The 57,671-nt window shown below is 39.0% G+C and carries 45 protein-coding genes (2 of these 45 cut by a window edge); 42 read left to right on the forward strand and 3 right to left on the reverse strand.

Annotated elements, in window-relative coordinates; genetic code table 11:
- The 17 genes from argJ to M3627_RS00625 form a co-directional block, all read left to right on the forward strand.
- Positions 1 to 432, forward strand: the 3' end of a protein-coding gene (gene argJ, locus M3627_RS00545) for a bifunctional ornithine acetyltransferase/N-acetylglutamate synthase (RefSeq protein ID WP_285841603.1). Its footprint begins 792 nt before the window's first position; only the last 432 of its 1,224 coding nucleotides appear in the window; its start codon lies off the left edge, out of view; the stop codon is at positions 430 to 432.
- The gene (gene argB / locus M3627_RS00550) at positions 395 to 1,174 is read left to right on the forward strand and encodes an acetylglutamate kinase (RefSeq protein WP_251552541.1); all 780 of its coding nucleotides are present in this window, start codon (positions 395 to 397) and stop codon (positions 1,172 to 1,174) included. Before argJ ends, argB begins: the two co-directional genes overlap by 38 nt.
- The gene (locus tag M3627_RS00555; protein ID WP_251552542.1) at positions 1,171 to 2,295 is read left to right on the forward strand and encodes an acetylornithine transaminase; all 1,125 of its coding nucleotides are present in this window, start codon (positions 1,171 to 1,173) and stop codon (positions 2,293 to 2,295) included. The genes argB and M3627_RS00555 overlap by 4 nt, the downstream gene beginning before the upstream one ends.
- A gap of 1,041 nt (positions 2,296 to 3,336) precedes the next feature.
- Positions 3,337 to 5,604 (forward strand): hypothetical protein, encoded by a 2,268-nt coding sequence (locus M3627_RS00560; RefSeq protein WP_251552543.1) that lies wholly within the window; start codon positions 3,337 to 3,339, stop codon positions 5,602 to 5,604.
- A 213-nt stretch (positions 5,605 to 5,817) separates the two neighbouring features.
- Positions 5,818 to 8,043, forward strand: coding sequence for a hypothetical protein (locus tag M3627_RS00565; RefSeq protein WP_251552544.1), 2,226 nt, complete (start codon positions 5,818 to 5,820; stop codon positions 8,041 to 8,043).
- A gap of 165 nt (positions 8,044 to 8,208) precedes the next feature.
- Positions 8,209 to 9,774: an ABC transporter substrate-binding protein gene (locus tag M3627_RS00570; RefSeq protein WP_251552545.1), complete on the forward strand. Its 1,566-nt coding sequence runs from the start codon at positions 8,209 to 8,211 to the stop codon at positions 9,772 to 9,774.
- A gap of 34 nt (positions 9,775 to 9,808) precedes the next feature.
- The gene (locus M3627_RS00575; protein ID WP_169359509.1) at positions 9,809 to 10,729 is read left to right on the forward strand and encodes an ABC transporter permease; all 921 of its coding nucleotides are present in this window, start codon (positions 9,809 to 9,811) and stop codon (positions 10,727 to 10,729) included.
- A gap of 107 nt (positions 10,730 to 10,836) precedes the next feature.
- Positions 10,837 to 11,640, forward strand: a complete 804-nt coding sequence (locus M3627_RS00580; protein WP_251552546.1) for an ABC transporter permease — start codon at positions 10,837 to 10,839, stop codon at positions 11,638 to 11,640.
- Between the two features lie 23 nt (positions 11,641 to 11,663).
- Complete coding sequence (locus M3627_RS00585; RefSeq protein WP_169359510.1) at positions 11,664 to 12,557, forward strand: serine hydrolase; 894 nt, start codon at positions 11,664 to 11,666, stop codon at positions 12,555 to 12,557.
- An 11-nt stretch (positions 12,558 to 12,568) separates the two neighbouring features.
- Positions 12,569 to 13,561: an ABC transporter ATP-binding protein gene (locus tag M3627_RS00590; RefSeq protein ID WP_251552809.1), complete on the forward strand. Its 993-nt coding sequence runs from the start codon at positions 12,569 to 12,571 to the stop codon at positions 13,559 to 13,561.
- Positions 13,558 to 14,553, forward strand: coding sequence for an ABC transporter ATP-binding protein (locus M3627_RS00595; RefSeq protein ID WP_251552547.1), 996 nt, complete (start codon positions 13,558 to 13,560; stop codon positions 14,551 to 14,553). Before M3627_RS00590 ends, M3627_RS00595 begins: the two co-directional genes overlap by 4 nt.
- A gap of 1,026 nt (positions 14,554 to 15,579) precedes the next feature.
- A complete protein-coding gene (locus M3627_RS00600; protein ID WP_353056444.1) occupies positions 15,580 to 20,904 on the forward strand; it encodes a S8 family serine peptidase in 5,325 nt (1,774 codons plus the stop codon).
- Between the two features lie 474 nt (positions 20,905 to 21,378).
- Positions 21,379 to 22,830: a right-handed parallel beta-helix repeat-containing protein gene (locus M3627_RS00605; RefSeq protein ID WP_251552548.1), complete on the forward strand. Its 1,452-nt coding sequence runs from the start codon at positions 21,379 to 21,381 to the stop codon at positions 22,828 to 22,830.
- Between the two features lie 1,476 nt (positions 22,831 to 24,306).
- Positions 24,307 to 25,149 carry a DUF6574 domain-containing protein gene (locus M3627_RS00610; RefSeq protein ID WP_251552549.1) on the forward strand — a complete coding sequence of 281 codons (843 nt, stop codon included), beginning with the start codon at positions 24,307 to 24,309 and terminating at the stop codon, positions 25,147 to 25,149.
- A gap of 16 nt (positions 25,150 to 25,165) precedes the next feature.
- Positions 25,166 to 26,899: a TcaA NTF2-like domain-containing protein gene (locus M3627_RS00615; protein ID WP_169359515.1), complete on the forward strand. Its 1,734-nt coding sequence runs from the start codon at positions 25,166 to 25,168 to the stop codon at positions 26,897 to 26,899.
- Between the two features lie 547 nt (positions 26,900 to 27,446).
- Positions 27,447 to 27,608 carry a hypothetical protein gene (locus M3627_RS00620; protein WP_251552823.1) on the forward strand — a complete coding sequence of 54 codons (162 nt, stop codon included), beginning with the start codon at positions 27,447 to 27,449 and terminating at the stop codon, positions 27,606 to 27,608.
- Between the two features lie 181 nt (positions 27,609 to 27,789).
- Positions 27,790 to 29,664: an SEC-C metal-binding domain-containing protein gene (locus tag M3627_RS00625; protein ID WP_251552550.1), complete on the forward strand. Its 1,875-nt coding sequence runs from the start codon at positions 27,790 to 27,792 to the stop codon at positions 29,662 to 29,664.
- 406 nt (positions 29,665 to 30,070) lie between these two features.
- Here M3627_RS00625 and M3627_RS00630 read toward each other — a convergent pair whose 3' ends face one another.
- Both M3627_RS00630 and M3627_RS00635 read right to left on the reverse strand, forming a co-directional pair.
- Entirely contained in the window at positions 30,071 to 31,336 is a 1,266-nt protein-coding gene (locus M3627_RS00630; protein WP_169360699.1) for a TRAP transporter large permease, read from the reverse strand.
- Entirely contained in the window at positions 31,324 to 31,821 is a 498-nt protein-coding gene (locus M3627_RS00635) for a TRAP transporter small permease (RefSeq protein ID WP_169360698.1), read from the reverse strand. Before M3627_RS00635 ends, M3627_RS00630 begins: the two co-directional genes overlap by 13 nt.
- Positions 31,822 to 32,145: 324 nt before the next feature.
- Between M3627_RS00635 and M3627_RS00640 the strand changes: the two genes are divergently transcribed.
- The 25 genes from M3627_RS00640 to M3627_RS00760 all read left to right on the forward strand — a co-directional run bounded on the left by M3627_RS00640 (position 32,146) and on the right by M3627_RS00760 (position 56,850).
- Entirely contained in the window at positions 32,146 to 33,177 is a 1,032-nt protein-coding gene (locus M3627_RS00640) for a DctP family TRAP transporter solute-binding subunit (RefSeq protein ID WP_169360697.1), read from the forward strand.
- Between the two features lie 91 nt (positions 33,178 to 33,268).
- Complete coding sequence (locus M3627_RS00645; RefSeq protein ID WP_251552551.1) at positions 33,269 to 34,612, forward strand: MmgE/PrpD family protein; 1,344 nt, start codon at positions 33,269 to 33,271, stop codon at positions 34,610 to 34,612.
- 18 nt (positions 34,613 to 34,630) lie between these two features.
- The gene (gene pcaC, locus M3627_RS00650) at positions 34,631 to 35,017 is read left to right on the forward strand and encodes a 4-carboxymuconolactone decarboxylase (protein ID WP_251552552.1); all 387 of its coding nucleotides are present in this window, start codon (positions 34,631 to 34,633) and stop codon (positions 35,015 to 35,017) included.
- Between the two features lie 67 nt (positions 35,018 to 35,084).
- The gene (locus M3627_RS00655; RefSeq protein WP_251552553.1) at positions 35,085 to 36,017 is read left to right on the forward strand and encodes a hydroxymethylglutaryl-CoA lyase; all 933 of its coding nucleotides are present in this window, start codon (positions 35,085 to 35,087) and stop codon (positions 36,015 to 36,017) included.
- A 16-nt stretch (positions 36,018 to 36,033) separates the two neighbouring features.
- On the forward strand, positions 36,034 to 36,828 hold the full coding sequence (locus M3627_RS00660) for an enoyl-CoA hydratase/isomerase family protein (protein ID WP_251552554.1): 795 nt from the start codon (positions 36,034 to 36,036) through the stop codon (positions 36,826 to 36,828).
- Positions 36,829 to 36,842: 14 nt separating this feature from the next.
- Positions 36,843 to 38,003 carry an acyl-CoA dehydrogenase family protein gene (locus M3627_RS00665; protein WP_251552555.1) on the forward strand — a complete coding sequence of 387 codons (1,161 nt, stop codon included), beginning with the start codon at positions 36,843 to 36,845 and terminating at the stop codon, positions 38,001 to 38,003.
- 22 nt (positions 38,004 to 38,025) lie between these two features.
- Complete coding sequence (locus M3627_RS00670; protein ID WP_353056445.1) at positions 38,026 to 39,393, forward strand: MmgE/PrpD family protein; 1,368 nt, start codon at positions 38,026 to 38,028, stop codon at positions 39,391 to 39,393.
- A gap of 33 nt (positions 39,394 to 39,426) precedes the next feature.
- Positions 39,427 to 39,957 (forward strand): PaaI family thioesterase, encoded by a 531-nt coding sequence (locus M3627_RS00675; RefSeq protein WP_251552556.1) that lies wholly within the window; start codon positions 39,427 to 39,429, stop codon positions 39,955 to 39,957.
- The gene (locus tag M3627_RS00680; protein ID WP_251552557.1) at positions 39,954 to 40,799 is read left to right on the forward strand and encodes a fumarate hydratase; all 846 of its coding nucleotides are present in this window, start codon (positions 39,954 to 39,956) and stop codon (positions 40,797 to 40,799) included. The genes M3627_RS00675 and M3627_RS00680 overlap by 4 nt, the downstream gene beginning before the upstream one ends.
- An 11-nt stretch (positions 40,800 to 40,810) precedes the next feature.
- Positions 40,811 to 41,359, forward strand: coding sequence for a Fe-S-containing hydro-lyase (locus tag M3627_RS00685; protein ID WP_251552558.1), 549 nt, complete (start codon positions 40,811 to 40,813; stop codon positions 41,357 to 41,359).
- A gap of 37 nt (positions 41,360 to 41,396) precedes the next feature.
- The gene (locus M3627_RS00690; protein ID WP_251552559.1) at positions 41,397 to 42,284 is read left to right on the forward strand and encodes an NAD(P)-dependent oxidoreductase; all 888 of its coding nucleotides are present in this window, start codon (positions 41,397 to 41,399) and stop codon (positions 42,282 to 42,284) included.
- A gap of 57 nt (positions 42,285 to 42,341) precedes the next feature.
- Entirely contained in the window at positions 42,342 to 43,016 is a 675-nt protein-coding gene (locus tag M3627_RS00695; protein WP_251552560.1) for a GntR family transcriptional regulator, read from the forward strand.
- A 30-nt stretch (positions 43,017 to 43,046) separates the two neighbouring features.
- Positions 43,047 to 44,111, forward strand: coding sequence for a tartrate dehydrogenase (locus M3627_RS00700; protein WP_251552561.1), 1,065 nt, complete (start codon positions 43,047 to 43,049; stop codon positions 44,109 to 44,111).
- Between the two features lie 36 nt (positions 44,112 to 44,147).
- The gene (locus tag M3627_RS00705; protein WP_251552562.1) at positions 44,148 to 44,996 is read left to right on the forward strand and encodes an HpcH/HpaI aldolase/citrate lyase family protein; all 849 of its coding nucleotides are present in this window, start codon (positions 44,148 to 44,150) and stop codon (positions 44,994 to 44,996) included.
- 385 nt (positions 44,997 to 45,381) lie between these two features.
- The gene (locus tag M3627_RS00710) at positions 45,382 to 46,548 is read left to right on the forward strand and encodes a mandelate racemase/muconate lactonizing enzyme family protein (RefSeq protein WP_251552563.1); all 1,167 of its coding nucleotides are present in this window, start codon (positions 45,382 to 45,384) and stop codon (positions 46,546 to 46,548) included.
- A 32-nt stretch (positions 46,549 to 46,580) separates the two neighbouring features.
- Complete coding sequence (locus tag M3627_RS00715) at positions 46,581 to 47,273, forward strand: class I SAM-dependent methyltransferase (RefSeq protein WP_251552564.1); 693 nt, start codon at positions 46,581 to 46,583, stop codon at positions 47,271 to 47,273.
- Complete coding sequence (locus tag M3627_RS00720) at positions 47,263 to 48,702, forward strand: SLC13 family permease (protein ID WP_251552565.1); 1,440 nt, start codon at positions 47,263 to 47,265, stop codon at positions 48,700 to 48,702. The genes M3627_RS00715 and M3627_RS00720 overlap by 11 nt, the downstream gene beginning before the upstream one ends.
- Before the next feature lie 19 nt (positions 48,703 to 48,721).
- Complete coding sequence (locus tag M3627_RS00725; protein WP_251552566.1) at positions 48,722 to 49,888, forward strand: CaiB/BaiF CoA transferase family protein; 1,167 nt, start codon at positions 48,722 to 48,724, stop codon at positions 49,886 to 49,888.
- Between the two features lie 709 nt (positions 49,889 to 50,597).
- Positions 50,598 to 51,839, forward strand: a complete 1,242-nt coding sequence (locus tag M3627_RS00730; RefSeq protein ID WP_251552568.1) for an Nramp family divalent metal transporter — start codon at positions 50,598 to 50,600, stop codon at positions 51,837 to 51,839.
- A gap of 18 nt (positions 51,840 to 51,857) precedes the next feature.
- Positions 51,858 to 52,874 (forward strand): NAD-dependent epimerase/dehydratase family protein, encoded by a 1,017-nt coding sequence (locus M3627_RS00735; RefSeq protein ID WP_251552569.1) that lies wholly within the window; start codon positions 51,858 to 51,860, stop codon positions 52,872 to 52,874.
- Complete coding sequence (locus M3627_RS00740; protein ID WP_251552570.1) at positions 52,875 to 53,909, forward strand: dihydrodipicolinate synthase family protein; 1,035 nt, start codon at positions 52,875 to 52,877, stop codon at positions 53,907 to 53,909. It begins immediately after the preceding gene.
- A gap of 57 nt (positions 53,910 to 53,966) precedes the next feature.
- Positions 53,967 to 55,277 (forward strand): GGDEF domain-containing protein, encoded by a 1,311-nt coding sequence (locus M3627_RS00745; RefSeq protein WP_251552571.1) that lies wholly within the window; start codon positions 53,967 to 53,969, stop codon positions 55,275 to 55,277.
- A 10-nt stretch (positions 55,278 to 55,287) separates the two neighbouring features.
- Entirely contained in the window at positions 55,288 to 56,148 is an 861-nt protein-coding gene (locus M3627_RS00750; protein ID WP_251552572.1) for a Gfo/Idh/MocA family protein, read from the forward strand.
- A gap of 60 nt (positions 56,149 to 56,208) precedes the next feature.
- On the forward strand, positions 56,209 to 56,499 hold the full coding sequence (locus tag M3627_RS00755) for a hypothetical protein (protein ID WP_251552573.1): 291 nt from the start codon (positions 56,209 to 56,211) through the stop codon (positions 56,497 to 56,499).
- 12 nt (positions 56,500 to 56,511) lie between these two features.
- The gene (locus M3627_RS00760; RefSeq protein ID WP_251552574.1) at positions 56,512 to 56,850 is read left to right on the forward strand and encodes a hypothetical protein; all 339 of its coding nucleotides are present in this window, start codon (positions 56,512 to 56,514) and stop codon (positions 56,848 to 56,850) included.
- Here the strand turns inward: M3627_RS00760 and M3627_RS00765 are convergent.
- A protein-coding gene (locus tag M3627_RS00765; protein ID WP_251552575.1) for an iron-containing alcohol dehydrogenase crosses the window boundary here: on the reverse strand, positions 56,814 to 57,671 show its 3' portion. It continues 315 nt past the right edge of the window; 858 of the gene's 1,173 nt are visible here — the last part of the coding sequence; its start codon lies off the right edge, out of view; it ends in the stop codon at positions 56,814 to 56,816. The genes M3627_RS00760 and M3627_RS00765 overlap by 37 nt on opposite strands.

The following is a 57,671-nucleotide window of genomic DNA, read 5'->3' on the forward strand; positions in this document are numbered from 1 at the left end:
CTTCATACCGTGGCATTGGATTTAGCTAAAATGATTGCAAAAGACGGAGAAGGAGCTACCAAATTGATTGAGGTAGAAGTTAAGGGTGCGGTCAACGATGAGGAGGCGCGTAAAATTGCCAAGACGGTCGTAGGCTCACCACTAGTTAAAACTGCGGTTTTCGGCAGTGATGCCAACTGGGGAAGATTGATTTGTGCTGTTGGTTACAGTGGTGCAACGATAGATCCGAACGCTATTAAGATTTCAATCGGTCCAACACCGGTTGTAGAAAATGGGGAGCCTGTCCCATTCTCTGAAGAAACGATGCTTTATTTGAAGCAGGCAGAAGTGAAATTTTTAATCGAACTGAACCAAGGGGAAGGCCAAGGAACTGCATGGGGGTGTGATTTGACTTATGACTACGTTCAAATCAATGCAACCTATCGTTCCTGATCGCATCGTTATTAAGCTTGGAGGCAGTATGCTGGAAGGGTTAAATGAACAGTTTTTCAAAAACTTCAAAAAGCTACAAGCTGAGGGCAATGAAATCATAATCATCCACGGCGGTGGTCCGGCTATCAATAAAGCACTAGCAGACAAGGCAGTAGCTTCCACTACTATTAATGGCTTCCGAGTAACTTCCGAGGAAGCGGTAGACATTGTCCAGTGCACACTCGTCGGGAAGGTCAATCCAGCTCTAGTGCTCCAGCTCAATCAAAACGGGATTGCTGCCCTCGGCTTAAGCGGTTATGATGGCAATCTGTTGGAATGTGACTTCTTAGACAAGGAGACTTACGGCTTCGTCGGGGAAATAAAAAAAGTAAACACCGGCATACTGGAAACACTGCTTGTAAACGGTATTACACCAGTCATTTCCTGTATTGGCTGCTTACCAGACGCAACACCACTCAATATAAATGCAGACACAGTAGCAAGCAAGATAGCTTTAGCAATCAAAGCCGATTGCCTACTTCTAGTAACAGACACACCAGGTATTAAGATAAACGGAGAAGTCCAAGAGGTCGTGCAAACATCCTCTATCAAGAAATGGATAGCATCCGAAGACATATATGGCGGGATGATTCCCAAGGTCACTGCAGCTATGGATTGCCTAAAAGAAGGTATTCCGTCAGTTAAAATTGTAGATGAAAAGCTAAATGGCACAACGATAGTTCAACAGGAGGTTTTTGCATGAGTTCTCTTTTTCCAAACTACGCCCGACGCCCCGTACATTTAATAGAAGGAAAGGGCACAATCGTCACTGATGATCAGGGCAAAAAATACTTGGATTTCACTAGTGGCGTAGCGGTGCTCAGCCTAGGGCATGTGCACCCTGCCATTGTAAAAGCAATCCAAGAGCAAAGCGAAAAGCTTTGGCACACATCCAATTTATTCGAAAGTAAAAAGCAAGAGCAACTTGCTAGCACTCTAATAGAAGAAACTCACTTTTCCCATGCTTTTTTCTGCAATAGTGGAGCCGAGGCAAACGAAGCTGCCATCAAGCTCGCACGCAAGCATACAGGGAAACATACTATTATTACCTTCGAAAACTCTTTCCACGGCAGAACGTTTGGAGCAATGTCCGCAACTGGTCAGGAAAAAGTACGTCAAGGCTTCGGTCCAGTGCTAGAGACATTCAAAACTTTGCCATTCAATAATGTGGAGCAGCTAGAGGCTTCTATCGATGAAGAGGTCGGTGCGATCATGCTGGAGGTTATCCAAGGAGAAGGGGGAGTCAACAAAGTTACCCCTGAATTCGCCGAAGCAATCTCTAATATATGTGAATCCAAGGGAATACTATTGATTGTAGATGAGGTTCAAACAGGCATCGGCCGAACAGGTACCCGCTACTCCTACGAGCAAACCGTATTAAAGCCAGACATTATGACACTGGCAAAAGGTCTTGGCGGTGGATTCCCTATTGGCGCCATGATAGGAACAAGTGAACTAGGAGAAACATTCAGTCCTGGCACGCATGGTACGACATTCGGAGGGAACCCCCTTGCAGTCACTGTTGCCCAAGCAGTCCTAGAAAACGTATTTGAATCGGAATTTATAGATGAGGTTAATAAAAAGTCCGAGTATTTTATGCATAAACTAAACGAAACACTGCCATCCTACAAGATAGTTGGTGCCGGCTTATTACTAGGACTCGTCTGTGAAGACGAAGCGGCACCATACATAACCAAAGCAGAAAAAGCCGGTCTTCTATTAGTAGGAGCAGGACCAACCGTCATTCGTCTCCTGCCACCTTTAACAGTAACTCGTGATGAAATCGATCAAGCAGTAGAAATCTTACGTACAATATTAAACTAAATAAACTTGAATTAAAGCGCTCAGAGAACCGCTATTCACAAACATGGACCGCTCTTTAATAGAGGGGTTCTTTTTGTGTTTCCCCCTTTATATAGAAGAAAAGCTAGATTTCAATAGTATTACAGGTGCCTGGCACTTGTAATAATTAGCAGTTTTAAAGGCAGACATTATATAAATATAGCAAATTCTCTTTGAATCTTTCCAAAGATATAAAACTTAGTTCCTATGCTTAATAGACTAGTGTTTCAAGTATTTTACAGGAGTTTTACAACTTAAAAAGAGATATTACGATGAAAAAAGTTTGTGATTAGGTTTATTAGGTAATAGTCAAGTGCGATTGTACTATGCGTGATGGGTCATAAAAATATCATTTTAAGATAAGGAATCCAGAGATTATAAACCTAAAAAGGAAGTATAAGTAAAATCGGTTCTATTTGTATATTTAAAAAAAGAAGTAGAAAACAATAAAAAACATCGACCTCTGAACGAGTCGATGCTAAGTTAATTTCCATCTATAAATTCTCTTCATAAAATAAGAAAAGAAGCATCCGAAGATCAGATGCTTCTTTTCTTGAGCGATAAAACGAAGGAAGTAGAAGGCTGCACACTAATTAATGTACAAACAAGTTTACGGCGTTACACATTTATAAGTAACCTTCTATACTGTACATCATAACATATATTTGGAAAAATGCACGCCTTTTTCTAAAAAATATAAAATTATTTTTTTAATCAGACTTATCCTAATAAATGGAGATAAGCAAGAATATATCAAACTATATTGTAAAAAGAAAAAATTCTAAAAAAGACTAGCCTAAATGGTAATATTACTGTATTATGGAAAGTGTAATGTAGTCACTGGTGCTTTCATAACATCATTCTTTAAAAAAACTGGTAAACTTTCTATATTATTGGTTGATTTTAGTATAAGAGTTGGGTATACTCATATATTGTTAGGGTGATGATAATGGACGCGATCAGGCGACCGCTTTTACACACTAAAAAAAATGCAACACACAAGCGAAGGGAGATCACAAGTTTATGAAGAAAAAAGCTATTAAAATTGCAGCTTCAACTGCAGTAGCAGCTTCAGCATTCGTTGCAGCAGCACCAGCAGCTCAACAAGCAGATGCAGCAACAAATGTAAATCAATTAATCACAGACGCACAAAATGCAGGTACAGTTCTTAAATGGGCTATTTCAGTAGAGGGTTCTGCTAACTTCGTAGATCGTCCATACGATCACTACAATGCAGCTAAAAAAGCAATTGCTAATGCAGAAAAAGCTGCAGCAAAACTTTCAGGATCTGAAAAATTAAGCACTGACGCTAAACTTGTTGAACCAAAACTACAAGTTAAACGTGCTGGAGCTTACATCGATGCAATCACTTCAAGTGAAAAAATTAAAACTTTAACAGCTGGTCTAGATTCAGCTATTAAAACTAACGATATCGAAAAAGTAGAAGCAGCTTACCACACAGCAACTGCTGAGTACCGTAAACAAGCAGCTCTTTTAGATCGCGTATACGGACAATCTACACGTGATGAAATCCGTAATAAAGTTAAACCATCTATCGAAAAATTAGTTGCAGACGTGAAAAACGAAGTAACTGTAAATATGTTAGCTAAAGCAGCAGATACTGATCTTAAAGCAAACAAATTTGCTGATGCATCTAAAAAAATTGCTGAAGCTCAAGCAATCCTTGATGCAAACGTACTTAAATGGGAAACAGCTTTACAAAAATCAGTTGATGATGTAAAAACTGCTTTACCATTATCTGTTTCAACAGTTTCTGTATTAAATGACACTACTTTAGTAGTTACTTTAAGTAAACCAGTTGTTGCAGTAGCAGCTTCAGAGTTTACTTTTGATAAAGGTTTAGTTGCAACAAGTGCTGTCCTTTCATCTGATAAAAAGACAGTTACTTTAACAACTAATAAACAAGCAGCTGGAACTGAATATACTGTAGCTTATAAAGGTTCTTCCGCTAAATTTACTACTGTAGCAGCACCAATTGGTAATGTTACTTTAGACACTGCAGCGTCTCACGCTGAAACAACACAAAGTATTGCTTTAGTAGCAAGCTTTAAAACACCACAAGGAACAGCTAATAACAATCCAGTTAACGTTACTGTACCTACTGGATATAAAGTAATTAGCGTTAATGGTTCAACTGCTTCTACAATTGCATCAGGTACAACAGAAATGATTTCTCCAGTTAACGGACAAATTGTTCTTGTAGTTGCTGCTAACAGCACTACTACTCCTGCTGTTGGTGGAAAAATTAAATTTGAAACTCTAACAGGATCTAACGGATCAGTAGTTGAATCTAAATCTTCAGGTTCATTAAACTTCTATCTTCTAGATGATGCAGAAGTATTTACTACAACAACTGGTGTTGTTGAGTATGTAGATGCAGCGAACAATTATTTTGTAGCTAATTCTGGAAACAAATATTTATTAAAGGCTTCTGGAAATGTATATCAAGATAAAGACAGTAACATTATTACATTAGATACTCTTAAATCTAAGTTATCTAAAGGTGATGTTGTTACTGGACAATACATTAAAGACGGAAGCTCTGTATTAAAATTAGAGCTTGATAGAGTCGAAACTGCTGATTTCGAAGTAGATCAAGAACTTGTAACTGGTACTCCTGCTTTCCGTGTTGCAGGAAATACTATTACTCTAACTGGTTCTGGTGAAGTAGGAAGAGAAGTATCAGTTTATGATACATCTAAAGCTCGTCCAGTTGCTAAAACAACTGTATTAGCTAATGGGAAATGGACAGCTACTGTACCGGTTGACCCAACTACAGGAGTTCCAGTAAACTTCTCTGCACGTCAAGCAACTTCAGTTAATGAAATTGCACCAGACTACAGTACTACAGGTGCTGGATTTACAGCTCCACTACCAGTATTAGCTGCTGCATTCGAAACTAACGGTGCTGCTCCTGATAAAGTTCTTTCAGGTACTACTGCAGATGAGTCACTAAATGGTGATGTAGTAACTTATACTGTAAAAACAATCGATACAGTTGTTATTAAAGCAGGTGCAACAATTACACTTCAAGATGGTGACTCTACTCGCGCTACTTATACACATGGTGTAAATGGAACTAAGATTGAAAAAGTTTCTGGTGCAGGTAATGAAGGTAAATTTGCAATTACTTTTGGCGCTCCTTCTAGCATTTCTGGTGGAGATAATAAACTTACTGGTTCATTATCAGTCCATGCAGTTACAGGTATTGAAAACCAATATGGTTTAAAATTAAGCACTAATGGTATGGTTAATATTTTCGGATATTAATTCTTAATAAAATGCTTAGTTAAAATTAAACGCAGCTAAAATCCTAGGATTTTAGCTGCGTTTTTTAATATCATTAATGCTAACATCCTCAATATATTAAGTAGAGCAAAAAAATTCAAGATTTTTTGAAGGATTATTTCCAATCCATATAGAATAAAGAAATAGTCTTCACATTAAAGTGACTATAAAATTTGGGTAACAGGGAGAATGAACATGAGATCAAATATTAGGCAAATTACAATTGCTACCGCATTAGCTACCTCAGCAATCGTTGCCATCGCACCACACCAAGCAGACGCAGCTAGTAACATTGACCAACTAATGACGAATGTCCAAAATTCAAGCACTGTATTAAAATGGGCTATCTCAATAGAAGGATCGGCTGATGGGGTAACTCAGCCATGGAGTCAATTTAATGATGCGAAAGTTGCTATCGCAAATGCAGAGAAAGAAATAAAAAAGCTAAGCTTTTCCGAACAGTTGAAGTATGATCTTAGATTGACAGAAGCAAAAACACAATTAAAAAGAGCACAAGGGTACTTAGATGCCATTACTGCTAGCACCAAAATTAACGATAAAACAATTGCACTTTCTACAGCTGTTTCAGCAAATAATCTTGATTTAGTGGAAAAAACATATCATGAAATGACTGCAGAGTTTCGGAAGCAAACCATTTTATTAGATAGAGTGTATGGACAATCTACTCGAGATAGAATTCGAAACGTAGTTAAGGGTCCAGCTGAGAAGCTGATTAATGAATTGAAAAATGATGTTACGGTTCATATGCTAACTAAAGGAGCCGCTGAAGATATTAGATTATCTAGACAAGCAGAGGCTGCTAGAAAGATATATGAAGCTCAAGCGATATTAGATGCTAATGCTCTAAAATGGGAAAGTAGACTTCAAAGTAGCTTAACCTCAGTAACAAATGCTTTGCCTATCGAAATTACCTCCATTACTAGAATAGATAATACAACACTTAATTTAAAGTTGAATAGAGCTATATCATCAGTTCAAATTTCAGAATTTACTGTCGATAATTCTTTATTAATCACGAATGCAACTTTAAGTAGAGATGGATTAACGGTAACCTTAACCACATCTGCTCAAACTCCAAGTGTGAAGTATTCAGTAAAGTATAAAGGTAGTACCGCTAGCTTCATTGCACCAGGAACTATCATTCCTATTCAAATGGGTAATTCTACAATTCAACATAGAGACACTTCAGAAGTACTCGCATTAACAGGCACTTTTTCTGGTTATGGTTATAGTACAATAAAAGTTGATATTCCTACTGGATTAAAAGTACTTAGCATTAACGGAATAGAAAATAATATTACTGGATCCAAAAGTGTAAATGTATTGCCTGACAAAAATGGTACTATTAACATTACATTTACGGCGAGCAACGCAAATACTCCAGCATTAGACAAAGTAATCACCTTTAATAGATTAGAAAATAATAGAGTAGCTGACACACAAACATCACCTACTTTAAACTTCTATGCGCCTGCAAAAACAGGTACTATATCAAATAAAGCAGTCCGCTATATAGACAATACGAATAATTATTTTGTCACTTCAGACGGCTTCAAATATATTTTAAAGGGTTACTCAGATACTTATAAAAATGAAGATGTAGCGGTATCTTTAGATACTTTTAAATCTGCATTGAATATTGAAGATATTGTAAACGGAAATTATCAAACAAATTCATCATCTTCTTTCAATATCTCAGTTAACCACTACTCAGTGCCATTACTGTTAGATTCACAATTTGGTTATAAAAACGCCTATGGTTACCGTATGTTAGGAAACCAGCGCGAATTCTCAGGGACAGGCCAACCTAATTATGAAGTATTCTTCTTTAAGAATACAGGAGCTCTCCTTGGTAAAGTGAGAATAGGCTCTAATGGAACCTGGAAATATAAAACGAGTATTGAACAAAATGCTATAAATGATTTTTATATAGTTCAACAACCTGCTGGGAAATTAACTCCAGCTTATAATAGTGGTACTAGTTTTAGAGTAATTGAAGGACCTTTTAATATCCAATCTGTAGGCGATGGGAAAACTCCTGATGAAGATATTACTAATGAAGAACTAGAATTCACAATTGCACCAATTTCTCGTGCCAATGCAATAGTATTTAGAGACAATGCCATAATTTCTAATTCTGCATATATTACCTTAAAGGATGAAGATGGTACAACCGTTCAATACACTAACAATAAAAATAGTAACCTTTTCTCTAAAACTACTAATGGATTTAAAGTGAAGTTTGGACCTAATGAGGACGATAAACTATCTGGAGAAGTTATTGCAGTAGGTAAAACACCAGGTTTATCAGGGCCTTTAGAAGTAATAGCTGTTGAAGGTATAAATAATGCCTATAATAATATAAATATAATCCCTAAATTACTAATAACTAAATATTAAACTGATATAAATCCTCCAAAGAGATATTCTTTGGGGGATTTTTCATGTTTAACATTCAATAGTTTCTAACCTAAAGCATATCTACCCACCTCCATGAATATATTGTTGGTAATACAAATTTCCGGTATGGACAAGTTGCCATAGGAAAATGGAGGGATGAGGGAAATGAGAGGAAAGTTACTAGGGGTTTTCAGTATCTTCATTGTAGTTGCACTTATTTTGTCCGGCTGTAACTGGTGGAAGAAATCGGATTCCAAGGGTGGTTCGCGGGAGGTCGTAGTAGGTTTAGTATCGGAGCCTGATTCTGTTGATATTCATCGAACATCGTCGACTGGGGAAGCGAATACTGCATTATATGATACGTTACTGAAACTGGATAATGAGGGGAATATCGTACCAAATTTAATAACTGATTACGAAATTATAGGGGACGGTAAAGAGGTTATTTTTAATTTGAAAGAGGGAGAGAAATTCCATTCTGGGAAGCCGGTTAACGCAGAGGCAGTTAAGTTTTCCTTCGAAAGATTGGTTGCATCCTCTCCTTTTAGTACGAATGCTGGAGATATAGAGAGCATTGATGTGGTCAGTGAATTCTCATTTAAGATTAAATGGAAGGATCAGTTTGCACCATTTTTTATCAATGCAACAACTTACTTTTTGTCCCCGTTAGATAGTTCTGTTTTGGATGAAAAAGGAGAAGGGTTTGAGAAGAATCCTAGTGGTTCTGGCCCTCTGAAGCTGACGAAGATTAACCGTGGTGACTCTCTAATTTATGAGCCTTATAAAGACTTTGATTGGAACGAAGGCGGGCCAGGATTTGATAGTGTTAAATTTAGATTTATACCAGATGAAGAAACTAGAATTTTAGAGTTTAAGAAAGGGAACCTAGATGTTTTATTAAATGTACCTTACCAATATATTGAGGACTTAGAGAAGGATTCAGAAGTGACGATTGAACGGGTACCTGGGGACGTCCTAAGTTATTTAGGCTGGAACAATAAGCTTCCTATTTTCCAAGATAAAAATGTTAGACAAGCTATTGCAATGGCAATAGATCGAGAGTCTATTATAGATAATACATTAAATGGAGAGGCAAAATCGGTATTTGGACCATTACCAAAAGCTGCGTTTGGCTATAGCGAGGAAATCGAAACAATGGCCAAAGAAAAATATACAAGAGACATTGAGCAGGCAAAGAAGCTTTTAGCGGATGCAGGCTGGAAGGAAACGAATAAAGATGGAGTAGCGATGAAGGATGGCAAGCCTTTTGCTGTAGATTTATGGGTAGACGATGACCCGGCCAACCAACGAGCAGCTCAGGTTATCCAAAATCAATTAATGGAAATCGGTATTAAAATAAACATCTCAGTAAAAGAATCTGCAACTATAATTGAACAAACTCCTAAAGGGGCACACCAAATGTTGCTTTGGAGCTTCGGATGGCCAGATGCTGACGTATTGAACTTCTTATTGTTTGGGAAAGAAAAATCCAAGCGGCTTCATTATGAAAACGAAGAAATTTACAGCATTTTGGATCAGGCTGCGATTGAAATGGATCAAGACGCTAGATTAAAGCTCTATGAAGACGCAATGAGAATGCTCGTGGAGGAATCACCATTTGTGCCGCTATATGTAAAAGAAAATATTACGGCAGTTCGTAATTTTGAAAGTTTTGTAGTCCATCCAATTGAAGGAAGTATCGAATGGAAAGAAGTAAAAGTTAAGAAATAGAAGTAACATACTTTGTACAAAAGGAGGCGTCAACTTGTCATCCTATCTGCTAAAAAGAATCACTACAATGTTTATTACCATTATTGGGGTCTCCATTTTAGTATTTATGATTATTCACTTAATCCCTGGTAATCCAGTCAATCATATACTCGGTGACTATGCAACAGAGGAATCTATTCAGGAATTAGAATCTAGACTTGGATTAGATCGGCCAATAACTGTTCAATATTTATCCTACATGGCGAGTGCATTTCAAGGAGATTTAGGAACCTCTTTTATAACTGGTTATACCGTAGTGGAAGAGATTATGAATCGGATACCGGTAACTGCACAATTAGCATTCTATAGTATCTTGTTTGGTTCGGTTTTAGGGATAAGTATTGGTATATTAGCCGCTGTAAAAAAGAATACCATCTATGATCAACTAGCGATGACTTTGGCTCTAATTGGTATTTCTGCACCAGGTTTTTGGATTGCACTATTTTTAATCCTGTTATTTTCTTACCAGTTAAGTATTTTCCCGATTTCAGGATATAGCGGGTTTTACTCTCTCATACTTCCTTCCATTACTTTAGGGCTTGGGACGGCGGGAAGTATAGCGAGAATGACTCGCTCCAGCATGCTCGACGTGATTAAACAGGATTATATACGAACTGCTCGAGCGAAGGGTGCCGGGGCATACCGATTAATCTTCCAACATTGTTTACAAAACGCGGTAATACCGGTCATCACATTGATTGGTATGCAGTTCGGTTATTTAATGGCGGGAGCAGTAGTAACGGAAACTGTATATGCACTCCCGGGACTCGGCAGCCTAATCATTGCAGCGATATCTACCCGTGATATTCCAACTGTTCAAGGGTTATTGCTATTTATGGGCTCTATTATCATTCTTGTAAATTTTATAGTTGATTTGCTATATACGAAGTTAGATCCTCGTATTCAATACGAATAAAGAGTCGTGTGAGAGGAGAGAGAAAGCTGAAACCTGTAGATAATACCAATACTTTAACTTTAGAACCTACTCAATGGAAGTCTTCTAAAACTACCTTTATTCAAAAGATGAAGAGAAACAAAGGAGCCGTCATTGGCTCCTGCATATTACTATTTTTCATCATTACTTCAGCTTTTGCTCCATTGTTTGCAACATATCCTGTAAACGAAATGAACTTCGAGGATAGCTTAAAAGGGCCAAGTATAGATCACTGGTTGGGTACAGATGAATTTGGAAGAGACATTTGGACTCGTATTCTTTACGGAGGTAGAGTTTCTTTATTGATGGGCTTGTTCGCAGTTGTTATCTCAGGAACAATTGGCGTTCTATTAGGAGTCGTTGCCGGATATTACCGAAAAGCAGATATTTATATCATGCAGTTCATTGATATTTTAATGGTTTTCCCATCCTTACTAATGGCTATTGCGATTGTTGCTGTTTTAGGAGTAGGTTTAACAAATGCAATGATTGCAGTAGCTATATCGGCTGTTCCTTCCTTTGTCAGAGTTGTCAGAGGAGCAGTTTTAACGATTAGAGAAACGGAATATGTAGAGGCTGCTCGAGCGCTAGGGCTAAGGAACGGGAAAATAATATTTAGACATATCCTGCCGAATGTTACCTCTCCAATCATCATCTTAGCAACTTTAGAATTCGGTAGTGCCATACTTTCTGCTGCATCGCTTAGCTTTTTAGGACTAGGGGCTCAGCCACCTAATCCAGAGTGGGGAGCACTAGTTTATGTAGGAAAATCATTTTTAAGTCAAGCATGGTGGATGACATTATTTCCTGGACTAGCAATCATGCTCGTAGTACTGGGCTTTAACCTGCTAGGCGATGGTTTTAGAGATGCATTAGATCCTAAATCCAAATAATTATCAAACAAGGAGTGACTCAGTTGATTTTACAGCAAAAAATAGAGGACTATATTAAGGATTTGGAAGCGGACTATGGAATATATATTAAGCATTTACAAACAAACGAAGAGGTTAATATACAGGAAGACAAGTTATTTCAAACAGCAAGTGTGGTCAAACTTCCAGTTCTAGCAGCCTTATATGAAAAGGTATATAGTGGAGAGATTAAACTTAACCAGAGGATACAGCTCACCGAAGAAGACCATGTACCTGGCTCTGGAGTATTTCAGGAAATGGAGTATGGGATAAAGCCGACTATTAAGGATTTAGCGACCATGATGATCATTGTGAGTGATAACCTTGCTACCGATAAATTATTGAAAATTCTTGGTGGAGTTAAGCCGGTGAAAGAAGCAATGGACAGATTAGGGCTTAAAAATATTTATATCAAGCATTCCATTTGGGAGCTTTTGAGCTTGAGTGTAGGAATACCTTATCAGCCATACAGTGCAGAGCTTTTTGATGAAATTATTAGACGCTTAAAAGAACAGGAAGTAGATTGGGAAAGTGTCGTTTATCAGCACAATAAAGAAAGCAATGTGAGCTCTGCAAAGGATATGTCCCTTTTACTAGAACTGTTTGCTAAAGGAGAGTTTGTCTCAACAAAATGTTCAAGTGAAATAGTAGATATCCTATCTAGACAGCATTACCAGCAACGTATTGGAGGGCTGCTTCCTCGTAATACGCCTGTAGCTAATAAAACGGGTAGCCTTGGAACGATGTACAATGATGCAGGGATCGTCTATTTACCAGAAGATAAGGGGCAGTATGTCATTTGTGTTTTCTCAAATGGCAATTCTTTAGAATATGAGGGAGACGAGCCAATTGCTCAAATTTCTAAATTAGCATATGAATATTTCTTAGGCGGGAGGTAGATCGATTGACTATCCAACCTTTAGAGGACTTATTAACGATTGATCATTTAAATATATCTTTTACAAATCATAAATCGGAAGTCATACCAGCAGTCAAGGATTTATCGTTTTATATTCAACAGGGGGAAACGCTAGGCTTAGTTGGAGAATCAGGCTGTGGGAAAAGTGTAACTGCCTTATCATTGATGCAGTTAATTGAAGAAAATACGAGCTCTATTCAAGGTGAAATCGTCTTTGAAGGAGAGAATTTAAACGCATTTTCGGAAAAAGAAATGCACAATATCCGGGGCAATAAAATCTCGATGATTTTTCAGGAGCCTATGACATCTTTGAATCCAGTCCATAAAATAGGAAAGCAGATTAGCGAGGTTCTTTTTCTACATGGGTTTGCTACGAAATCAAACAGCAAGGAAAAAACAATTGAAATTCTAAAAAAGGTAGGGATTCCTCGAGCAGAAAGCATCATAGAAGAATATCCCCATCAGCTCTCTGGTGGTATGAGACAAAGGGTCATGATTGCAATGGCAATGGCATGTAATCCTAAACTACTTATTGCAGATGAGCCTACCACTGCATTAGATGTAACGATTCAGGCACAGATTTTAGAGCTGATGAAGCAATTGCAGCTGGAATATAACACAGCAATCTTACTCATAACCCATGATTTAGGGGTAATCTCGGAAATGGCAGACAGGGTCATTGTCATGTATTATGGACAAATTGTTGAGCAAGCAGATGTTAGGACAATCTTTAAGAACCCAAAACATCCCTATACAATTGGTTTGTTAAATTCTGTTCCGAATATCCATAGTGAAAGTAATAATCGTCTCACTCCAATCGAAGGAAATGTCCCTAATATAGGGGCAATTAAGGAAGGTTGTCCGTTCCGCTTTAGGTGTCAGCACGTACATGCCAAATGCCAAGAACATAATCCCCCCTTATTCGAGCTGAATGCTCAGCGGGTAAGGTGTTGGTTATACGAAGAGCAGGGGGTGAAATCTTGAATAAACCTCTGTTGATTGTAGAGAACTTAAAAACTCATTTTCCCGTTAAAAAAAGTTTCTTTAAACAAAAAAAGCAGTTTGTCAAAGCCGTAGACGGACTGAATTTTTATGTGAATAGAGGAGAAACATTAGGGATAGTAGGAGAGAGTGGCTGTGGCAAATCAACAATGGGTCGAAGTATTCTTCGTCTGATTGAACCAACAGAAGGAAGAATTACGTTCAAAGGGGAGGAGATAACCTCCTTAAACGAAAGAGACCTAAGAAAAATGAGAGGCGAGATGCAAATAGTTTTTCAAGATCCTTTTGCTTCTCTTAATCCCAAAATGACAGTAGGTGCAATATTAGGTGAAGCAATACAAACCCACCAAATTGGACAAGGCTCTAAGGAAAGAGAAAAAAAAGTGCAAGAGTTATTAGTGAATGTAGGTCTTAGTCCAAGTTACATCGACCGTTATCCACATGAATTTAGCGGTGGACAAAGACAGCGAATTGGAATTGCTAGAGCTATTGCAGTGAATCCCTCTCTAATAATCGCAGATGAACCTGTTTCTGCTTTAGATGTCTCAGTCCAGGCGCAAATACTAAATCTTTTTCAAGATTTAAAAGAGTCTCTTGGACTTACTTACATATTCATCGCGCATGACCTTAGTGTCGTCAAGCATGTCAGCGATAGAATTGGTGTGATGTATTTAGGGAGAATAGTAGAATTATCCGATAAAAAAGGGTTATTTCAAAATCCACTACACCCATATACACAAGCGCTCATGTCGGCAGTTCCTTCATTAGATCCAGATGTAAAAAAAGAAAGAATTATCTTAACAGGTGACGTACCAAGCCCCTCCAACCCGCCGAGTGGCTGTACTTTTCACACGAGATGTCCCTTTAAACAAAGCATATGCGAAATGGTCGTTCCTCGAGAGATTAATGTTGCAGAAGGTAGGTATGTTAGTTGTCATCAATATGATGATGAGTTTGAGGAGAGTTTTGTTTGAGGTGTCCCTGTGTCCCACACAATTCCCTTATATTTCATTCAAGTAAGCAGCCACATCAGGCTGCTTTTTTCTTCGTTTCTGTACCTGTGTTACACACAATTTAAAACCTGTATTGAAAATCTTTCCGGGTAAAGATAGTAACTATTATTCGCATTCAAAATTTTATAATAGTGTCCATAAACTAACAGTTCCATCAAAAACTTTCCTCTCTTTTTTTACATATCATGACATAGAATGCTGTCGAAAACAATCGAAGGTTGGGGAGTTTACAAGGAAAAGCATTCAAATGTAATTAATTGTCGGAATAATACAATTTATTTTTCCTTGAAATATTTGTATATTTTAATAGGGAGAATTAGGAAAAAAAGATTTACTATTGACACAGGACGTATACGATTAAAGCCTTCTAGTCAGTGGAGGTTTAAACCAAAAGCTGCTATATGAAGATTGTGGTATACGAAGGAAATAATGTAGCAATAGAATTACACGTTGCACAAATGCTGATTTAGAAGATATTGCATAGGTTTGGTGACAGAGCTGATAGGAGGTGAAAAAACAGATGTGCTATATGCTCGTCTAATTGTAGTGCTAACGATATGCACCAATAGTAGTGCAAGAACCATCAAGTTCGGATGCAATAGCTGATGAAAAATTATAAAAAAAGTAGCTGGCGGTATTAATTAAGCTGGCTAATGGTTCTTACTCTACAAAAACGATTACCGCATCTTCAATACGGATTTGAAGCAGCCTCTGTAAAGCTTTGCTAATTATTACTGTCAATAATGTAAAAAATGTTTTTCTTGACCCCGTAACAAACAATTCTCTCATAAATATAATTTATTCCAGCGGTAGATAGCTATTCTATCATATTCGAAAGCGCATAGATTGGTAAGTATTAAGTACAATTTGATACTTCATCTGTCTAATAGGAAGTGTGCGATCCTCATTAAAAGACAGTAGCTTAAAGATAAATTTAAAATTGCGCTTTAAAAGTAAAAAACATTTGTACTAATAGGGGGAAATTTAGTGGGGAAAAAACTAGTTTATAAGTTTTTTAAAGTGTTTTTAGTACTAGCTATGGTCTTGACGATGTTCAGTCCAATGATGACTGCATCCGCAAATGGGGAGAAAAAGCCGTTCAAGCCAAACATTCCAAGTGAAAGTACTATGGAGCTAAAGGCGGCAATAGCAGAACAAGTAAGTTTGTCGCTTAATGGACCGAAGCTTCACAAAGATTTACAAAATATTTCAGGCAATCAGGAAGTTGCTGTAATTATTCATCTTTCAGAGAAACCTGTTGCGCTTGAAAAAGGAATTAATGAGTTAAAAGGAAAATCGTTCACTGCTGCTCAAGAAAGTAAGATAAGAAGTAATGTACGAGCTCAACAAACAGCTGTAAAGAAAGAGATTAACCTTAAAAAGATATCAATGAAACAAGGATATACATTTGACACTGTTTTAAATGGTTTTGCGGCGGTTGTTAAAGCGGAAGACCTACCAAAACTATTAGAAGTTAAGGGTGTAACGCTAGTAGAGCCTGATGCAATCGTTTATGCATCGGAAGCACCTCAAAAAACAAAAACTGTTAATTCCTCTTCTATTAAAAAAGAGGGAAAAATAGATGCAAAGATGAATACAAGCATTTCATTTCTTGGCATTGAAAGACTTTGGAATGAAGGAATAGAAGGGCAAGGCATTAAGGTTGCAGTACTAGATACGGGTATTGATGCAGACCATCCAGAATTTGCTAACATCTACAAGGGCGGAAAGAATTTCATACCTAATTCATCTACGTATACAAGACCCCGTGCAGATAATGACGCATCAGAAACTTTACCTTCTGAACGTCCTGCTGGAACTCCTGAATTTAATGCAAATGGAAGCTCATTCTATACATCTCATGGTACACATGTTGCTGGGACAATCGCAGCAATTGGGGCTAATGAGTTCGGAATCAAGGGAATTGCACCAAAAGTAGATTTATATGCTTACCGCGTATTAGGTGCCTACGGTAGTGGATCTACTTCAGGTATCATTAAAGCTATTGATACTGCGGTAGTAGAAAAAATGGATGTTATTAACCTTTCTCTTGGTGGGGGAGCTAACACTGAAACGGACAGTGGATCATTTGCAATTAACAATGCAATGATGGCAGGGACTATTTCTGTAATTGCTACAGGAAATTCAGGTCCTAACCGTGGGACGATGGGAACACCTGCTACTGCAAGATTAGGAATTGCTGTTGGTAACACGACTAATCCGGAAAAGATGCATAACGGACAAGTAAACGTTACGGTTGGTGAATATAATTTAACAAAGCAACTGCAACTGATGGGGACAACTTTTGGTACAGACGTTTCCACTCAGCTTCAAGGTGAATTTGATTTAGTTGCTGTTCCTGGAAATGGAGAAGTAAAAGATTACAACGGACTAGATGTTCAAGGAAAGGTTGTTCTAGTATCTCGTGGCGGAATTGCATTTGTCGATAAAATTGCAAATGCGAAGGAAAACGGGGCTAAGGGAGCAATTATTCATAACTTTGCGGGAGGTACCAATGCACCAAATGCCTCTGGAACATTCTTAGGAGACTCTTTTGACTTTATCCCAACGTTTGATATGTCTCAAACAGACGGGGACGCAATTCGTGCAGCGTTAGTAAACGGAACAGGGAAGGTTTCATTCGGGAACTTTGGATCTGAACAAACTACTGGGGATGATGTGAACAGCTCAAGCTCACGTGGGCCATCTACTCCTAACTTTGATATTAAGCCTGATGTGAGTGCACCTGGTACAAACATTATGTCTACAATACCTATGTACAAAACAGACTTCCCGGAAGCTGTGTATGGTGAAGCTTATGATCGTAAAACAGGAACGTCTATGGCAACTCCTCATATCGCAGGGATTGCAGCTCTTGTTAAACAAGCAAATCCGACATGGAATGCTTTCGATGTAAAGGTTGCTCTTTCCAATACAGCTAAAATTCTAGACAAGACTAAATTTGATGTGTTTGCGCAAGGCGCTGGCCGTGTAGATGCGTATGCCGCTGCTCATCCAAATGTACTTGCTTATGCAATTGACACAGCTGTATTAGATGGAAGTGGAGCAGTTGTTGAAAACTTGAAAGGGACGGTCACATTTGGTCCGCAATCTTTGAAGGACAAAAACCTTTCTGTTACAAAACAAATTCTAGTAAAAGATTTAAAGAATACAGGTGGAAACTATAATGTAACCGTAGATGTTACAAAAACATTTGCGGATGCTAAAGTGACGGTTGATAAACCGACATTTACATTAGCAGGTGAGCAGTTGTTAAATGTCACGTTGACTGCTTCTAAAGTAGCAACAGCACCAAAGGGATCTGAAATTCTAGGTTATATCCGTATTAACGGTGGAGGTTCAGAGGTTTCATTACCATTTGCTGCAGACTTTTCTACTGTTACAGCACCTTCTACAGAAATTAAAGATATGTCTATTACAGAAACTGACCTTTCCTTTAATGGAGATGGTGTGAAGGACACAGCTAACCTTTCATTCACATTAACTGGTCCTGTGACAACAAACTATATCGAACTTTGGGATATGATGAACCCTGAAGGCGGGGAGTATGGAGACGGTTACATCGGTTATTTACATGCAGGTGATTCACTTGCAGCAGGTAAATGGACGCTACCGATTACTGGTGAGTACAAACCTTGGGGTACTGCACCTGCAACAACTATTCCAGACGGTCTGTACACAATTGACTTTACTGGTCAAACAACAACAGGAGCAATCATTGGTGATTATGTAGGCCCTATCGTTGTTAAGACGACCAAACCAGCAATCGCTGGCTCTGTGAAGGACGGAGTGGCAACCGGGAAAGTAACGGACAAGTATATTACGTATAACGAAGAATTATATTTATACGGATTAGAATATGATTTGAATGCAAAATTAAATGCTTCCTATGTTGCAACTGTAAACGGAGTACCTGCTGCGCCTGTAAAATTCAATTTAGCACAGGACGGGTCATTCACATTCCCAGTGGCAACAGGAACTAACTCTATCAAAGTAGTTGTCCAAGATGCTGCAGGTAATGTAGGAGAAGCGTTAATCTATGAAAATAACAATCCTGATCCAGAACCAGAACCAGTAGTAACACTAGCTGTTAATCCATCTAAACTTGATTTAGAAACTGGTAAAACAGCTCAACTTTCGGTTACAGAAACATCTACTCCAGCAGAAGGAACAGCGACTGATAAGGATGTAACTGCAGAAGCTACTTACACAGTAGCGGACGAAGGTGTAGTAAAAGTTTCCAAAGGATTAGTAACAGCTGTTGCTAAAGGAACTACAACAATCACTATTACTCATGGTGCAAATACAGTAACTGTCAATGTAACCGTGAAAGATGTTGATGTTATTGTCCCTGGCGTGAAGCTAGTTGCAAACAAAACGCAAGTTGATTTGGATCCTAAAAAAGAATTCCAACTGAATATTAAAGAGGTAACAACAACTGCAGATGGTAAAACAAAACAACAGGATGTAACGAAAGCTGCAACATACAAAGTAGCAGATACTAAAGTTGTTTCTGTGAAGAATGGTTTAATCACAGCTAAAAATGCAGGTAGTACAACAATCACCGTTAAATACGGGAAAAATGAACTGACTATTAATGTGAACGTGATAGAACCAGTCGTGACATTGACTGCGAACAAGACTGAGCTTAATCTAGATCCAGGAAAAGAAGCTCGCTTAACGATTAAAGAAGTAACAACTGGAGCAGATGGAAAAACAAAAACAGTTGACGTAACGAAGGCTGCAACGTATAAAGTTGCAGACAATAAAGTAGTTTCAGCAAAAGAAGGATTAGTAATTGCTAAAAATCCAGGAAGTACAACAATTGCAGTTAAATATGGTAAAAATGAGTTAAATGTGAATGTTACAGTTACAGAGCCAGGAGTGACATTGACAACAAACAAAGCACAAATCGATCTAGAGCCAGGCAAAGAATCACAACTGGTTATTAAAGAAGTTACAACAGGTGCGGACGGAAAAACAAAGCAGAAGGATGTAACAAAATCTGCAACGTATCAAGTAGCAAACGGTAATGTAGCTTCTGTTAGCAATGGCTTAGTAATAGCGAAAAGTGCAGGAGAAACAACAATCACAGTTAAGTATGGTAAAAACGAGTTAAAGGTAAATGTCACAGTTACAGAACCAATTATCACTCTGACTACAAACAAATCAGAGGTTAATCTGGAACCAGGCAAGGAATCTCAACTGAAGATCAAACAAGTAACAACTTCAGCAGATGGAAAAACAAAAGAGGTTGATGTAACAAGCTTTGCAACGTATAAAACTGCCAATAACAAAGTGGCAACGGTAAGCGGTGGCTTAATCAAGGCTAAAGGTGCGGGCACTACAACCATTACAGTAAAATACGGTAAAAATGAATTAACTGTAAATGTAACTGTAACTGAACCTGAAGTAACATTAACTGTTGATAAAACAGAAGTTAGTCTAGGGTCAGGAAAAGAAGTGCAATTAAAAGTGAAGGAAATTACAACAACAGCAGATGGAAAAACAACAGAAAAAAATGTTTCCGCATCTGCAAAATACAAAGTAGCTGATAGTAAAATTGCTTCTGTAACTAACGGCTTAGTAAGAGGAAAAGCGGCAGGAACTACAACAATTAACGTTAAATATGGCAAAAATGAATTGACAGTAAACGTGTCGGTCATTGAACCAAAAGTCACATTAAGTGTGGATACTAACCAATTGAATTTAGAAAAAGGTAAAGAAGCTCAGCTGACTGTTAAAGAAATAACGACAACGGCAGATGGAGAAACAACAGAAAAAGACGTTACAACATCTGCAAAATATAAAGTAGCAGCTACTAAAGTAGCTTCTGTTACTAATGGTTTAGTATTAGCAAAAGCAACAGGAGAAACAACTATTACTGTGATCTATGGTAAAAATGAGCAAACAGTAAATGTATCTGTTTCAGAACCAGAAGTAACTATTAAAGCAGATAAAACGCAAGTGGATCTAAAACCAGGTAAGGAATTACAACTAACTATTACAGAAGTTACGACATCTGCAGATGGGCAAACATCTGAAAGAGATGTAACAATAGCTGCTTCATACAAAACAGATAATAATAAAATTGCCTCTGTCACTAGTGGACTAGTAAGAGCAAAGAGCATTGGAGAAACAATGGTCACTGTTAAGTATGGTAAGCACACAATTATCATTAGCGTAGTAGTTTCTGAACAAGGGAAATTGGGTAGTGAATCGGTTAATAGCGAATTATTCCTACTTCCTGAAGTTCCTACTCTTACAGTAGAAGAAAGACTTGCAAGTTAATAAAAGTTAAAAAGAAGTAGCAGACGTAGAAACGTCTTGCTACTTCTTTTTTATAGGGAAAGTTGTGTCTGTCCCTGTGTCACAAACAATTTACAAACAATTCATTTAAACAAGAAGTTGATGCCTTACTAAAAAACTACATCTATATTTCAGAAAGAAGATAGTCAAAGGTAGGTTACTTTTGGTGCAGTTAGTGAATGCTATTCTAAAGGATTAAGTTGGTCATGTTTTGTTTAAATAATTAAATTGGTAGTTTTAGCAATTGGAGTAGTTATAATGCAAGGTAGATTTCTTTTTATTGATGTTGCTATTGCTAGAGAAATGAAAAGTAATCATTAGTTCCTTTTTTCTATTCTATCTATAAGAGTTAGGGTTTGATACAATGTAACAAGTCGAGAGGAAGATTCTATTACTTTTGTTGTTATTATTTGTAACAAATTAGAAAATTTAAATTATTTAAGTCGGAGTTGAATTATGAAGAATTTTAAATGGAAAGAACTTATTTTTACACTAATATTAATGATGATTGTTGGGCTCATCATAGGTTATAGTCTAGCTACTACGAAATCATTAGATCAATCGGATTACATAGAAATACATAAGTTTGGAGCTATCGGGGATGGAAAAACAGATGATACTCTCGCTTTTCGGAAGGCCTCTAAGGAAAGAGGGATTATAAGCTTAGAATCTGGCAAAACTTATTTGATTAGCAAAACGATTTTTCTCGATTTAAGCACGATCAAAGGAATACAAGGGAATAATGCCAAGATTCTTGTTAGAGGAGATATTCCTGCCTTTCATTTGACAGGGAATAAAATAGAGGATGGCGCTGAACCACCATCCAATGTGGGATTAGAAGATGAATTTTCAGCAGTAATTGAAGGACTTCACGTATACTCTAACAATCACCAAGGAACAGCGTTAGTTTTAGATGGCTCCTTTGGAGTAAATATATCAAATTCCCACTTTTATAGCCTTAAAAAAGGGATAGAGCTTATCAATAAAAATAGGAATGTTATTATTACAGAAAATCAAATATGGGATATGGCTGATTACGGGATTCACTATAATAACACAAACACACATCAGAGCATCATCTCCAATAATCATATTTCCTACGCGAAGATTGCCATTTTATTTGAAAATGGTGATGTACATAACACGCAACTAAATAGTAATGATATTGAGGTAGGACACTCGGAAAATGACAATACACTTAATGCGGTTAAAGTCATTGCAAGCGAGGTAAACTCGCAATTTTCCCAAGCTCAGATTGTAGGAAATACGATTGAGGATCACTTTCATGCTAAAGAAGGTTTATTGAACTTTTATGCAGAAACCTTTGATCCTTCGAAGATAGGAACAGACGATGTACCTTATATAGGTATGGTTGAATTAGTAGGAAATGAATTTTCAGGATCATCGAAGGCGATTGTCTTAGAAAATAGTAATGATTTAATCGTAAACGGAAATACCTTTAAGATTATCACAGAAGTGTTTATCTCTATTTTTACAGGCGGGGAAGGTATTAATATAACTGGAAACACTTTTTCGGGAAAAATAAATAAAGATTCGGGCGGGAGGGTCCTTGAAGTAGAAGGAGGAAAAACTGGATTTAACTCCTCCTTCAGGTACTTTATGTTTAACAATAATTCTGCGTATAATTTATCCGAGAGTCTCATTAATATAAAGAAAAAAGACGGAGTGAAGGAAGAATTTAACGTATCCAATCTAAGTATGAGCAATAATATCTTCAATACAACTAAAGCAACAGATTATGTGATAGATATTAACGTACCCTCCTTAACAAATACGATCTTTAGCTCTAACATTATTACTACAGGTAGTAATAATGCGCTAAAAATAACTGGTGAAAATGAAGGTAGTTTAGTGATTAGGGATAATATTGTTAATGGGTTGGAGTAATTGTGTCTGTCCCTGTGTCACACACAATTTCCGCACAATTAACTGTGACTAGATTCGAGCGGCAGAGTCGTTTGTATCTGTCCCTATGTCAGACACAATTTATCAAAAGAAGTAGTCAAGGGGAACCCTGGCTGCTTCTTTTTTAGAGGTAAACCTAGAGAGAGAGCTGGGGGAGCTTTATCCTCGTTCGCAGGGATTTATGACGGGGCGCGAGAATATATAACCCGTTCGGAGGGATTTATGACCGTTCGCGAAAATATATGACCCGTAGAGAATTTTTGACCTAGTTCTCTGTTTATTTCCCTATGTTCCACACAATTCATCCAAAGAAGTAGTCATAGGGAAACCTGGCTACTTTTTTATTACTCCTAGACGATAGCTGGAGGAAATTTGTGTGCATCCCTATATCAGACCCAATTTATGTTATAAAAGTGTCCAGGACAATAGGTGCTATTAAGTCTACCAGGGGGTATGGCATATATATTTACGTAATCTTAGATAGAAGAAAGTTTATTTTTGGATTAAACGCCAGTAGAGCTACGAATCGTTTCCTTAACAACTTTGTATTGTTGCACAGTTGACTTATTTTCTGGGTATAAGCATAGTTCAAATTTTGTACCGTTAGGATTTGTAATAGGTAAAATATTGAGTTAGACATTTCTCCATTCTTTCTTTCATACTTTTTATCCCCTTCGTCATCTTCTTTGACTAGTAACTAAGTTTTTATAATACATATCAAATCAAAGCAAGTAGGGTAGACGTACTATTCTATAGATCTCAGTTGAGCTGCTTAGATCAACGTAAGTCCAAAAGAGTCATGACCCTTCACTAAAAAGATATCTCTATTGTTAAAGGTATAACCCTAATAAAGGAAATTTATTTTAGAATAATCCATTCTATACGCTAAAGTAAACTTATAAAAATACATTTAAATAGGTTATTTTTCATAGGAATATAAGCATATGTTATAGCGAACACTTTTTACAGCATCGATTGAAGATACTAACAATTAAGAATTTGTATTGGATAGAAAAAAAAGACTAGTAATCCTATTCATAACTTACATCAACTTGGAATTTTAAGGAGGTGATCAAATGGTGGAAGATTGCAAAGCTTGCGGTGGTACCGGAGAAGAATGGATTGCAAATCCTCTTGGAGGAACTAAGGTTCCGTGTGGAGCATGTGGAGGAAGAGGGTATTAATTTAATTTAGAGATGTATGTAAAAGAATCATAGAACGTACAAGCTGTTGTACGTTCTATTCATAATGTAATTTATAAAAGAAAGAGAACGGCATCCAAGAGAAAATAATTAATTATAACTAGCTTTTTATAAATCTTTACTAAGAATTTATATATAAAAACGTATTCTTACTAGTGAATAATATGACACATATTAAATTAATAGAATTCGTTCTATTGGATGACTACAAATAATATCTTTTCTTTATGACCTGAAATTATGAAGGAGGACAAGGATGAAAAAATGTATTTCATGTGAGAACGAGCAAGATACAGGTAAGTTTTGTGGGAAATGTGGGGGAGAGGTTGTAGTAAGTATAAATGGAAATGCTGAATCGAGTGCAGAGTTATCTACTTCGAATGTTGCTGGAAATCTAAATGTTCCGCATACTACTAATGCATCCTCGAATGAACGTGTTGAGAAGGTGAAAGAGCATTCTAAAATGTTTTGGAACTATTTTGTAAGGTACATAAAAAGACCTTCTGAATCATTTGTGACCGGTACTTCAGAATTTATCAATGCACTTATATCAATTTTGATTTTCGCTATTATTTTCGGGATTACCATTTACGTTTCTATATCTAGTTTTGTCCAAGCTGCGTTGGATGGGCTTGGAGGGCTAGGGGAATTTTTTATTGGAGAGATAGAGAGTCCTCCATTTTTTAGTATATTTGGTTCAGCGTTTCTATTTGCTATAGTATCTATGGGATTAGTTTTTCTAGCTTTATTTACTGTAACCAAGTTTTTTGGCCCATCAAAAACTTGGCAGGAATTATTAAGCTATTATGGGGCGTATATGCTTTTAAGCAGCTTAGTAGGATTAATTGGTCTTATCTTATTTCTACTAAATATTTATGTTATAGGAAGTGTGATTGTCATTCTTTCTTTTTTAATCATGCTAGCTATTATCCCTACCTATATAATCAATAAATTACTTGAGTTAAAGTCCCAGAAGCTCGATAAATTCCATGGTTACTTAGTGTATATTCTCTTATTTTCATTTGTTTATTGGATTTACATTAAAATTATTGCAGACTCTACTATAGCTCCAATGATAGAACAATTAAGAAGTTTGTGAGAGAGGTGATTGTCTAATGGAGACTTTTTGTAAAGAGTGTGGTCACCAATTGATAACGGGTAATAATATATGTGTGAACTGTGGGAACCAAGTCATCCAGCCTAAAAGAGTGAAAAAGTATAAGAAAAAAGAGAAAATGTATTTTGGTATAACGGTAGGTATAATTTCTATAATTATAGGTTTTTCTATGTGGGCTAATTCTTATTTTTCACAGGAGTCTACTGGAAAAAGATTTGCCGAAGCTATTTCTGAGAAAAATACGGAGAGTTTAACGAAATTAGTTGTCCATCAAGATGGTTCACCAATTATCGCTATGGAAGCGGAAGCTCTTGTGAAGCTGCTAGTGAAAGAAGGAAAAAGGTCTATCGAGGATTATTATTCTATCCAGCCAAATGGAAAGTTCTTAGGCGTCTTTCAAAAGCATCAAGTAGAAATGGTTGACCAATTTGCTTATGTAGAGGGAACTGTAGAACCTTTATCGTTTCGGTTTAATAAAGAAAAAGTAAAAGAAGAAGATAGGGGAGAAGACTTTGTATTGATGGGGCCTCTATCCCCGGGAATATATGATTTAGAAACTAAATTTGAAAATGATTTTGGTTCAGGGGTAACAACTTCTGAGATTTATTTATGGAATGTGGAGGGCGAGCCATCCTGGATTCAGTTGGAACTGCCTTTTTCAGAAGTAGTATTTGAATTAGAGAACTATTCAACTGCAATGAAAAAAGCAAGTGTATTAATTAATGAAACTGAAATATTAATAAATAGTAATGGTGCTACAGATCCAATTGGCCCCATTATGCTAGATGGTACACAAAAAGCAAAATTGGTTGTTGAATATCCGTGGGGGAAAGTAGAATCAGAAAATATAGGAATTAATAGTGACTATCAATTTTTAACAGCAAGTTTTTTAACAAAAAATCAAGAAACAGAGGTAGCTAATCTATTGTTGCAGTTTGGAGAAGAATTAGCCCAAGCCAAAGCTGCTAATTCGACTGATGTATTTACGACTATTACAGAAGATAATGTAGAGATCATTCAAAACCATATATTGAATGGTAATTCCTATAATAATCTCCTTTACTCTGGGCAGTTTGAGGAAATGAGTATGGATGCAAATATTTTAGGTTTGTTAGAGCATATACCCGGCATTAAGGTTAATGCAGAGCTTCTATATAAAGAAGCAGATTATTACTTAGAGGACACACCTGAATTTGTAAGTAAATCATATCCGTTCTTATTTGAATTAACGTATGATGAGCAAGAGAAAAAATGGCTCGTTCAGAGTGAAGACAAATGGAATACTGTACAAAATGCTACTCATGTCTTAAAGGGATCAAATACCTTATATGAACCAGACCAAGAAACTATTAAAACAGCAAAAGTAGATATCATCAAGGAAGAAATAGAATATTTTATGGGAAGATTTCTTTATGCAAGTGTGGATGCGATTAACAATAATTCCATGTCCTTTGTAGAATACTTAATGACAAAAGACGGGCCCTCACTAAAGGAAACAACTGACTATATAGCTAATATGAAAGAGAAGGGAATAACCCAAATATTATTATCTTTTAGTGTAGATAAAGTAGAAGAAAAAGAAACGGATGTATGGCAAGTTGCCTACACTGCGGAATATCGAACATTCTACCCTGACAAGGAAACGATAAAAAAGTTTAAGACGGTTTCTATAGTAAAGAAAGTAGACGGTCAATGGCTTGCAGACGAGTTGATATCTACTGATGAAATATAAGAATGATTATGGAGTATGTCTATCCCTGTGTCACACACAATTTATTAAAAGAAGTAGTCAAGGGGAACCCTGGCTGCTTCTTTTTTAGAGGTAAACCTAGACAGTTGGCCGGATAAACTTTAGCATCGTTCTCAGGGATTTCTGACCGTTCGCGAAAATATATGACCGGTAGAGAGTTTTTGACTTAGGTTTATACCCTTTCTCTGTGTCTGTCCCTTTGTCACACACAATTTCCACACAATTCATCGAATGGAGGGGCCGTGGGAAGCGTTCGGCTACTCTTAGTTGTGTCTGTCCCTGTGTCAGACACAATTTCTGCACAATTCATCAATAGAGTAGCCACAGAAAATGTCCGGCCTCTTTACTCGTGTATTCAGCTAGAAAGTTGTACGTGTCAAAATGTTTAAAGCAAACTTATCAACGTTCGCTGAGTTTTATGACATGTAAAGGAGTTGGTTTACAGTATCTCGTATAAAAAGTGAGTAAGATACTTCTTACTCCCATGATATACTCAAATATAAAAGAGTTATTAATAGGGGGTTTTTAAGTGATGGACAACCAATATTTTGTAGGCTGGGGTACATTGGCGTTGATAAATGCTGGACTTGCACAAGGAAAGAATAGAACGGGGTTAAATTGGTTTTTTCTTTCTCTTATATTAGGTCCCTTGGCAACATTAATTTTGTTGTTTGTTGAAAAGAGGGGATAACATTGTGATGCGTTGTGTACATCCCTGTGTATCAGATCATTTATCAGAAGTAGCCATCAAGTAACTCGGCTGCTTCTTTTTTATGTTCTAACCTATCTAGGAAGTTAGTCTTTAATTCATGATAGGCATCGACCTAATTTTATAAATTTTGTTATGATAAAAAGAAAAAGGTGTGATTTCAATGACAATAGGACGCAATGATCCTTGCCCATGTGGGAGCGGGAAAAAGTATAAGAAATGCCACGGTGCGAAGGATGTAGTGTCGATTGATAAAGTGGTGGAGGGTGAATTACGACAAATATTAGAATCTTATTATGCGGAGTATCCACAACAAAAAGACATGTTCGAGTTGAATATGACGATGAACACGTGGGACTCCAGACTAAGAGGGATTTGGGAGAAAAACCAAATCGAACTTCTGGCATTAGACTATTATTTATTGATAAAGAAAGAAGAACAATGGAAGAATTATTTAGAGAAACAAATGAAAAAATCATCGAGAGCATCTGTAACGGAAGTGCTCAAAGAGTGGACAAGTCCTATTATTCTTATTGGGAAAGTGACGAAGGTTAAAGAGGAAACAATACTTGTTCAGGACATGGTCAGTGGAACTGTTCATGAAATGGAAAAGTTTCAGAGTTTAGATATTAACTTGATGTCTTATATCGTAGGGATAGTATTTTCGGATCATCGAAAAGGCTCCAACGGAATAAGTATTGCTACAGGCTTTCTGATTATGCCTGAAATGCTCGATGGAGAAATGAAAAGAATAAAGGAGTTTGCTAAAAAGAGTAAGTTAGATTCTCGAGATTTTCTAAAGGAAAACCTTTTGGAATGCTTTGAGCTTCTGCAAGAGGATGTACCTGAGATTTCGCCTGCACATCAAGAAATACTAGAGATTTTAGAAGAATTTTTAGATGAAAACGATTTAAGCGACGAAATGCTTATGCCACTGTTGCAGGAGTATTTAATCGCTTGTTCTCCAAATCCAAGGAAAAAAGAAGCTGTTGCTGCTGGTGCAGTCCGTTTCGCTAATGAGTACCTTAGCTTTGATACTTATGACTGGACGAACAAGGAAATTGCTGAAACGTTTGATGTATCACCTTCTACTGTCAAAAAGTACTTTGAGGAAATAGAGGAATTCTATTTAAATATGGGAAATGAAATTGTAGAAGAATTAGATGGCAGTCAACCTATGGGAAATTTTCGATTTGAGGTAGGAACATATCCTCGTCTTTCTGAATACCGAAACTGGGAGCTACTGATGCACATGGATAGCGTTGAAATTGAAAGTGAAGAAGAGATGCAACGATTAGTATCTCAATTTATGAATAAACCTTATGAGCCTAAGAATAATTCAGAAAAGGCTCAATTAAATGCATATGAAGGTTATTTTGCAGAAACGGAGCAGCTTCGAAATAATTATTGGAAGATTGCTGAACTATCAGACCCGAACAATCCAGATGTCCTGCTACACAACGCAGAATTGGCGAAAAATGAAAAGACAGCAAGAGAATTTTATAAAAAAGCCATTAAAGAAGCTTACAAACAGTTCGATTCATCATTTGACGTAGCTTGGGGCTACGTACCTAATCGTCCATATTTGCGTGCTCTATTTGCATATGGTGTTTGGGAATTTGAGCTTGGTAATTTCGATGCTGCGCTGGATCAGTTCCTACAAGTAATGGAGCTAAACCCAAATGATAAACAAGGTGCCCGATACTTGTTAGTAAGCACCATGCTACACCTCGGATCACCGGAAGAAGCTGAGGCAGTTTTAGCGCTTTACCCTAATCCAGACGATGCAACCTACGAATACTTAAGCTTTCAAACGAAGAAAATGTTGCATAAATCTCAAGGTAAGCCACTAAGGGAAAAGGAATTAGAACCTATTATGGATAAACTAGCAAAGCTAAACCCTTTAGCACTCTACTTACTTGCAATGGACCATATTCCTTCAGAGCCTTATCCTAAATCAGCAGTCGTAACAGCAAAAAGTCACGAAGAAGCACAGCTGATTCATACGCTTATGGAAGGATTTGATATGCGAGAGTAAAATTGTGTCTGTCCCTGTGTCCCACACAATTCCCACACAATTCATCGAATGGAGAGACCGTGGGAAGCGTTCGGCTAGGTTGTGCGCATGTCTAGATGTTTAGCACCGTAGGACAGAGACTTATGACCGTTCGTAAAAACTTATAACCGTTCGAGAGAGATTTATAACAGTTCAAGCAAATTTATGACCGTTCGAAAGAGATTTATAACAGTTCAAGCAAATTTATCAACGTTCACCCGAGATTTATCACCGGTATAGAACTTTTGTCTGTTCCTGGTGTCAAACATTGTGAAGCAGCCAGAAGAGAAAACTGTCTGCTTCCTTTTTGCATTTCCCACACTACTCACTAAGCTCTCAACAGAAAAAAGAGACCAAGAACATATCGCTCTTGGTCTCTTTCCATAAATCACCTTGTAAGAAACAATGAAATTTCTGGGAAAATAATAATCAACACGAGTACTATCGCAAAGATGGCAAAGAACGGGATGACTCCTTTTATTACCCTGTCGACTTTTTCCTTGGATATTGCACTGACGACAAAGAGATTTAGTCCTACAGGTGGTGTGATCATACCGAGTTCCATGTTCACTACCATGATTATTGCAAAGTGGATAACGTTGATATCCAGCGTTGTGATGATTGGTAGAAGGATAGGCAGAGTGATTAAAATAATCGCAGTTGGTTCTAAGAACATCCCTAGGATGAAGAATAAAACGCTTACAATTATTAAGAATGTCCATTTATTAAAGCCGCTTTCGCTTACCCATGATGCGAACCCTTGAGGAATTTGTTCAGTTGTTAAGAACATTCCTAGTATGAGTGCTGCAGCGATGATTAAAAATATCATGGAGGTAGTGGTAATGGACTCATTTAATATGTGTTTAAATTTAGCCCAGTTCAATTCCCTGTATACGAAAATAGAGATGATAATCGCGTATAGGGATGCTAGGAAGGATGCTTCTGTTGGTGTAACGACCCCGCTATAGATTCCGCCTAATATAACAACAGGCATTATTAGACCCCATACTGCTTTTAACGTTGGTCTCCATCTATCTTTAAGAGGGACTTTCTCTAACCCACCATAGCCCTTGCGATGTGCAACAATTACCGCATAAACCATTAAGGATAGCCCAAGTAATATACCGGGTAAGATCCCTGCAGAGAATAGCTTTCCAGTGGATTGTTCAGATACGGAACCATATAGAATAAGTGGGATGGAAGGAGGGATTAAGATTCCTAATGTACCCGCAGCAGCTACTAATCCCATGGAATATGTTTTATCGTATCCTGCTTTCACCATCATAGGAATCATTATTGCTCCGATTGCCGCAGCAGTAGCCGGGCTTGATCCAGAAATAGCTGCAAAAATCATACAAGTTAGCACCGTTACAACAGATAACCCGCCTTTTGTATGTCCAACCCAGGATTTGATACATTCTATTAAATATTTGGAGATACCCCCCTTTGCCATGACCAATCCAGCAAAAACGAAACCTGGTATAGCCATCAGCGTTGTACTATTTACCCCTGTAAACATTTTTTGAATGACCGTATCCAGCGAGAAGTCTACTAAATAGAGTCCAAAAATACTGGAGACTACTAAGCTTATAGCAATAGGGACTCTCAAGAAGGCTAAAACAAATAATAATCCAATGACGATTATTGCTTCCATTCTAAATCACCTCCATGAGTAATTTCCTCATGCTTCACAAAGAATCTATATGCTTTTTCACAGAAGCGGATAAGTAATAAAACCCCAGCAATCGGCATGATTAAATAGTTGATCCAAATAGGGAACCCAAGATCTATTGTTTTAATCTGCTGATCGTATGCAGTAAGAACCATATTAAAACCTGTCCATATAATGAATATACTGAAACCAATCCCTATGATAAAAATGATGGCTTGAGAGACTTTTTTCATAGTAGGACCAAACTTATCATAAAATAGTTCGATGGCAATATGTTTATCTTCTTTTAAGGCTGTAGAAAAGCCTATGAAAATTGCCCATACAAGGAGCATCGTATAAACCTCTGTTGCCCAGCTTTGGGAAGCCCCCATGACGTATCGCATAAAGACGGAGTATAGACTAATACCAATTCCTAAAAGGAATAAAATACCAGATAAAGCGCTTTCAATAAAGTTTAAAACTTTCAATCAGATTCCTCCCCTATTAGTTTATGTATTTCGGATACAGGATTACAAGGTACATCATAATACAGTATATTTGAAAAAACAATATAAAATTCTAATAATACTAAATATTATAATTTTTCTTTACTTTCAGTTTTCGGTGTGATAATTTGTAAGTGAGTTGTATCCAAAGTACAGAGTAATAGATTTCGATCAACTTGTTTAAGAGGTTAAGTAGTTAGAAGGTCACCTGAAAGTACTTCGTTGTCCAAGATGCTTTCACTTTTTTGTAAGCCCTTTCATTTTAGGGTGTAAGAAAATTACTAAAAAACAATAGGGGGAAAAAGGATGAAAAAGTTTGCATTATCTTTATTTGTTTTAATTTCAGTTATCTTTCTAGTAGCCTGCCAAGGTGACGATGAAAAAATACCGGTCTCTGGTGAAGCTAGTGACGGAGTACAAGAAATGAAAATTAAATTTGCACATGTTGTAGCAGAAAACACCCCGAAGCATAAAGGTGCCTTAAAAATGAAGGAATACATTGAAAAAGAGTCAGGTGGAAAAATTGAAGTTGAGATTTATCCAAATAGTTCATTATTCGGCGATCAGGATGAATATCAAAATCTAGTAGCTAATAACATCCAATTTATAGCACCTGATTTAACAAAGTTTGTTGGGAACAATCCACAATTTAATGTTCCAGCTCTTCCATTTATGTTTGACGATGATGATGAAGCCATTGCTTTCTGGGATGGGGAAAAAGGTAAAGAGGTTTTAGCAAGCCTTAAAAATGATGGGGTAATTGGATTATCTATGTGGCCAAATGGAGGAAAGCATTTGACTAATGGTAAACGTCCAATCAGTTCTCCGGAAGATTTAAAAGGATTGAAATTCCGTACACAAGGTGGGCAAGTACTTGAATCTATTTACCATGCTTTAGGAGCAGGTTCTGAATCGATTCCATTTGGAGAGTTATATACTGCCCTGGACCAAGGAGTAGTAGATGGCCAAGAGAATACATTTAGTAATATTGAATCGAAAAAGTTTGATGAAGTACAAAAGTATATGACAGTAATGAATCATACACGTGTGGATTATGCTGTTTTCACTAATACAAAATTCTGGGATAGCATGAATGAAGCAACGAAAAAAATAGTCGAGGATGGTTTGGCTGCTGGTACAGAGGTAGCACGTGCAGAAGCTAAGAGTCTAAATGACAAAGCATTGGAAACGATTAAGGAAAGAGGAAATGTTGAAATCGTGGAATTAACGCCAGAGCAAGTGGAAGAATTCCGTAAGGTTTTGGAGCCGATTTACAAAGAATATGAAGAAGAAATTGGAGCGGATGTAATCGAAGCAGCACGTGAAGCGGCTAAATAGATTACTACATTTCTAAACTTAGAACTGAAAAAGTTGGTACTAAAACCGACTTTTTCAGTTTACATAGAGTAAAAAAGGATGGCGAGAAAAGATGGTAACAAAAACATTAGTAGATCATTGCTTATCAACTTCTTTTGAACAAATACCAGAGAATGTGAAGCTTCATGGAAAAAGAAGCTTACTAAACTGGATGGGGGTTGCCATTGGAGCTTCAAGGCATCCGTCTATTGAAATGATGTTGGACGTAACAAAAGAATTGCAATCGGCAGAGCAGGTTTCTGTATTCGGAAGAGAAGAAAAAGTGGATTTATTGATGGCAGCATTAATAAATGGTACGTCTTCTCATATTTTTGATTATGATGATACGCATTTAGATACGATCCATCACCCTAGCGGACCAGTGGCTCCAGTCGTTTTTGCGTTAGGAGAAAACTTAGGGTTAAGTGGAGAGGAAATCTTGCACGCGTTTATATTAGGCTGCGAAGCAGAATTAAGAATAGCCAATGCGGTTTACCCAAGTCATTATCAGCTAGGCTGGCATATTACAAGCTCTACGGGGGTTTTTGGTGCAGCAATCGCAGCAGGTATTTTATTGAAGCTAGATTCTGAAAAGCTGGTTTGGGCTTTAGGTATAGCAGGGACACAAGCATTTGGTCTAAGAGATGTATTTGGAACAATGACTAAACCATTCCATCCTGGAAAAGCTGCACAAAATGGCTTGCTAGCAGCGTTATTGGCAAAGAGAGGTTTTACGAGCTCTGAAATGATTTTAGAATCGAAGCGTGGGTTTGCTAATGTGTTAGCTCCGGAGCATGACTTAGAAAAAGTGAATGTGAACTGGGGAGAGGAATGGGAGCTATTAAAAAATAGTTTTAAGCCATATGCTTGCGGGATTGTTCTTCACCCTACGATTGATGCATGCGTTTATTTACATAAACGAGCTTCAGCTGATCAGCTAGAGTCAATTGAGCTAACGGTTAATCCTTATGTACTGGAGTTAACTGGTAAGGAAACTCCACAGACAGGGCTAGAAGGAAAGTTCAGTGTTTATTTTACAGCTGCAATAGCATTCCTTGATGGCGATGCAAGTGAAAAACAGTATACAGATGAAAAGGTAAAAGATGAAAAAATTATAGAAGTGCAAAACAAAATACGTGTAGTGATAGACGAAAACCTGAAAGAAGATGAGGTCAAGCTAGCTGCATTATTAACAGATGGAACTACAGTAACGCACAAAGTTTTGCATGCAAAAGGTAGCATTGATAACCCCATGCAAGAAGATGAGCTTCTGACCAAATTCGGTAGCCTTGTCGAAGAGCATATGGGAAAAGGCACAACAGACAGTATGGCTCAGTTTCTCTTAGACATAGATAAATATTCTGATATAAACGAACTTATTGTTCTGAATAACAAAGGAAATGGTGTACAAATATAAAACGTTAGGAGAATGGCTATGAACAAAGAGAGATTTGAAAAAGGATTAGAAATAAGAAGAAGTGTCCTTGGAGCAGAGTACGTTGATAATTCTATTAATAATGCAACAGATTTCAATATGCCGATGCAAGAATTAGTAACCGAATACTGTTGGGGAGAAGTTTGGGCTAGACCTGGCCTTCCGAAGAAAACGAGAAGCATGATAAATCTCGCTATGATTACTGCTTTAAACCGACCGCATGAGTTAAAGCTTCATGTGCGAGGAGCTATTAATAACGGTGTAACGAAAGAAGAAATTCAAGAGGTGTTACTACAAACTGCTATATATTGTGGAGTGCCAGCAGCAATTGATAGCTTTAGAACTGCAAAAGAAGTGCTAGATGAAATAGATAAAGAACAGCAATAGAGAACAAATGTCGATACAAATTTTTTTACATTATTTTTGGATACAAAATACATGACGGAGGTCTTAGATGAACTTTCCCAAGAGTGTACAAATAAATGAAGTAGTTTTACGAGATGGTTTACAGCTAGAAAAGAAAATCGTAAGTGTGGAAGAGAAAAAAGTACTTTTTGATCAGTTAATAAAAGCTGGTGTAGCAACTATTGAGTTTGGATCATTCGTCCATCCAAGATTAGTACCGCAAATGGCAAACAGCGGTGAATTGTATTCGCATGTTACGAATCCAGACAAAGAACTTTCGCTAATCGCTTTAATTCCAAATTTAAAAGGAGCGGAAATTGCTCACTTGAACGATGTGAAAGAAGTGAATTTTGTTTTCTCTGCAAGTGATACGCATAACTTGCAGAATGTGCATAAAACAACGGCAGAATCACTAAAGGAATTAAAAGAAATTCAAGACTTTTGTTTAAAGAAAAATATTCTGTTAGGCGTTTCTATCGCAACTACCTTTGGATGTCCTTTTGAGGGTGAGGTACCAGTTGAAAGGATCAAAAGTGTATTAGCTGAAGTAATAGCTATACAAGATAACAAGATTTCATTAGCAGACACAACTGGGATGGCAAATCCGAAACAAGTGTATGATTTGTTGATTGGTTTACGTAGTGATTTTCCTGGACAGAAATTTAACCTGCATTTTCATAACACAAGAGGAATGGGACTCTCCAATATTCTTGCAGCTATGGAAGCAGGAGTAGACAGTTTTGACGCATCATTAGGCGGGCTAGGCGGGTGTCCTTTTGCACCTGGTGCAACAGGGAATGTCTGTACCGAGGACGTCGTACACATGCTCCACAGTATGGGGATTGAAACTGGTCTATCCTTAGATAACTTACTAGAGGCATCTAAGACACTCACCAAAATAGTAGAACATGAGACTCCAAGCTATATAAGAAGTGCAGGACCGTACAATCGTAAATATCCAGTTCCTACTATAACTAAATAATTTGGAGGATACATTCATGACAAATTGGAAGACGATAATAGTGAACGAGGAGTACAGTGCTGAAAATGTTTATATCATTGAATTGAATAGACCAGAAGCGATGAATTCCTTGAATACCCTAATGGCAACTGAATTAATTGATTGCTTAAAGGAATTACGAGAAAAAGAGGATTTACGCGTTTTGATCCTAACGGGAAGCGGTGAAAAAAGCTTCTGCGTGGGAGCAGATCTAAAAGAAAGAAAAGGAATGACGAACAAGCAGTGGAAGCAGCAGCACGATATTTTTGAAGATGCATACGGATTGTTACGAAACTTTCCATATCCAGTAATCGCAGCAGTCAATGGGTTTGCGCTTGGTGGTGGAATGGAAATGCTCTTAAGCTGTGACCTTCGTTATACGGCAGACCATGTGAAGATGGGATTGCCGGAAGTGACATTAGGAATTATTCCAGGTGTAGGTGGGACGCAGCTTTTACCAAGAGCTATTCCGGTTGGTTTAGCAAAGGAGTTTTTATTTAGAGGAAATAAGATAGATGCACAAAAAGCGCTAGAGTCAGGAATTATAAATGGCGTATTTCCTAAGGAAGAGCTCCTGACAGGTACTTTAGAAATTGCAAAAGAAATTGCTGGAAATGCACCGCTATCACTAAAAGCAATTAAACAAGCAGTTAATAATGGGCTTCAAACAGATATTAACACAGCGCTAACGATCGAGTTAGACCAATATTATAAATGTGCCAATTCAGAAGATAGATTAGAAGGAGTCCTATCCTTTAATGAAAAACGAAAACCAAACTGGCAAGGAAAATAAGGGAGGAATTACGAATGGTATTAAGCACCCAGGAAGATATAAATCTTATTAGGAAAAGTGTCCGTTCTCTATGCGAAAAGTTTCCGGAAGATTACTGGAAAGAAATAGATAAAAAGCAGGAGTATCCCGAGAAATTTATAAAAGCCTTAACTGACGAAGGGTGGTTATCGGTATTAATACCCGAAGAATACGGCGGGGCTGGCCTTGGTATGATCGAGGCGGGAATAATACTAGAAGAAATTAACCGCTCTGGAGGAAATGCAGGCGCTGGGCATGCACAGATGTATACAATGGGAGCTGTTCTTCGCCATGGAAACGAAGAACAAAAGAAAAGGTTTCTACCGAAAATTGCAAGTGGAGAACTACGTCTTCAAGCCTTTGGTATTACAGAGCCAACTGCTGGTAGTGATACCACGAGCATAATTACTACAGCTGAGCGTCAAGGAGACAAGTATATAGTAAATGGGCAAAAGATATGGACATCTCGAGCTAACTACTCGGACTTAATGCTATTACTGGCAAGGACTACGCCGAAGGACAAAGTGGCGAAAAAGACAGATGGTTTAAGTTTATTCATTTTAGATATGCAGGATCAAAAGGATCGAATTACGATTCGTAACATTGAAACGATGATTAATCATGCTACGACGGAAGTGTTCTTCGAGAATGTTGAGATTCCGGTTGAGAATCTAATAGGAGAAGAAGGGAAAGGCTTCCGATATGTATTAAGTGGGATGAACGCAGAGCGTATTTTAATCGCTTCAGAAAGTGTTGGGGACGGCTTGTATTTTATCGATAAGTCAGTGAAATATGCAAACGAGCGTGAAGTTTTTGGTAGACCTATTGGCCAAAATCAAGGGGTACAATTCCCAATTTCTCGTTCTTATATGGAGATTGAAGCAGCTAAGCTGATGAGAGATAAAGCAGCTAACATGTTCGATGCAAACGAAAACTGTGGGGCAGAGGCAAACATTGCAAAATATTTAGCCTCCGAAGCAACATGGAAAGCAGCGAATGCTGCTATGGACACATTTGGTGGGTACGGATTTGCTACTGAATATCATATTGAACGAAAGTTTAGGGAGGCGAGACTATTTGTAATTGCCCCAGTAACTAATAATTTAGTAGTTAGCTATGTAGGTCAGCACGTCCTAGGATTACCGAGATCGTTTTAAAGCATTCAGGGTGACTGATGCTATGACCCCTAAAAAGGAGAATGAGCAAATGGAGTTAAGTAAGGCTTTGGCAAAATACAGTGTTGACATGACCTACGAAAAGCTTCCTGCAGAGGTAATATCGTTTACGAAGCTATGTATACTGGATTATTTCGGATCAGCTATAGCTGGTTCGGATAAACCACCAATTCAAATGATTAGTGATTTAATAGATGAAATGGGAGGCAAGGAGCAAGCTAGCCTCTTTACTGGAGGGAAAACCTCCGTCTTACAGGCAGCTTTAGTGAATGGGGCATCCAGTCATGTCGTGGAACTAGACGACATCCATAAGGGATCTATTATCCATGCGGCAACAGTAGTTATTCCAGCTGCGTTAGCGATTGCGGAGTGGAAACAATTATCTGGCAGGGACTTAATTACAGCCATCGTTGCCGGCTATGAAGTTTGTTTTAGAATCGGAGAAGCAGTTTCTCCGTCCCACTATTATTATTGGCATAATACAGCTACATGCGGAACTTTTGGAGCAGCTATTGCGGCGGCTAAACTACTTCAGCTTACAGAGGAAGAAACGGTGCATGCATTAGGTAATGCAGGTACACAGGCAGCTGGTCTGTGGGAGTTTATAGAGGATGGAGCAATGACCAAGCAGCTTCATTCAGGAAAAGCATCTATGAACGGCATTCTTGCAGCACTTTTAGCTCAAAAAGGGTTTACTGGACCGCTTAAAATCCTGGAGGGTAATCGTGGATTCTTTAAAGCCATGAGTGACGAGTATGACGTGACGAAAATAACAGAAGGTTTAGGTTCAGAGTTTAAAATAATGGAAAATTCCTTTAAGATTCATGCTTCCTGTCGTCATACGCATCATGCCATCGATTTGTTAATAGAAGTCTTCAAAGAGAACAATCCAAAATTTGAAGAAATTGAGTCAATAACAGTGAAGTCATACAAGGCAGCTATAGATATAACAGATAATGACGATCCGAAGACCGAGTATGCAGCTAAATTTAGCTTACAATTTTGCTCAGCATTGGCAATATTAAAAGGCAGCGCCGGTTTAACAGATTTTAATGAGTCTACATTATGGGACAGTCACATACGGGCGCTTTTGAAGCGAGTAAACGTAGGGATAGACTCGAGGATCAATGCAAGTTATCCAGAAAAATGGGGCTCTATGGTCGAGGTTGTTTTGACAAATGGAGAGATTATTTCTAAAGAGACGGACTTTCCAAAAGGAGACCCTGAAAATGCGGTTACTTCAGATGAACTTATTGAAAAGTTTGAGCACATGACAGGACAACATCCACCGGAAAATAAACAACAAATTATTGATAGCATCTTAGCACTAGAAATCATGGACAATATATCAGCCCTGATGGCTGAAGTTTAAAGGGATATTTGTTAAAGAGAGAGGGGTGCAAGGATGGAAGAAAATTATAAGGAAAAAAATGAACTAATACAATCTATTCAAACGAATCTTCAATCGCTGAGTGGAAGTGAGTTAAACCAAATATCGTATTTACTCTCTCTTTATCAAACACCTTTTGAAAATAGAGATACAAAGGATATACCTATGCATTTTTTAGGAAGATTTTTAGGGGTAACACAAAACTCAGATGGAACAACCAAAATGGACCTTGGAATTCAAAATGAGAATACATATGGAGTTGCACAAGGTGGCGCCATTTATACGCTTTGTGATGTTGCAATAGGATTTAGTATATTAAGCAATTTAAAAGAGGATGAAAAGGTTTTTACACTGGAGTTAAAAGTTAACTTTATTAAAAAGGGGCAGGGCGCTTATCTATTAGCAAGTCCTTCTATACTTTATCAAGGAAAAAACACAGTCGTTTCAGAGTGTAATATCACAGATGAAAATGGGGATTTAGTAGCCAAGGGGCTTGGTACATTTTATATTGTTCGGGATAAAAAGAGAGGGGAGGGTGAAGGATGAGCGTAATTCTTTATGAGACGGTAGTGGAACAGGTTGCAGAGATGTGTAAGAAATCGAACTATAACTTAGGTGATGATGTGTACACTGCTTTTAAGAAGGCGTTAAACACCGAAAAATCGGAAACTGGTAAAGAGATTCTTTCCCAATTAATTGAAAACGCGGATATTGCAAAAGCAGAACAAGTTCCAATGTGTCAGGACACGGGAACCGCAGTCTTTATCGTGGAACTAGGGCAAGGGTGTCAGATTGTTGGAGGGAGCCTAGTGCAAGCGATTAATGAAGGAGTTTCCAAAGGCTACAAGGACGGGTATTTGAGAAATTCAATCATTTATAATCCCTTAAATCGCAAAAACACAGGAAATAACACACCTGCTGTGATTCATATTGAGCTTGTGGAAGGGGATGAGCTTACACTTCATATGACGGCCAAAGGTGGCGGAGCAGAAAATATGAGCGATTTAAAAATGCTGAAGCCATCAGCGGGAATGGATGGTGTAAAGGACTATATTCTATCTATCGTAAAAGAAGCAGGGCCAAATGCATGTCCTCCTCTTGTGGTGGGAGTTGGAATTGGAGGAAACTTCGAACGATGCGCCTACTTAGCAAAAAAATCTTTGTTTCGACCAATAGGTGTACGGCATCAGGAACCGGTTATTGCACAATTAGAACAAGAGCTGATGGATGAGATTAATAGACTTGGTATTGGTCCTCAAGGTATGGGGGGAAGTACAACAGCATTGGATGTAAAGGTTGAAGTAGAATCTTGCCATATAGCGGCACTACCGGTAGCTGTCAATCTTAACTGCCATGCCAGTCGCCATCAAACTATTACGTTAACGTGAGGAGAGCTACTGTGCAGAAAAAAGTTAACCTACCTTTACAAGAGGCAGATTTGATTTCTTTAAGAGCAGGAGATCGTGTTTTATTGTCAGGCGTTGTTTATACAGCCAGAGATGCGGCGCACAAAAGAATGATTGAGCAAGAAATTGAAGGTATACCTTTTCCTATCGACCTCACCAATCAAGTTCTTTACTATGTTGGACCAACTCCTGGTAGACCTGGAGAAGTTATTGGTTCAGCTGGCCCTACGACTAGCGGGAGAATGGACGCATATACACCGAGGCTGCTGGAAGCAGGACTAAAAGGCATGATTGGGAAAGGATATCGCAGTGAGGAAGTAAAGCAGGCGATGAGAACAAATAAAGCCATCTACTTTGGAGCAGTTGGCGGAGCAGCAGCATTAATAGCGCGTTCCATCAAATCATCGGAAGTGATTGCGTATGAAGACTTAGGTACAGAGGCCATTAGAAAGTTAACGGTAGAGAACTTTCCTGTATTTGTTATAAATGATATTCATGGTGGGGACCTTTACGAGGAGGGAACAGCCAACTTTAAGCAATAGACGGTTGAAATCTATTTGAAAAGAAGGGATAACCTTAATGAGAGTTGGAATTATAGGCTTAGGTAACATGGGTGGCAGGATGGCTAAGAGGCTTTTAGAACAAGGAGTAGAAGTAGGGATCTTCGACGTTAATAAAGAATTTATGCGAACATATGCCAGCTTTGGTGCAGAAGAAGCAGAGAGTCCAGCTGATTTAGCAGCTAAATTTCAATATGTTATAACGGTCCTCCCTAATGTATATATCGTAAAGGAAATACTAGTTGGCGAGGAAGGATTGATGAAGGGGTTTAGCTCAAATAGCTTACTTATTGAAATGACTACTTCCATTCCCTCTGAAACGAAAGAAATAAACAAAATGATGAAACATGCAGGATTTAGAATGATAGATGCTCCAGTCAGTGGTGGAGTAAAAAAAGCAGAGGAAGGCACACTGTCGATAATGGTTGGAGGAGACGCTTCCAATTTTGCAGAAGTTGAACCTCTATTGGAAAAGATTGGGCAAAATGTAATTCACGTAGGTGATATTGGAGCAGGCCACACGGTGAAAGCACTAAACAATATGATTTCAGCAGCAACCTTGGCGGTAACAGGAGAAGCAATAGCTCTTGGTGTAAAGCTGGGTCTAGATCCAACTAAGATGCTAAGCGTGATAAATACAAGCACAGGAAAAAGCTTCTCGAGTGATTTTAAATTTCCGAACCAAGTACTAACTAGAAACTTCGAAGTAGGATTTACACTAGATTTAATGGTGAAGGACTTAAAAATTGCAATGAGCATGGCAGAAGATGAAAAGGTACCTATGTTTATATCGAGTGCTTCCTATCAATTATGGAAGCAGGCTTGGTCAGAAGGTAGAGGAAACGAAGACCATACAACTATAGTAAAGCATATAGAGGAAATGTTTGATGTAGAAATAAAAGCATAAGTGCATTGTTAATTCCAAAATATTAGGAAGATACTATGGGAACTCAAGGAGCATATTATGGATAAATTAAAACTTACAGAGTTAGATCGATCAACCTTACAGTTTAAAGTTACTACTAAATTAAGAGATTTAATATTAAGAGGAGAATTTAAGATGGGAGACCGTCTTATGCAAGAAGAGTGGGCAGCGAAGTTAGGAGTAAGTAGAATGCCTTTGCGAGAAGCGTTGAAACAGCTTGAGGTAGAAGGGCTCGTTCGAATGGAGCCAAGAAGAGGTGCAATCGTCACACCTATTTCTATTGATGATATTGAAGAGATTTATCAGCTGAGAGCCATGCTAGAGGGAGAGGCTGCTGTAAAGGCGCTACCTTTTTTAGACGAAGAGGACATTAGAGATTTAGAAGAACTATATGAGCAGATGATTCAATTAGATCATAGCGAGACAGACATGGAAAAGTACATGAAAATGAATGCAGATTTCCACCAAATAATTATAGAAGCATGCCCTTGGAGAAGGATTAAAGGGTACATCGATACCCTGTGGAAAGGGATACCTCCGTATACGCCAAGTGTCCTAGTGGATCATCTAGCAGAATCTCATAGGGAACATAGCCTAATGGTGAAATATGTTAAAGAAAATGACCCTATCAAATTAAGGGATGTAATCGAGACGCATATTCTTCGTACGAAGGATAACTTAATAAAAATGATTGAAATGAGTGGAAGACAGTAAGTAAAAGGTATGCATGGAAGGGGAAATATAATGAAAAGGTTAGAGATAGCTGTCATTCCGGGAGATGGAATAGGAAAAGAAGTAGTACCTGAAGCATTAAGAGTACTAGATGCAATCGCAAAGGTTCATGGAGGCTTAACGTTCAACTATACTCATTATCCTTGGAGTTCGCAGTATTATGTTGAGCATGGGAAAATGATGCCGGATGATGGGTTAGATTTGCTAAGTCAAAGCAATGCTATTTTTTTAGGAGCTGTAGGAGACCCTTCTCTCGTAAAGGATCATATTTCCTTAGGCGGCCTCTTGTTAAAAATTCGAAGAGAATTTGAACAAGTCATTAATATTCGTCCTGCTAAGCATATTAAGGGAATAGTTTCTCCATTAAGCCATCCACGAGATTTCGATATTATGATTGTTAGAGAAAATAGTGAAGGTGAATATAGCAGTAGCGGCGGTCGAATCCATCAAGGGATAGATGAAATAGTAGTTCAGAACTCCGTTTTTACTAAAAAAGCTGTTTTGCAGGTCATGGAATATGCTTTTGAGCTAGCTACAAAGAGAAATGGTCATTTAACGAGTGCAACCAAATCAAATGGAATCGCTCACTCTATGCCGTTTTGGGATGACGTATTAGCGGAGGTTTCTCAAAACTATAAGGATATTCCAACTAAAAGTGAACATATAGATGCCCTTTCCGCTTTTTTCATTACAAGACCTCACACATTGGATGTAGTGGTGGCTAGTAATCTCTTTGGAGATATTTTAAGTGATATTGGAGCAGCCATTATGGGAAGCATCGGAATTGCACCTTCTGGCAATATAAATTTAAATGGCAAATACCCTTCCATGTTTGAGCCTGTTCATGGCTCGGCTCCTGACATTTATGGAAAAGGAATAGCAAATCCGGTTGGGCAAATTTGGACAGCCAAAATGATGCTAGATCACTTTGGAGAAACAGAAATGGGAACTATCTTATTAGAGGCGATTGAACATACTTTACAGTCAGGCATCAAGACTTCTGATATTGGAGGGAACCATAGTACAACAGAGGTGACGGATGCTATTATTGCAAAAATTGAAGGCGTGAATTCCTAAATGGCGACATAAATACTCCTAAGAAAGGGGAAATCTATGAATTTTGCACGTTCCTATTTATTTGTGCCTGGAAGTAACAAGGAAGTAATTAGAAAAGCCATTCATTCAAAAGCTGACTCTGTGATTCTCGATTTAGAGGATGCGGTAGCGGTAAAGGAAAAAGATAGCGCAAGAGAAATAGTTAAGGAAGCATTGATTAAGTTTAGGGATGAAAAAGAATTGATTGTAAGAATCAATGACTTGGATACCCCTTTTTGGGAGAAAGATTTAAAATGCGCATTATCGAATGGGGCTGCAGGTATTATGGTCCCCAAATCAGAAAGCTCCGAGGGCATGAAGGCTGTTTGTGAGATCGCTCGAGAATATTCAACCAATCAATTAAAGCCAGTTCAAGTAATTCCATTAATAGAAACCGCAAAAGGAATCCAGTTTGCCTATTCTATTGCGACAGCAGATGAGTTAATTGTGCGAATGGCTTTTGGTTCTATCGATTTTTCATTAGATATCGATTGTGAACTTACAACGAATGGATTGGAGTTATTATTCGCTCGTTCCCAGCTTGTCATTGCTTCCAGAGCCGCGGGCATTGTAGCTCCTATAGATACTGTCTATCCTAAGCTAGATAATGAAGCAGGATTGGAAATGGAAGCGAAACTTGCCAAACAACTTGGCTTTAAAGGGAAATTAATCATTCATCCTAAGCAAATAGAAGCCGTCCACCAAACCTTTTCAGCCTCTCAAAAAGAAATAGATCAAGCAATAGCAGTCGTGGAAGCATTTGAAAATGCAGAACAAAACGGTATAGCATCGATAATGGTAAATAGTCAATTTGTAGATTATCCAGTGTACAAGAAAGCTAAAAATATAGTAATAGATTCCGTATGAAATATTCGGAATATTAAAATAAAAAAAGCTCTGTTAAAGTTATTGGTTTATTTTGACTAACCATTCTTTATTATAGTGACGACTGGAAAGATTATATAAGAGACAATAAATTATGAGACTGGGGTTGGTGACAGTTTTTCTGCTTTGTTTATGCGAGTTAATTTATTAGCGCTTTATCGATGCTAAAGCTGTTCCATTTATTGATTGGAGCGACAGACGGTGACTCCAGTGGGATGAGTGAGACAGATCAGACATCACAACCGCGCGCGTAAGCGACGGGTGATGGCTTATCGCTCACCCTGATTTAAAGATTTCTTTTTCTATGCATCATAAATCAACCCTACTCTTTAACATAGCCAAAATAAAAAACAAAGGATGATTTGATATGAAAATAACAAATATAGAAGTTAAGACTGTGCCAATTAGTAGTCCAATTAGAAATGCTTATATTGATTTTAGTAAAATGACAGCATCTGCATTAGCCATCACAACAGATGTGGTAAGAGATGGAAAGCCAGTTGTTGGTTATGGATTTAACTCGAATGGCCGATATGCGCCTACAAGTCTATTACTAGAACGATTTATTCCTAGATTACTTGAGGCTGAGTCGAAAGATATTTTAACAGATGATGGGACTAACCTTGATCCACATAAAATACATGCCATCATTATGGCAAATGAAAAACCAGGGGGACACGGAGAAAGAACGGTTGCGGTTGGTGTAATAGACATGGCTGTTTGGGATGCAGTGTCCAAAATAGAAGGAAAGCCTTTATATCAGCTTCTTGCAGAACGATATGGGAATGGTCAGGTAGACGAAAAGGTATACATTTATGCAGCTGGAGGCTACTATTTCCCAGACAAAGGCTTAACGGAACTCCAAGATGAAATGAAGGGTTATCTTGAGCTCGGCTATAAGGATGTGAAAATGAAGGTTGGCGGTGCTTCTTTAAGTGAAGATATTAAGCGTATCGAAGCAGTTCTAGAGATTTTACCTTCAGGAAGTGGACTGATGGTCGATGCAAATGGTCGCTTTGACTTAGACTATGCTATTGAATTTGGAGAGAAGATTAAAGACTATGAATTGATCTGGTATGAAGAAGCGGGAGACCCTCTGGACTATCATCTGCAGGCTGAACTCTCCAAGAGATATCCACATGCGATTGCAACTGGGGAAAATATTTTTTCCTTACAGGATGCAACCAACTTAATCCGATATGCAGGCATGAACCCGGAGAAAGACTTTCTTCAATTTGACTGTGCGCTTAGCTATGGATTAGTAGAATATCTACGTATTTTAGAAATGCTAAATGAACACGGCTGGTCCTCTAGACGTTGTATACCTCATGGAGGTCATCAGATGTCACTGAACATAGCTGCGGGATTAGCACTTCATGGGAATGAATCATACCCAGGCGTATTTCAGCCATTTGGTGGATTTGCCGATAACTATGCCGTTGAAGACGGATATGTAAGGCTTCCGGACATTCCAGGCATTGGTTTTGAAGCAAAATCAGATTTGTATAGCTTGCTATCATCTATCGGGAAATAAAAGGTTATATCAAAGAGAAGGAAGGCGAGAAGTTGTCTAATAAACTGGAGTTTGATCATAAAACGGCCGCTGAGTATGACAAAGGGATAAGACGAAATCTCCCTACATACGATCCAATGCTTCGGCTTTCGCAAACTTTTCTACGGGCAAACTTAAAAGAGGAAGCCTCTCTCCTAGTAGTTGGAGGTGGAGGAGGTAACGAGCTAAATGCTTTTGGACCTAGCAATACAGAATGGAAGTTTACCGTTGTAGATCCATCAACGGCGATGCTTGAGGTGGCGAAGATGAAGGTAGAGCAACTGGACATGAATAATCGGGTCGATTTCTTCAATGGAACAATTGAGATAGTTCCTCCTGATTATACGTTTGATGCAGCAACGTGTATCTTAGTTCTTCATTTCGTACCGGACGTAAAGGATAAGCTGGCACTCTTAAAACAAATTAGAGCCCATTTGAAACCGGGAAGCCCTTTTATACTCGTTAGTAAATACGGAGATCCGAATTCGTTAGAGTTTAAAGAACTGGTTAACCTTTGGAAAAACTATTGGCTGGATACGACGAACTTGTCAGAAGAGAAGGTAGAGGAGTTAATGAACGCAACATTAACCGAATCATCTATCTCTGAAGAAGAAATACGAGGCTTACTTTCTGAAGCTGGGTTTCACCGGATTGCAAACTTCTTCAAGACGAATCACTTTGGCGGTTGGATCTGTCATGCTTTATAAATTGCGAAGAAGTCTTGTGTTAAAAGAGAACTATAAAAACTATGCAGCTATTGCACTAGCACTAGTGAGTTTTTTTATCATATTTCTATCTTTACCAGACACATTCTCGTACTCAGCTAAAATAATGACCGGCATTATTACGTCAGGTATTATCTTATGGGCTTTAGAGCCTATTCCAATGGGGCTTACAGGTCTAATTATCTTATTGCTTATGCTTGTTCTAAAAGTAGCAGATACCTCCGTTATATTTAGTGGCTTTGCTTCGCCAGCTACTTATTTAATTGTAGCTGGAATGATGCTAGCAACAGCGGTGAATGAAACCTCTCTTATTAGAAGATTGACCTACAAGATTTTAATAAGGTGGGGAAGTCATGCGAAGGGCTTATTAGGAAGTATCATTATCATTCAGCAAATCCAAGCATTTTTTATTCCAACTACCGCGGTTCGAACTGCCTTAATAATGCCGGTTTCGAAAATGATTATCGAGATTGTTAATGCAAAGCCGGGAAGTAATTTAAGGAAAATGATTATGCTAGGAGTCGCCTATGGAGGGGTAATTAGCGGAACTGCAGTCATGACTGCTGCAATCGGTAATATATTAACGGTGGAGATTCTTAATCGTTTTGCAGGAGTGAACATCACTTATTTCCAGTGGTTCCTTTATACGTTTCCGTTATGGCTCATATTAATTCCTTCCATATGGATTCTTCTATTAAAGGTATTTCCTTTACCAAAAGAACAGCAAAGCTTCCCTATGATTCAAGGCGAAATGAAAAAGAGACTAGAAGAGTTAGGACCGGTCAATAAAAAAGAGATCAACTGTCTCGTCATCTTAATTTTAATCGTTAGTTTATGGTTAACGGAACCGCTCCATGGAATGCATCCGAGTATTCCCGCTTTATTGGGTGTTGTTCTCTTGACCCTGCCTCAAGTAGGGATTGCCTATTGGGAAAAGGTGATTCAAATTAATTACAATACCGTGCTGCTATTAAGTGTAACTTTATCGATGGGGTATGTGTTTGTAGACTCTGGAGCGGCAGATATAATTAGTAACTATTTGAGTGTAGATTGGTTTACGAATATTATTCAATATCCTTTATTGGCGGTATTGGTAGTAAGTGTGATGGCACAATTATTCCATAAAATGATTTCCAATGTTTCCACAGCAGTAGTGATCTTGGTTCCTATTATAATTAGCGTTGCTCAAAATGCAGGGCTAGACCCGTTAACAATTGGCTTCGCAACTGGTTTATCCTGTGTCTTCGGTTATATGTTAGTTGTAGAATCGATGTCTAACGTAATCGCTCATAGCAGCGGAATGATTTCACAAAAAGACTTTTTAAAGCCTGGATTGTACGCAACTATTATAACCATTATCGCTACTGTCTTGGTTGCAGCGACGTGGTGGAAGTGGATTGGTTTAGTTTAAAATGTGAGGAGGAATGTAGATGTTGCCTTTACAAGATATCACCGTAGTATCCTTAGAGCAGGCCGTGGCCGCACCCTTTGCTACAAGACAATTAGCAGACCTAGGGGCCAGAGTGATCAAAGTGGAGAGACCGGGAATGGGTGATTTTGCACGTAACTATGACAATACTGTCAATGGCATGTCGAGTCACTTTGTATGGATCAACCGATCTAAAGAATCTTTGGCTCTTGATTTGAAACAAGAAGAGGCGAAAAACGTTTTAGAAAAACTACTATCTAAAGCAGATGTATTCATTCACAATCTAGCACCTGGTGCGGTAGATCGGCTTGGCTTTAGTGCCGCAGAGCTTAAAGAAAAGTTTCCGCAGCTCATAATTTGCAGCATCTCCGGATATGGTAGTGACGGCCCATATATGAACAAAAAAGCATACGATTTGTTAATCCAATGTGAAGCAGGACTTGTGTCTGTAACAGGTACAGAAGATTCTCCATCTAAATCAGGAATATCAATTGCCGATATTGCGGCAGGAATGTACGCATATACTGGCATCCTAACAGCTATAATTGCTCGTTACAAAACGGGAAAAGGAGCAGTTTTAGAAGTATCGATGCTAGAGGCATTAGCAGAATGGATGGGCTATCCGATGTACTATTCCGGTTATGGAGATAGTGAACCTAAACGAACAGGTGCCAGCCATGCAACTATTTATCCCTACGGCCCATTCAAGGCAGGCAACGATAAACTAGTGTTCATGGGTATCCAAAACGAACGGGAGTGGATCCATTTTTGCTCAAAGGTCCTAGGCAATCCTGACCTAGCAATAGATCCGCGCTTTAACAACAATTCAAATCGTGTGGCCAATAAAGACTCATTAAAAATCATCATTGAAGAAGTTTTCCAAAAGGTGGATCCCAACCAAGTCATCCGATTGTTAGAAGCAGAAAAAATAGCAAACGCACGCCTAAATACCGTAAACGATTTAATAGATCATCCTCAGCTAGAAGCACGTAATCGCTGGAGAGAGGTTGAATCACCAGTCGGAAAACTCAAAGCACTCTTACCACCCGTAACCTTTGACGAAATCGAATCCGTCATGAACCCTATACCTAACATCGGGGAGCATACAAAAGAGATTCTGAAGGAATTAGGATACAGCGAGAGGGAGATTGTGTCGTTGGGGGTTTGAGGTTGGTGGGGAGTTGTAGTGGATTGGGGAGTTGTGTGTGTCCCTGTGTCAGACACAATTCTCGCACAATTTGTTTGCAGAAGCAGCTGGGGTGATACCTGGCTGCTTTTTTTGTTGTTTAGATGGGGAAATTGTGTGTGTCCCTGTGTCAGACACAATTTGCATACAATTCGCTTCGTCCTTGGTGACCGCATGTATATTTGATATCGATTTGATCACAGCTCATAGAGATTTATCACCGGTAGATGAATTTTTCCCTTTGTAGCGTAAAGCAAAGTAGTTCAAAGTGTGGTATGAAGAGAGTGGGCATGCATGTAGCAAGGTGGAAAACGTAAAGTGTTGCGGGAAACTGATTGAGTGTTGCAGAAACAAATCCAAGTGTTGCGGGAAACTGTGAAAGTGTTGCGCAAAAAGCCGGAAGTGTTGCACGAATGAAAAGTGTTGCGCAAAAGTGATTAAGTGTTGCAGAAATCGATTCAAGTGTTGCGGGAAAATATGAAAGTGTTGCACTAACTGTTGCAGAGAGAGTTGTGTGTGTCCCTGTGTCACACACAACTCCCACACAATTCAATTCGATCAAAAAAGTAGCCAGCATCCCACTGACTGCTTCTTTTTTATTTACAGTCCTATTAACGTCATGTCATTAAATATCATTATACGTTACTATAAAAACATATAATTCAGAAAAATCAGTAGAAGGGGGATTTCTATGAACGAAGGGGCGAAGATTGGGGTTGCTGGGAGTGCTAGGGCTGGGAGAAAGAGTATTTTTAGCTATTTGGGGCCAGCATTAATTACTTCTGCTTTGGTGCTTGGGCCAGGGAGTGTGACGTTGTCTTCTAAGATTGGTGCAATTTATGGTGCACAGCTTGTTTGGACGTTGGTGTTGGCGGTTGTGCTGATGATGGTGTTTACAGAGATGAGCACGCGAATTGGGATTGCAGCTAAGGGGAGTTTCATTGGTGTGATGAAGGAAAAATGGGGATTCTGGTCTGGGCTGTTGATTGGGATTGGTGCATTTTTGGTTACAGCTTCGTTTCAGGCGGGGAATGCGATTGGAACGGGGATTGCCATTTCGACGGTAACTAATATGGATCCGACCATTTGGATTGTCGTGTTTACGGTCATTTCCATTGGGCTTTTATTTGCGAAGCAGTTTTATCAAATTTTAGAGAAACTGATGCTTGTGCTGGTCGTGCTGATGCTGTTGGCGTTTCTTATTACGGTGATTGTTGTGAAGCCTTCCATTAGTGCAATTTTTCAAGGATTTGTTCCTGTCATTCCGGATGGAAGTATGGGATTGATTATCGCTTTGTTTGCTACTAGCTTTTCGATAGTTGGGGCGCTCTATCAGTCTTATTTGGTTAAGGAAAAAGGCTGGACTTTGACGGATGCTGCTAGTGGGAAGAGAGAGTCTTTCTTAGGCATTTTTCTTCTTGGATTTATCTCCTTCCTCATCATGATCACAGCAGCAACTATCCTCAAGCCACAAGGGCTGGTTGTGAATGATGCTTCGGAAATGGGCTTGGCGCTCGAGCCGTTGTTTGGTAGCTGGTCGACGGTTGTGTTTATGCTTGGGCTGTTTGGGGCTTCGTTTTCGTCCTTGATGGGGAATGCGACAATTGGTGGGTCACTGCTTGCCGACGGAGTTGGGGTAGGGAATAACCTTTCTAATATGAAGGTGAAGCTTTTCATTATATTAGTGATTTTATTTGGCTCGGTTATTGGAATTGTGTTTGGGTCTGCACCGCTCAATTTAATTGTTTTTGCGCAGGCCGTTACGATATTTGTTGTTCCGTTTATTGCGATTGCCATTTTAGTCGTAGCGAATGATAAGCGAGTGATGGGGGAGCTGAAAAACAAATGGCTTAGCAATTCACTCGGCATAATAGGGTTACTTGTATTAATTTATCTGGCATATAACAACGCAAACAATATCTTTTTTTCTTAAAAAGGAATGGGGGAAATTATGAAAACAGTTGAAGAGTTAGAGAATTTGATGACGCAGCCGTCCGCTGCATTGATTGATGACATGGTGAAGCTAGACGGGAATATTATGATTTTAGGTATTGGTGGGAAGATGGGACCGACGCTTGCTGTGATGGCGAAGCGTGCGATTGATGAGGCCGGCTTGGATAAAAAGGTGATTGGGGTGTCACGTTTTTCAAATGGTACGCTGCAGGCGGAGCTGGAAAGTGCAGGGGTTGAAACGATTGCCTGTGACCTATTGAACGAGGACGAACTAAAGAAGCTGCCTGTTGAAAAGAACATTATTTACATGGCTGGCAATAAATTCGGGACGACTGGCAACGAGCATTTCACATGGGCGATGAACACCTATCTGCCTGGTCGTGTGGCAGAGCATTTTAAGGGCTCTAATATTGTGTCATTTTCTACGGGGAATGTGTATCCGTTAGTGCCTGTGATTGGGAGCGGCTGTGATGAGAACCACCAGGTTGCACCGGTTGGAGAGTATGGTCAATCCTCTTTAGGAAGAGAGCGTGTGTTTACATATTTCTCAGAAAGAGACAATACGCCACTTGCCATTTTCCGCTTGAATTACGCAATTGATATGCGATACGGGGTTTTATTGGAGATTGCAAAGTCTGTGTTCAATGAAACACCGCTAGACCTTTCGATGGGGCATGTCAATGTCATCTGGCAAGGGGATGCGAATGAGTATGCGATCCGTTCGTTGCTTCACGCGAGCTCGCCTCCAACCATTATCAACGTCACTGGTCCGGAGACGCTTTCTGTTCGCTGGCTGGCAAATGAGTTTGGGCGCTTGTTTGATAAGAAGCCAGTGTTTGTAGGCTCTGAGCAGGAAAATGCGCTGCTTAACAATGCGAGCAAGGCTCATCAGCTGTTCGGCTATCCCCGTGTATCGATCCGTGAAATGATTGAATGGATTGCAGACTGGGTCGCGAATGACGGAGAAACGATCAATAAGCCGACTCACTTCCAGGAGAGGAAGGGTGAGTTTTAAATGAAAGAAGAGTTAAAACAGCATCTACATGACGGAGCATTCATTCCGGCGCATCCACTTGCAATAACGAAAGACAAAAAGCTCGACGAAGAGGCACAACGCCGTTTAACTCGATATTACTTGGAGGCAGGCGTTGGCGGGGTTGCGGTTGGCGTGCATACCACACAATTTGAGATCCGAGATCCTCAGTTTAACTTGTATGAAACGGTATTAAAGCTTGCGATGGAGGAAATCAACAACGCAAAGCTGAATCGTCCATTCCTAAAGATCGCGGGTGCTTGTGGTAAAACGGAGCAGGCGGTCAAAGAGGCAGAAATCGCTAAAAGTTTTGGCTATGATATGGTACTATTAAGTAACGGTGGATTAAATGAATATTCCGAAAAAGAACTAATTGAACGTACGAAAGCGGTCGCTGCTATTATTCCAGTGTTCGGCTTTTATCTGCAGCCAGCGGTAGGTGGACGGGTATTTAGCTATGAATTTTGGGAGCAGTTTGCTGCAATCGACAATGTATTCGGTATTAAAATGGCTCCGTTTGACCGTTATTTAACGTTAGATGTGATTCGCGCAGTGAACGCCTCTCCGAGAAGAGACGATATTGCGCTTTATACCGGCAATGACGACAACATCGTAGTGGATTTGTTCACCAATTATAATGACAAGCAAATCGTCGGCGGCTTGCTAGGTCACTGGTCTGTATGGACACATAAGGCAGTGGAGCTTTTTGAGCAAATAAAAGAAGCGAGGGCACAGGGTCAGATTGATCCAAAGTGGTTCAGCATTGCCCAGCATGTCACGGATGCCAACGCAGCATTCTTTGATTCGAGGAACGACTTTAAGGGAAGTATTGCGGGTATCAATGAAGTGCTCAGAAGACAGGGGCTTATGCAAGGGAACTGGTGCCTAATGGATCACGAGGTATTGAGTGAGGGCCAGCTAGAGGAAATCGATCGTGTGTACTACGCGTATCCAGAGCTGAACGACGATGCATTTGTAAAGGCTTTTCTGGAAAAGGAAAGTGTAGTAAACGGTTAAGCAATGGAGGCACATCGATTAGGTGTGTCTTTTCTTCTATTTCAAAGGGGGAGAGGTATGGAGACAAACATAAAGGTGGGAGTTATAGGGCCGCAATGGATTCGCGAGACGATGGTTAGATGCTTTGGACTTTTTCCGAATATCCAACCGATTTTCCGTTTATCCGATGAAATAAAAGATGCAAGGAAGCTGACAACTGAGCTATTGGACAAGGTGGATTGCTTGTTTTATTCGGGAAGAATTCCTTATTTAGTTGCAAAGGAAGAAATACCGATAGAGACACCTGCCTTCTATATTCCACTAAAGGGCGCAGGACTCTATCAGTCTCTGTACAAGCTAAAGAGCAAGCAAAATTTCATGAACATTAGTCTGGACGGTATACAAGACAACTACATGGAGCTTATTAAAAGCAATTTAGAGGAAACGTTTACGTATCAAAATTTCCAAGAAATCGTCTATATGGAAAACAAAGATGACGTGGTGAATTTCCATCTACGGAATGTAGAAGAGATACCTAATACGGTTGTCATTACTAGTCTCAAGCTAGTTAGTGAGCAGCTATCCGAGATGAATATTATAAACGAATGGCTAAAGCCTACGGACCAGGATATTATTGTGGCAATTGAACGTATGCTGCTTGCAACCAATCAACGAAAGCAAAAAGAGATGCAAATAATAGTAGGTCGAATCTTTATCGAAAATTCTGGTGACGCTAGTGAATTTATGTCCGAGCAGCAGGTACATACTCGAAATCATGCCATCCACCGTATGCTTCTTCAATTTGCCGATCAAATAAACGGCTATCTGATTGCGCTTAGCAGCAGCGAGTATGTATTTATCACAAATCGAGGCATTTTCGAGCGGATTACAGAGGGCTATAAATACTTGCCGATTGTCGATGAGATGAAGAAAAAGCTGGAGGTGTCTTTATCAATAGGAGTCGGCTTCGGTTTTTCAGCGCTCGAGGCAGGATCGCATGCAAGGGTGGCGCTCATTCAGGCACAGGAGAATGGAGGGGGCTGCTGCTTTATCGTTCGAGAGGATCGCAGCGTCTTTGGACCAATCGACTTGATTGTCCCGATGAAATATCCACTCACAGTGACGGATCAGCTGTTAATAAGTAAAGCAGAGCATATCGGCATGAGTGCAGCAAACATCCAAAAGACAATGGCCGTCATCAAGCGAAAGAAGGAAAATGAATTCACAGCGCATGAGCTTTCTTCTATTTTAGGTATTACACCAAGAAGCGCCCACAGAATAATCCAATCCTGGCTGGACGCCGAGCTCATCAAAATTATCGGGATGGAGAAAATTTCAAAGCGCGGTAGACCAAGACAGGTATTCGCACTCGTAACAACCGAAAGCTAGGAGGGACTCTATGAAAATTGGATTGATAGGACTAGACACTTCACATAGTGAAATATTCACCAGATTACTAAATAACCAAGATGATCCCCATCATGTACAAGGTGCAACCATCACCCACGTTATCCCGACATTCTCAGAGGATTTAGCAATCAGCTCAAGCAGATTTACTGACTTCTATCAAATTGTCATCAAGAAATACGGTGTAGCAGAGGTAGATACAGTTGAGGAATTAATGAGTGAGGTAGACGCTGTCATTATAGGGACAGTCGATGGGCGCAACCATCTAGACTGGTTCAAGGAAATTGTCCCCTATGGTAAGCCGGTGTTTATCGATAAGCCAGTCGTCATGAGCAGTAAGGAAATGGCAGAGGTTATTAGGTTAAGTAAAGAACACGCGACACCTGTCATGAGCTCTTCTGCTTTACGTTTTTCGGAGTCGGTCATGGCAGTCAAAGGGTCAGTAGACTGGAGCAGTGGCTATTTCTACGGACCAACGCCCATGCAGGAGCAGCTAACCGGATACTTTTGGTACGGTATCCACCTAGTTGAAATGGCGGTCACTCTTTTCGGGACAGGCGTGCAAAAGGTGGAGGTAGAGCAAAAAACAGATTGCCACCATGTTCATCTAACCTACAAGGATGGCCGACATCTCATCATTCGAGGAGAAACCGAATGGCATGGACGGTTTGGAGCAGTATTGCACTCCGCAGATGATGTGCAAACATTAAAACTGTGGGAAGAAGAGAAACCTTTTTACGCTGGCCTGGTTGAGCATATGGTAGAATTTTTTGAAACAGGGAAAGCAACCGTATCTTTAGAGGAGACGGCAGAGATTGTAAGGATTATTGAGGAGATTAATAAGGGATTATAGTTTAGATAATGCCATCCGAGCTTGAGCTTTGATGGTTTTTTTGAAGGTTAGATTTTTAGAATGGTTGAAGAAATTCAATTTGAACCTTGCGGAGACGGAGAAGAACCTTGCGGAGACGGAGGAGAACCTTGCGGAGACGGAGGAGAACCTTGCGGAGACGGAGGAGAACCTTGCGGAGACGGAGAAGAACCTTGCGGAGACGGAGAAGAACCTTGCAGAGACGGAGAAGAACCTTGCAGAGACGAGAGAGAATCTTGCGGAGACGGTAGAACCTTGCAGAGACGGAGGAGAACCTTGCGGAGACGGAGAAGAACCTTGCAGAGACGGAAGAGAACCTTGCGGAGACGGTAGAACCTTGCAGAGATGGAAGAGAACCTTGCAGAGACGGGAGAGAACCTTGCGGAGACGGAGAAGAACCTTGCAGAGATGGAAGAGAACCTTGCGGAGACGGAGAAGAACCTTGCAGAGATGGAAGAGAACCTTGCAGAGACGGAAGAGAACCTTGCAGAGATGAGAGAGAACCTTGCGGAAACGGGAGTGAACCTTGCAGAGACGGGAAAGAACCTTGCGGAGACGGACGAAAACCTTGCACAAAAGGGAAAACCCCTTGCTCCACAAAAAATCCCCATGCCACCAACTGGCACAGGGACTATCCAAAAACAAATCTATTCCACAATCTCTCCATCAAAAGCTGCTCGGTAAATCGCAGCTATCTCGTCTTTTCCTAACTCCAATGGACTGCGAGCCAAAATGCGCTTCTGTTTTGTTGCGTCTTCCGTCAAGCTTTCTAGGGCACTTTCTGGAATCTCGAAGCCTTGAAGTGTAGAAGGGATGCCTACGTCTTCTACTAATCTTTTTAGCTCAGCGACGCATTTATAGGATGCTTCTTCCTGAGACAGATTACTAGAGCTGAAGCCCATTGCTTCGTAAATATCTTTCATGCGTTTTTCGCAGCTTTTGCGTATGTAGCCCATGACATAAGGGAGCAGGACGGCGTTGGAATCTCCGTGGGCGATATGGAACTGACCGCCAAGCGGATAGGCGAGTGCATGAACACCAGCAACTCCTGCGTTGAAGAAGGCAAGCCCTGCTAAATAGCTGCCGTAGCTCATATCGGTCCGAGCTTGTTTGTCTTCACCGTTCGATACAGCGGTACGAATGGAATTGCTGATTAGGCGAATAGCCTGTAGCGCTAAAGCATCTGACACAGGACTAGCATTTTTCGAGATATACGCCTCAACTGCATGAGTTAGTGCATCAACGCCAGTAGCAGCAGTAACCTTCGGAGGCAATGAAACAGTCAATGCTGGATCAACAATTGCTACGTCTGCCAATAAATAATCATGCGTCACAACGTCCTTAGTAGTCTCTAAAGATAGCACAGAGATATTCGTAACCTCAGATCCTGTCCCAGAGGTAGTAGGGATTAAAATCGTCGGTAATCCTTTATGAGTAATTTGCTTAGAGCCAGTTAAGTTTAAGTAATCTGCCACATTGCCTTCATGAGAGGCAATTACTCCTGC

It is taken from the genome of Psychrobacillus sp. MER TA 171 (assembly GCF_023713305.1).
Taxonomy (GTDB): domain Bacteria; phylum Bacillota; class Bacilli; order Bacillales_A; family Planococcaceae; genus Psychrobacillus.

Coding starts and splice junctions, on each gene's coding strand:
- argB (WP_251552541.1), top strand. CDS start 395: ATGACTACGTTCAAATCAATGCAACCTATCGTTCCTGATCGCATCGTT.
- M3627_RS00555 (WP_251552542.1), top strand. CDS start 1,171: ATGAGTTCTCTTTTTCCAAACTACGCCCGACGCCCCGTACATTTAATA.
- M3627_RS00560 (WP_251552543.1), top strand. CDS start 3,337: ATGAAGAAAAAAGCTATTAAAATTGCAGCTTCAACTGCAGTAGCAGCT.
- M3627_RS00565 (WP_251552544.1), top strand. CDS start 5,818: ATGAGATCAAATATTAGGCAAATTACAATTGCTACCGCATTAGCTACC.
- M3627_RS00570 (WP_251552545.1), top strand. CDS start 8,209: ATGAGAGGAAAGTTACTAGGGGTTTTCAGTATCTTCATTGTAGTTGCA.
- M3627_RS00580 (WP_251552546.1), top strand. CDS start 10,837: ATGAAGAGAAACAAAGGAGCCGTCATTGGCTCCTGCATATTACTATTT.
- M3627_RS00605 (WP_251552548.1), top strand. CDS start 21,379: ATGAAGAATTTTAAATGGAAAGAACTTATTTTTACACTAATATTAATG.
- M3627_RS00610 (WP_251552549.1), top strand. CDS start 24,307: ATGAAAAAATGTATTTCATGTGAGAACGAGCAAGATACAGGTAAGTTT.
- M3627_RS00615 (WP_169359515.1), top strand. CDS start 25,166: ATGGAGACTTTTTGTAAAGAGTGTGGTCACCAATTGATAACGGGTAAT.
- M3627_RS00625 (WP_251552550.1), top strand. CDS start 27,790: ATGACAATAGGACGCAATGATCCTTGCCCATGTGGGAGCGGGAAAAAG.
- M3627_RS00630 (WP_169360699.1), bottom strand. CDS start 31,336: ATGGAAGCAATAATCGTCATTGGATTATTATTTGTTTTAGCCTTCTTG.
- M3627_RS00640 (WP_169360697.1), top strand. CDS start 32,146: ATGAAAAAGTTTGCATTATCTTTATTTGTTTTAATTTCAGTTATCTTT.
- M3627_RS00645 (WP_251552551.1), top strand. CDS start 33,269: ATGGTAACAAAAACATTAGTAGATCATTGCTTATCAACTTCTTTTGAA.
- pcaC (WP_251552552.1), top strand. CDS start 34,631: ATGAACAAAGAGAGATTTGAAAAAGGATTAGAAATAAGAAGAAGTGTC.
- M3627_RS00655 (WP_251552553.1), top strand. CDS start 35,085: ATGAACTTTCCCAAGAGTGTACAAATAAATGAAGTAGTTTTACGAGAT.
- M3627_RS00660 (WP_251552554.1), top strand. CDS start 36,034: ATGACAAATTGGAAGACGATAATAGTGAACGAGGAGTACAGTGCTGAA.
- M3627_RS00665 (WP_251552555.1), top strand. CDS start 36,843: ATGGTATTAAGCACCCAGGAAGATATAAATCTTATTAGGAAAAGTGTC.
- M3627_RS00670 (WP_353056445.1), top strand. CDS start 38,026: ATGACCCCTAAAAAGGAGAATGAGCAAATGGAGTTAAGTAAGGCTTTG.
- M3627_RS00675 (WP_251552556.1), top strand. CDS start 39,427: ATGGAAGAAAATTATAAGGAAAAAAATGAACTAATACAATCTATTCAA.
- M3627_RS00680 (WP_251552557.1), top strand. CDS start 39,954: ATGAGCGTAATTCTTTATGAGACGGTAGTGGAACAGGTTGCAGAGATG.
- M3627_RS00690 (WP_251552559.1), top strand. CDS start 41,397: ATGAGAGTTGGAATTATAGGCTTAGGTAACATGGGTGGCAGGATGGCT.
- M3627_RS00695 (WP_251552560.1), top strand. CDS start 42,342: ATGGATAAATTAAAACTTACAGAGTTAGATCGATCAACCTTACAGTTT.
- M3627_RS00700 (WP_251552561.1), top strand. CDS start 43,047: ATGAAAAGGTTAGAGATAGCTGTCATTCCGGGAGATGGAATAGGAAAA.
- M3627_RS00705 (WP_251552562.1), top strand. CDS start 44,148: ATGAATTTTGCACGTTCCTATTTATTTGTGCCTGGAAGTAACAAGGAA.
- M3627_RS00710 (WP_251552563.1), top strand. CDS start 45,382: ATGAAAATAACAAATATAGAAGTTAAGACTGTGCCAATTAGTAGTCCA.
- M3627_RS00720 (WP_251552565.1), top strand. CDS start 47,263: ATGCTTTATAAATTGCGAAGAAGTCTTGTGTTAAAAGAGAACTATAAA.
- M3627_RS00725 (WP_251552566.1), top strand. CDS start 48,722: ATGTTGCCTTTACAAGATATCACCGTAGTATCCTTAGAGCAGGCCGTG.
- M3627_RS00730 (WP_251552568.1), top strand. CDS start 50,598: ATGAACGAAGGGGCGAAGATTGGGGTTGCTGGGAGTGCTAGGGCTGGG.
- M3627_RS00735 (WP_251552569.1), top strand. CDS start 51,858: ATGAAAACAGTTGAAGAGTTAGAGAATTTGATGACGCAGCCGTCCGCT.
- M3627_RS00740 (WP_251552570.1), top strand. CDS start 52,875: ATGAAAGAAGAGTTAAAACAGCATCTACATGACGGAGCATTCATTCCG.
- M3627_RS00745 (WP_251552571.1), top strand. CDS start 53,967: ATGGAGACAAACATAAAGGTGGGAGTTATAGGGCCGCAATGGATTCGC.
- M3627_RS00750 (WP_251552572.1), top strand. CDS start 55,288: ATGAAAATTGGATTGATAGGACTAGACACTTCACATAGTGAAATATTC.
- M3627_RS00755 (WP_251552573.1), top strand. CDS start 56,209: ATGGTTGAAGAAATTCAATTTGAACCTTGCGGAGACGGAGAAGAACCT.
- M3627_RS00760 (WP_251552574.1), top strand. CDS start 56,512: ATGGAAGAGAACCTTGCAGAGACGGGAGAGAACCTTGCGGAGACGGAG.